The organism is Pseudomonas sp. P4_C3 (assembly GCF_056402075.1).
Genome location: NZ_JBFUIC010000038.1, coordinates 1 through 45,584, shown reverse-complemented (window position 1 = coordinate 45,584; position 45,584 = coordinate 1). Strand labels below are relative to the sequence as shown.

The following is a 45,584-nucleotide window of genomic DNA, read 5'->3' as shown; positions in this document are numbered from 1 at the left end:
CAGATGAGTGGGACCTTCCTGAGCCCCAAATCGAAGGTCCCCGGCGTGCTCTTCGTGCACGGTTGGGGCGGCAGTCAGGAGCGGGACCTGGAGCGCGCCAAAGGCATCGCCGGGTTGGGCTGTGTCTGCCTGACCTTCGACCTGCGCGGGCACACCAGCGGCACCGGCATTCCATTGTCCCGGGTGACCCGCGAAGACAACCTGCGCGACCTGCTGGCAGCCTATGACCGATTGCTCGCGCACCCGGCTCTCGATACGTCGGCGATTGCGGTGGTCGGCACCAGTTACGGGGGGTATCTGGCCTCGATTCTGACCTCGCTCAGGCCGGTGCGCTGGCTGGCGCTACGGGTGCCGGCGTTGTATCGCGACGAGCAATGGCACACGCCGAAACGCGATCTGGACAAACTGGATCTGCGTGATTACCGAGGCATCCTGGTGCGTGCCGACAGCAACCGTGCCTTGCATGCTTGCTCGCAATTCACCGGGGACGTGCTTCTGGTGCAGTCCGAGACCGACGAATACGTGCCCCACGCGACGATCATGAGCTATCGGGCAGCCTGTCAGCAGACGCACTCGCTGACTCACCGCATCATCGACGGTGCCGACCATGCGCKGAGCGACCCGGTTTCGCAGCAGGCCTACACCTCGATCCTCGTCGGCTGGATTACCGAGATGGTGGTGGGGGAGCGGTTGAGCATTATTCAATCATCTTGAAATTTGCGGTGATCTTGCTACCAATCGCGAGCAGGCTCGCTCCCACAGTAGTTCAGTGGTGAATACAGTTTTTGTGGAACTCCCGAGATCCAATGTGGGAGCGAGCCTGCTCGCGATAGCGTCCTCACAACCACCCCGTCACTTGGGTTTTTTCTCGATCCGCAACGCCTTGGCCTTGGCCTCCACCAGCAAATACATCACCACGGTAATCAACAGCGGCAAAATGAAATAAATCGCCCGATAGGCCAGCAGTCCCGCCACCAGGCTGCCCCGTGAAACCTCGTGTTGCAGCAGCGCCACGAACACCGCCTCGAGCACGCCGAGCCCGGCCGGGATGTGGGTAATGACTCCGGCGATGGCGCTGATCAACAACACGCCAAGTACCAATGGATAGTCCAGTTTGCTCGGCAGCAAGGTGAAAATCACCGCCGCCATCAGCGACCAGTTCAGAGCCCCGAGGGTCAGTTGCAGCACCGCCATGCGCAGCGACGGCAGATCAATTTCCACGCCGCGAGTCGCCCACTCCCGACGTTTGGCAAACCGGCACGCCGCCAGGTACCCGGCGCTCAGCAGCAATAACAACCCCCCCACACCTTGCAGCGCACTACTGCTGAGTTTCCAGCCCGGTGGCATGTGCACCAGCCCGCTGCTGAACACGGCGCCGGCAATTATCATGTAGCCGAACCAGTTGGTCGCCAGGCTCAGGCCAAGGATTTTCGCGATGTTGCTCTTGCTCACCCCGAGCCGCGAATACAACCGGTAACGCATGGCGATGCCGCCGACCCATGCGCTCAGATTCAGGTTGAAGGCGTAGCTGATGATCCCCACGGGCAGGATCTGCTTCCAGGTCAGGTTCTGGCGGATGTAGGTGCGACCAATCAGGTCGAAGCAGGCGTACACCAGAAAACTCACCAGGGTCAGCCCCGAAGCAATGATCAACGTGCGCACCTTGAAATCGGCCAGGTTATCGAACACTTCGTTCCACTCGATGCGCTGGGCGAGCGTCGTGAACAGCACGATCAGCATCAGGAAAAACAGCATCGTCAGCGGTCGTTTCCAGCGACGCCAATGGGACTTGCCGGAGCTTTTGCCCTGAGAGGCCGGGTGGGTCTCAGCGCGGTTCATGGTCAGCGCTTCCGGTTGGCGGGTGGAAGGGTTTCAGGCGAGGTTTATGCGCCGGCAACCAACCGGCCCATGCCGGGAAATGCCGCAGGAAGTGAAACACCAGAAAACCGATGGTCATGTGCCAGACACGCCCGCGTGGCGCGATGTCGGGAGACATGGCCTTGCAATGGTTATCGCTGAGGTCTTCCAGGCGATCGAACAGATGACGATTGAAGGCCTGGTCGCGGATCAGCACGTTGGCTTCCAGATTCATCGACAGGCTCAACGGGTCGAGGTTGCTGGAGCCAACGGTGCTCCAGTCCTCGTCCACCAAGGCGACCTTGCCGTGCAGCGGGCGGTCGCAATATTCGTAGATCTTCACCCCGGACTTGAGCAGGTAGTCATAGGTCATGCGCGCGGCGAGCCTGGCCACCCGCATGTCTGGCTGGCCCTGCAGGATCAGCCGCACATCCACGCCTCGGCGGGCCGCGTTGCGGATCTCGCGCAGCAAGCGGAAACCGGGAAAGAAGTAGGCGTTGGCGATCACCACTCGACGCTGCGCCTGGCGCAACACCAGGCGGTAAACCTCCTCGATGTCGGTCGGGTGTTCACCGTTGTCGCGGTACACCAGCCGCACCTGGCCGTCGTGATCGCTGAAGGCGAGTTCCGAACGCCGCAGCCGACGGCGTTGCCACCAGTATTTGGCGTGCACCGGGCGACCGCATTGCAGCAGGGCGAAGTGATGGATATCGGCCACTGCCGGACCCTCAATTTCTACCGAATAATCCTGTTTGGCCTCGGGGCCGAAGTCGACCAGATGATCGGCGGAAAAGTTGATCCCGCCGACGAACGCGACGGTGCCATCCACCACCACAATCTTGCGGTGCAGGCGCCGGAACCAGTTGGTGCGGATGCCCAGGCGCTTCGGTGCCGGGTCGAATATTTGCAGTTGCACCCCGGCCGCGGTCAGTGCGGTGAGGAACCCGGTACTCAGCTCACCGCAGCCAAAGCCGTCGAGGCTGACGGTGGTGCGTACGCCGCGCTGAGCGGCTTCGATCAGGATCTGTTGCAGCTCATTGCCAACCTTGTCCTCGAACAGGATGAAGGTTTCCAGCAGGATTTCACTTTGCGCCCGGCGCAAGGCTTCAAATACCCGGGGAAAGTACGCCTCGCCGTTTTCCAGCAACTCGACGCGATTGCTGCCTTGCCAGCCGTATTCGACATCGACCGCTGTCGGCTCGCGGATCGATGGGGCGGGAATGTCTGCCAGCGTGTTTTTTTCCATCGATTGGCTGCTCATAGCTCGATTTCCACCGACAGCGGGGCGTGGTCGGAAAGATGCGACCAGGGCCGGGTGGTCAGCACTTGCGGATGGCTGGCCTTGAGGTTGCGCACGTAGATGCGGTCCAGGCGCAATGCCGGCAAGCGCGCGGGGAAACTGCGCGCCGGTTTGCCATGCAGCGCGGCGAAGACTTCATGCAGACCGCTGGGCTTGAGAAACGCATCGGCGCGCTGGCGCCAGTCGTTGAAGTCCCCGGCGACAATCACCGGGGCGTCGCCGGGCAGGGCGTCCAGGCGCTGGGTGAGCAGCTTCAGTTGCGCGGTGCGATGGGTTTCGCGCAGCCCCAGATGAACGCAAATGGCATGCACCTCCTGGCCGTCGCCGGGCAAACGCAACACGCAATGCAAGAGCCCGCGGTTCTCGTGGCCGCTGATGGATACGTCGAGGTTGTCGTGGCGGATGATCTGGAACTTCGACAACAGCGCATTGCCGTGATCGCCCGCCGGATACACCGCATTGCGGCCATAGGCGAACTGCGGCCACAGGCTGTCGGCAAGGAATTCGTATTGCGGCATCGCCGGCCAGTTGGTGTAGCGCCGGGGATGCTGTTCGTGGGTGCCGTGGACTTCCTGCAAAAACACCACATCGGCAGACACACTGCGCACCGCTTCACGCAGTTCCGGCAGGATGAAGCGCCGGTTGAGCGCGGTGAAACCTTTATGGGTGTTGACCGTCAGTACCGTGAAACGACAAGTGACGGACGAACCCTGTACCCGCATGTCGGTTGCGTTTGAGTGTGCGGGAATATCGGTGTGATTCGCTGTCATGTCGCCTCCCGCCTGACGGCTCCTGTCCTTGGATGACTCTGGGGCGGCGGCGAAAGTTTCGATGGGACTACGGACGGTACCGAATGGCGGTGACGAGTGGCATGGTGAAGACAGTTGCTCCCACCGGGTCCCTCAGTGACCAGCAACTATCCGGGTCGTCCCTTCTGCCGGTTCGGCATAGACCGGGCCGAGGCGATCAAGACGTCCACTCCACGCGGTCAATGCCAGCGCCAGCAACACCACCAGACCGCCGATCCACGCGGTGTGAATCAACCCCATGTGGGCGACGATCAGGCCACCGCCCCACGCGCCACCGGCAATGCCGAGGTTGAATGCCGCGATGTTCAGGCCGGATGCCACGTCCACCGCCTGCGGGGTGTGATGCTCAGCCTGACGTACCACATACACCTGCAACCCCGGCACATTGCCAAATGCCACGGCGCCCCACACCAGCACGGTAGCCAGCGCCAGCCAAGGATTGCCGGCCGTGAAGGTCAACACGAACAGCACGGCGGCGAGCAGGGCGAAGATGATTTTCAGGGCGCTGATCGGGCCGCGCTGGTCCGCCAGTTTGCCGCCCCAGATGTTGCCGACGGCCACGGAGATGCCGTAGACCAGCAACACCAGGCTGACGGTGCTGGCGCTGAAGCCGGAGAGGTCCTGAAGAATCGGCGCGAGGAAGGTAAAGGCGATGAACGAACCGCCGTAGCCGACGGCTGTCATGGCATACACCAGCAACAGGCGCGGTTGCTTGAGCACCTGCAATTGCTGCAACAACGACGCGGGTTTGGTGTGGGCGATAGTGTTCGGTACGTAGAGCAGGCTGCCGATGAAGGCGATCACGCCCAGTGCCGAAACGGCGAGGAAGGTTTCACGCCAGCCGAAATGCTGGCCGATGAATGTCCCCAGCGGCACGCCGGTGACCAGCGCCACGGTCAGGCCGGTGAACATGATGGCGATCGCGCTGGCGGCTTTTTCCTTCGGCACTAGACTGGTGGCGATGGTCGAACCGATCGAGAAAAACACCCCGTGGGCCAGGCCGGTGACGATCCGGGCGAGGATCAACGACTCGTAGCCCGGTGCTTGCCAGGCCAGCAGGTTGCCGAGGGTGAACAGCACCATCAGCGACAACAGCAGCAATTTGCGTGGAACCTTGCCAGTGAGGGCGGTCAGCACCGGGGCGCCGACGGCAACGCCCAGGGCATACAGGCTGACCAGCAGGCCGGCGGACGGCAGGCTGACGCCGAGGTCGGCGCCAATGGTGGGTAACAGGCCAACGATGACGAACTCGGTCGTCCCGATGGCAAAGGCGCTGAGGGTCAGCGCGAGCAGGGCAATGGGCATGGCTGCAACTTCGGAGGTTGATTCGATGGAGCGCAGTGTCGGGACTTGGCTCGTTCAGAAAAATACAGGGATGGGCATTTGATATTTGCGTGCAGATCAAATATCGCGGTCCTGCTATCTGCGGGCAATATCCGAACTTGCCCGGCATTTCTCGATCAGTTCCTTACAGACACAGCCAAAGGAGTGGGTGCTTTGATCAGGCTCAAGACCGCGATACTGCTGGGAGCGTTGCTGTTTCTGGGCAGCGAGCAACTGGAAGCCGCCGCGATACCGGGGCTGCCGGCCGCCGCGACGCCGCTGGCGCACCCCGAACCCTTGGTGCAAGGCGGATTACTGGGGGCCATCAGTACAAGCATCGACGAGGTCCAGACCAAACTCGATCTCAACGAGAACCTGGTCGACGCCTGGCGCCTGCGTGCCGATCTCGCGGCCGATGAAGTGGATCAGTTGGTCAATCAGCCATCGGCGCGTTCGCCCTGGAGCGTCGCCGGCGATTTCCTGCTGCTGACCTGCGTGTGGACGGTGGTGTTTGCCTGTCTTTGGCTGCTTGGGCGGATTGCCGCCAGGCGCCTGTGCGAGCATCGTCTGCTGCTCAGTCGTGAACGGGGCCAGGCGTTGCTCGGTTACGTGCTGCCCTACACCCTTCCGGCGGTGGTCAGCCTGCCCCTGACGATTTATGCCAGCCAGTTTTTGCCGATATCGGCGGGTCGGGTGCTGGCGCTGTGTCTGGCTTATGCCGCTAGCGCGGGGATATTTGCCGCGTCATTGGTGCTGTCGCTGGTGGTGGTGTTCAATGCCGGCCACAAGCGGCGGGCGGTGCAGATCATTCGCGAGAAGAGTCCCCGGCCGTTATTCGGTATCGGCTTTCTGGTGGCATTGAGCGATGCCCTGACCAGCCCGCAGATCGCCCATCAACTGGGCAACAATCTCACCAGCAGCATCGCCGTGTTCACCGGGTTGGCAGCGTCGGTTTCCTTCGGCTTGCTGGTGATCCGCATGCGTCGCCCGGTCGCCCATGTGATCCGTATTTTGCCGCTGGCCCAGCGCCTCAGGCAGCCGGCGTTGCGTGAAACCCTGCGGATATTTTCCGGGCTCTGGTATTGGCCGATTCTGTTGATGGTACTGGTTTCGATCATCAACCTGATCGGCGCCGGGGCGGACAACCAGAGAGTGCTGCGCAGCGCCTTGTTCACCACGGTGTTGCTGATTGCCACGGTGTTTCTCAGCACCACGCTGCACCATTTGTTCAAGGCCCGCAGCGAAGCGGACCTGCGCCGCAGCAGCGCCTACAAGGAACGCTTTCTCAATCTGTCCCACGCCTTGCTGCGCATCGGCATGGCCATCGTGTTCATCGATATCCTCGGACGGGTCTGGGGCGTGTCGCTGTTCGAATTCGCGGTGAGCAATGCCGTGGGCCGGGCGATCAGTGATTCCCTGAGCCACATCGGCCTGATCCTGCTGGTGACCTGGATGGTCTGGGTGGTACTCGACACGGCGATTCAGGAAGCCCTGAAGCCACCGACCAACAAGCGTTCGGCGCGCCAGCCGAGTACGCGGGTGAAAACCATCCTGCCGCTGCTGCGCAACGCGATCAAAATCATCCTGGTGGTGATTTGCGCGATCACCACCATGGCCAACCTGGGAATCAACGTCGCGCCTTTCCTGGCCGGTGCCGGGGTGATCGGCCTGGCGATCGGTTTCGGTTCCCAACAACTGGTGCAGGACGTGATTACCGGGCTGTTCATCATCATCGAAGATACCCTGTCCATCGGCGACTGGGTGGTGCTCGATTCCGGACATGCCGGCACGGTCGAAGGTCTGACCATCCGCACCTTGCGCTTGCGCGACGGCAAAGGCTTCGTGCACTCGGTGCCGTTCGGGCAGATCAAGGCCGTGACCAACCAATCGCGGCAATTCGCCTATGCGTTTTTCTCGGTGCAATTCACCTACGACACTGATGTCGACAAGGCCATTGAACTGATCCGCGAGGCCGGGCATTCCATCAGCAACGACCCATTCCTGCGCTACAACCTGCAAGGACCGCTGGACGTGTTTGGCGTCGACAAGATGGACCTCAACGGTGTGGTGCTGACCGCACAATTCCGCACGGTGTCCGGTGGCCAATATGCGGTGAGCCGCGCCTTCAACCAGCGTTTGAAAAAGCTTGTGGATAACTGCCCGTGGGTGAACTTCGCGCAGACTTATCCACAGCGGGCGCTGGTGCCGAGGCATCCGGTCGAAGCGCCGCCGGAGATCGAACCAGAGCATGCTGCTGTGTTGATGCCGGATCGGCCGCGTTCTCAGTAAGTCGCCCGGGAGGTTTTTGGCGGCTGTAATGGCCCCATCGCGAGCAAGCTCGCTCCCACAGGGTTTTGTGTTGGCACATCAATCTGTGCCCTTGCCCAGATCAACTGTGGGAGCGAGCTTGCTCGCGATGGGGGCAGAGCAGACAGCTTCAGTGCCGGATCAGCTTGCTGCGCACCTCAGCGCCAGTCTGCTGATCCAGCTCCCCCCAAAACTGCTGCTTGCCAGCAATCTCGGCAGCGACCGGCAACCCGTCGCGATACACCAGCCGATTGCTCGCCAGTGCCGGGACTTTCGCGCCGGGCAATAGCGTGCCGGCRAGGTTCAGCGGATCGACCCCGCACACTGCGACCAGGCTGCCGTCATGGGGTCGACGTCGTACTTCCCGCAACAAGGGGATCGCCTCGGGCAGGGCGAATTGCTCGCCCGCCAGGCCGTTGACAAACCGCCCGCCGCGAATCTCGCCGCGAGCCTCCAGGCGATGGAAAGTACGCAGCAGTTCGCGCCAGCTCGGCAACCAGTCCGCCTCACGTTCCAGCAAGCGCCAGAACACCACACCGTAGCGGCGCAGCAAGGTCATGGCGATGTGTTCAAGGGTTTCGGCAGGCGTCCGCTGGTTTTCCACCACCGGCGCGGCAGGTTCGCGTCGCAACAGGGCCCAGCGCCCGGCGTCGTCCATGCCACCGATAAATGCCCCGCGCCCACGCCGACTGTTGCGCGGCTGGCGCTTGCTGACCGGGGTGATCAGTGCGCGCAATCCGGCGAAGCTGTCGGCATTCACCAACCCCGCGCCCACCAGTTCCTGCAGGGCGATCTCCAGCTCCGAACGCAGCAGGTGGGCCTCATGGATCAGCTCATCGAAAAACAGCGCGCCATGCTGGCTGAGGGCGGCGTGGACCTTTTGCGTTTTCGGCGACAGTTCGCTGACCGGCGTCTGTTCGGTCAAGCCGCTCCAGAGTCCGACCCGGTTGCGCGGCAGCAACACGATCGGCGTGCTGCGCAGGGCGGTGCTGGCGCTTTTGTTGTGCGCAGTCAGGCGCGTCCACACCAGTCTGCCGCTGCGGCACAGATCATCGAGCCAGGTCGCCGAGTAGTCCTTGATCCGCGCCGGCAGGATGTCGCTGTCCCAGGCTGAAGCGGCGGCGGGGTAGCCTTCGAACTGCGCAACGACGGCCGGCAATACCGCCGCACCCTGGCCCTGGCTTGCGCTCGACAGATACTGCCAGTCGAACAGAAACCGCATGAAATCCTGCAACGCCACCGGTTCGATTTCCCGGCGCAGGCGCTTGACCGTATAACGGTGAATCCGGGCCAGCAAATGCCGCTCGCACCATTCCTCCTGAGCGGTGCCCGGGGTGAAGCGGCCGCGCAGCACGTAGCCTTCGCGTTCCAGTTGCGCCAGGGCCTGGTTGACCTGTGTAGCGGGCAAGCCCAGCGGTTCGGCAATACGATTGAGCGCCAGCGGCCCGAAGGTGCTGAGCCGCGCGCGGATCAGTTCGAGGATGGCGTCGTCGGGTTCCCAGGCCTCGTCGAAGTCCGGCAGCACTTGCAGCGATGGCGTCAATTCGGCCTGTGGATAAATTGCCCGCAGGCAGGTCAGGCGCTCCAGCGCCAGCCACAGTGATTGCCCGGCGTTGATCTGCAAACGGCTTGCGCGTCCACTGTCGGCCAGGGTCGTGAGCCAGTCGAGCCACTGCGGATTGGCGTCGGCCTCGGCATCGGTGATGCACGCCAGGCTCATCAAGGCCTCGTGCATTTCATCGATACCGGAGGGCGTCGGCCAGGCTTCGTCGCGCACGGCGGCAATCGCCTCGGCGTCCAGCGCGCCGAGATCGTCGGTGGATTGCGGGTCGCTCCAGCGGCGGTTGAGTACGGCTTGGGTGCGGCGTTCTTCCAGTGGCGCATCGTCGAGAAAGGTATAGGGCCGGGCGCTGAGAATCTCCGCCGCCAGTGGCGAAGGCGCCGGCAAATCGCGGCTGATCAGGCGAATGTCGCCGCGTTCCATGCGCCGCAACAGTGCCAGCCAACCTTCAGTGTCCATGGCTTCGTGCAGGCAATCGTCGAGGGTTTGCTCCACCAGCGGATGGTCGGGAATCTCCCGTTCGCCGGCGAGGTTTTCCACGCAGGCGATCTGGTCGGGAAACACGCTGGCGATCAGGTCTTCGCTTTTCATTCGCTGGATCTGCGGCGGGACTTTGCGCCCGCCGCTGTAGCGCGGCAGCGCCAGGGCCACCCCGGCGTTCCAGCGCCAGCGCACACCGAACAGCGGCGCGTCGAGCACGGCCTGGATCAGGATGTGTTCGGCACTGTTGCTGTGCATGTAACGCCAGACGTCGTCCAGTTCAAAACTGTGGCTGGTGGACAGCGACAGCACGATGGCGTCTTCGCTGGCGGCGGCCTGCAATTCGAAGTTGAAGGTGCGACAGAAACGCTTGCGCAGGGCCAGGCCCCAGGCGCGGTTGATGCGGCTGCCGAACGGCGTGTGAATGACCAGTTGCGTGCCGCCGGACTCGTCGAAAAAACGTTCCATCAGTAGCGTGTCTTGGGATGGCAGGGCCCCCAACGCCTGTCGCGCACGGGCCAGGTAGTCCACCAGTTGATCAGCGCTGGCGAGGTTCAAGCCCAAGGTCTCGGTCAGCCAGTCGAGCGCTGGCTGCAAGTTGCCTGGCGCAGCCCCCAGCAGGTCGTCGAGTTGTGCCTGCAAGCGCGCCACCGCCGCGGACAATTCGGCGCTGCGCCCCGGTGCTTCACCGAGCCAGAACGGAATGGTCGGCGGCTGGCCTTGGGCATCCTCGACCCGTACCTTGCCGGTTTCCACGCGCAGGATCCGATAGGACGTATTGCCCAACTGGAAGACATCCCCGGCGATGCTTTCCACCGCGAAGTCTTCGTTGACGCTGCCGATGTTCAGCCCTTGAGGCTCCAGCAGCACGCTGTAGTCGGCGTTGTCCGGAATGGTCCCGCCACTGGTCACCGCTGTCAGTTTTGCGCCACGGCGACCGCGCAGGGTGCGGCTCACGGCGTCGCGGTGCAGGTAGGCACTGCGGACGCCCTGACGCCCGTTGTAGCCCTCGGCGAGCATGTGCAGCAGCGCCTGGTAGTGTTTGTCGTCGAGCCCGGTGTAGGGCGAGGCACGCCGCAGCATCTCCAGTAGCGCTTGCTCCGGCCATTCCTGGCAACTGACCTCGGCGATGATCTGTTGCGCCAGCACGTCCAGCGGCGCTTGCGGGATCAGCAAGGTATCCAGTTCGCCCCGGCGCACGCAGTCGAGCAGCGCGGCGCATTCGATCAGGTCGTCGCGGGTGGTGGCGAACAAGCGGCCCTTGGGCGTGCCGCCGACCTGGTGCCCTGAACGGCCGACCCGCTGCAGAAACCCGGCAATCGAACGCGGCGAGGCGATCTGGCACACCAGGTCGACTTCGCCGATGTCGATCCCCAGTTCCAGCGACGCCGTGGCGATCAGCACCTGCAGGTCGCCGCGCTTGAGTCGCTGCTCGGCGTCCAGGCGAAACTCCTTGGCCAGGCTGCCGTGGTGGGCCGCCACGGCAGCCTTGCCCAGGCGCTCGCTCAGGTGCCGGCTGAGGCGTTCGGCCAGGCGCCGGGTGTTGACGAAAATCAGCGTGGTCCGGTGTTCCCGGGCGAGGGCGGCGAGGCGGTCGTACACCAATTCCCAGACATCGTTGGCCATCACCGCCGATAGCGGCACGGGCGGCACTTCGATATCCAGATCGCGGGGGCGGGCGTGGCCGATGTCGACGATCTCGCACGGGCGGTCGCGACCCACCAGGAAGCGCGAGACGGCTTCGACGGGTTTTTGCGTGGCAGACAGACCGATGCGCAGCAACGGCTCAGGGCAGAGTGCTTGCAGGCGTTCGAGGCTCAGGGTCAGATGACTGCCGCGTTTGCTGGCGGCCATGGCGTGGATCTCGTCGATGATCACCGTTTGTGTCGTGCCAAGCATCTGCCGACCGGAATCGGAACCGAGCAGCACGTACAGGGACTCCGGCGTGGTCACCAGAATATGCGGCGCCGTCTTGCGCATCGCCGAGCGGTCTTTTTGCGGTGTGTCGCCGGTGCGCACGGCGGTGGTGATCTGCAATTCGGGCAGACCCATCACGCGCAACTGTTCGGTAATGCCGGCCAGCGGGTTTTGCAGGTTGATCTGGATGTCGTTGGACAGCGCCTTGAGCGGCGAGACGTAGACCACCAGGGTGGCGTCGGGCAAGCCTTCGGGGCTTTCCAGGCCGCGGTGCACCAGGTCGTCGATGACGGCGAGAAAGGCGGTGAGGGTCTTGCCGGAGCCGGTGGGCGCGGCGACCAGGGTCGAACGGCGCTGGCGGATCGACGGCCACGCCCGGGCCTGGGCGGCGGTGACCGCTGCGAATGTGTGACTGAACCAGGCGCTGACTGCGGGATGAAAGCCGCTCAGGGCACTGTCTGCAGGAATGGGCAGGTTCATGCAGCAAGTTATGCGGGTGGGTGGCCGAAGATGCAAGTACCACTCAAGATCTTCACCGCCTTCCAGGGCCTCATCGCGAGCAGGCTCGCTCCTACAGTGGATCTTCGGTTCACATAAATCCAATGTGGGAGCGAGCYTGCTCGCGATGAGGCCAGTCCAGGCACCGCAAAAGTCAGACATCTACACTTTACGGGTGACGGTTGCGCACTAAACCCGCAAAATGCAACGATTCCGGCAATTACCAACGACATCGCCTGGGTGCGGTGTCGATAACGCCATTGTTTCAATCAGACTGGGCCTGCTGACTCTATGCGAATGCGCCTTATGTTACTGGGCGGCGGAAATGCCCTTGGGCAGGCGCTGATTCGCCTCGGTGCGGAGGAAGACATCGGTTTCCTCGCCCCCCGCCCGCCCGAAGACGGCTGGGATGCCGCGAGCCTGACACAACTGCTCGACGACACCCGTCCCGATGCATTGATCAACCTTGCCTACTACTTCGACTGGTTTCAGGCGGAGGCAGTGAGCGAACAGCGTCTGGCCGGCCAGGAGCGTGCGATCGAGCGTCTGGCGGAACTGTGCCAGCACCACAACATCGTTCTACTGCAACCTTCGAGCTATCGAGTGTTCGACGGCTCCCGTGCCACGGCCTACAGCGAAAAAGACGAACCCGTTCCACTGGGCTTGCGCGGTCAGGCGTTGTGGCGGATCGAACAAAGCGTTCGCGCCACCTGCCCGCAACACGTGCTGTTGCGTTTCGGCTGGCTGCTGGACGACAGTCCGGATGGCACCCTTGGCCGCTTCCTCGCCCGTGCCGAACAACCCGAAGAACTGCTGATGGCCGACGACCGACGCGGCAATCCGACGCCGGTCGACGATGCTGCCCGGGTGATCATTTCTGTGCTCAAGCAACTCGATTGCGCCGCGCCGCTGTGGGGCACCTACCACTACGCCGGGCATGAGGCGACCACGCCGCTGGCGCTGGGACAGGCGATTCTGACCGAAGCCCGCAGCCTGCATCCGCTGGCCATTGAGGCCCCGACCGCTCAGGCTCACRCCGCGCGTCCGGATGCTGCCGAAGAACCGCAACACGCGGTATTGGCCTGCAAGAAAATTCTGCACACCTTCGGGATCAAGCCGCGCGCCTGGCGTGCGGCGCTTCCCGGCCTACTGGACAGGTTCTATCGCCATGGCTGACGGTCCCGTTTTGATCACCGGTGGTGCCGGTTTCATTGGTTCACACCTGACTGACGCCCTGCTTGTCAAGGGCCATGCAGTGCGGATTCTCGATGACCTGTCCACCGGCAAGCGCAGCAATCTGCCGCTGGATAATCCCAGGGTCGAACTGATCGTCGGCGACGTGGCCGATGCGGCTTTGGTTGCCCAGGCGATGGCTGGATGCAGCGCCGTGGCGCACCTCGCGGCCGTGGCTTCGGTGCAGGCCTCGGTGGACGATCCGGTGCGTACGCACCAGAGCAACTTCATCGGCACGCTGAACGTCTGCGAAGCCATGCGCCAGACCGGGGTCAAGCGCGTGCTGTTTGCCTCCAGCGCGGCGGTGTATGGCAACAATGGCGAAGGTGAGTCGATCGACGAAGACACGCCCAAGGCGCCGTTGACGCCTTATGCGGTGGACAAACTGGCCAGCGAGCATTACTTCGATTTCTACCGCCGCCTGCATGGGCTGGAGCCGGTGATTTTCCGCTTCTTCAACATCTTCGGCCCGCGCCAGGATCCGTCCTCGCCGTACTCCGGGGTGATCAGTATTTTCAGCGAGCGCGCACTAAAGGGCTTGCCGATCACCGTGTTCGGCGATGGCGAGCAGACCCGGGATTTTGTCTACGTCGAAGACCTGGTCGACTTGCTGGTGCAGGCCATCGAGAAACCTCAGGTCGAAGTCGGTGCGGTCAACGTCGGCTGGAACCAGGCGACGACCCTCAAGCAAATGCTCGAAGCGCTGGAAGCCGTGGTCGGCAAGTTGCCTCCGGTGAGCTACGGCCCGGCGCGCTCCGGTGACATTCGTCACTCCCGGGCGAACAACCAGCGTCTGTTGGAGCGCTTCACTACCACAGAGCAGACACCGATGCGTGTGGGGCTGGCGCGGTTGCTGGGGCGATAAATCGCTGCCCTGCGGACGTGAAAAAGGCGCCTGTTTACAGGCGCCGGAGCAAGCTCCCTCGCCACAACGGCCTGGTTCACCACCACGTGAACATTCTTCCAGCGATGTCGCTTAGAACTTGTAACCCAGGCCAACCATGTACACAAACGGATCGACGTCGATGTTGACCTTGGCGCGGGTGCCCGGGGCAATGGCGTTGTTTTCCACTGTGGCGCGGGTATCGATGTCGATGTAGCGCACCTGGGCGTTGAGCATGACATGGTCGGTCAGCATGTAGTCGGCACCGACCTGCCAGGCCAGACCCCAGGAGTTCTTCGCATTGAAGTTACTGAAACCGGCGGACTTGGCTTCGCTGCTGAGGCTTTCGTCGTAGATCCAGGTGTAGTTGATGCCACCGCCGACATAGGGCTGGAAGGCCGACTTCGAATCCAGCGGGTAGTAGACCACGCTCAGGGTTGGCGGCAGGTGTTTCAGGGAACCGAGTTTGCCGTTGGCAGCAGGCAGGGCGGTACCTTTGAGATTCACGTCATGCTCGAACGGAGTGGCGGCAAGCAGTTCGATCCCCCAATTGTTGGTGAGCATGTAGGCGAAGTTCAGGCCCAGCTGCGTGTCGCTGTCCATGGTCGCCTTGCCGCCCAGGTTGGTACCGGCCAGCGGACCCTGATCGACCTTCACGCTGGAACTGTCGGCTTTCGGGTTAACGGTGATGGCGCCCGCCCGAAGGATGATGTCACCGGCCTCGTGGGCTTGGGCGAGCGGGGCTGCGAGCGCGAAGGCAACCAGCGAAGCGCTGAGCATGGACTTGTTCATGAGGGCTCCAGAGGACGTTAAAAATGTTCGATGTCCAATGGTAAGGTGCCTAACGAATCGGTCTTTTGATGCAGCTCAAGGAAAGTGGTAAGGAATGGATTTTGTAGCGATTTCGATGGCCCTTCGCGAGCAGGTTCTGTGTCTGTCAGGCGATTGGACCACGCGGGTAGCGCTTGAGCTTTTCGATCAGCTCATTGCCCGGGATCGGACGATCGAACAGGTAGCCCTGGCCGACGTCGCAGCGGTGACGGCGCAGGAACGACAACTGTTCGGCGGTTTCGATGCCTTCAGCCACGACCTTGAGTTTCAGGTTGTGCGCCATGGCGATCACCGCGGAGGTGATTTCCATGTCGTCCTGGTTGTCCGGGATTTCGTGGATGAAGCTTCGGTCGATCTTGATGATGTCGATGGGGAATTTTTTCAAGTAACTGAGCGACGAGTAACCGGTGCCGAAGTCGTCCATGGCCAGGGTCAGGCCCAGGCGCTTGAGTTGGTCGAGTTGCAAGTGGGTGTCTTCGGTGGCTTCCAGCAGCAGGCCTTCGGTCAGCTCCAGCTCCAGCAAATGAGCGGGGAGGGCTTCTTCCTTGAGGATGTTGGCAATGGAGGCCACCAGGTCCGGATCGGAAAACTGCTTGGGCGACAGGTTGATCGCCACTTGCAGGTTGCCCAGGCCGGCGGCGGTCAGCGCTTTGCTCATGCGGCATGCCTGGCGGGCGATCCATTTGCCGATCGGAATGATCAGTCCGGTTTCTTCGGCGACGCTGATGAACTGATCCGGGCGGATCATGCCCTTTTCCGGATGGTCCCAGCGCAGCAGTGCTTCCATGCCCAGCAGGCGACCGCTGCGCAGGCACAGCTTGGGCTGATAGAACACGTCGAGCTCGTTCTGGGTCAGGGCTCGGCGCAGGTTGTTCTCGACGAACAGCTTGTAGCTGGCCTCGGCGTTGAGCGCTTCGGTGAACACTTGCACCTGGTGTTTGCCGTTGGCCTTGGCCTTGTGCAGCGCCAACCCGGCATTGCGCATCAGGGTTTGCGGGTCGCGCCCGTGCAGCGGCGCGCAGGCCAGGCCCACGGAGCCGGTGACGCTGATCAACTGGTTGTCGACGAACATCGGTTTGTCGAGGGTCGCCAGCAATTGGTTGGCCACTTGCTGGCCCGTCGACAGGTCAGTGTTGTCCAGCAGCACGGCGAATTCATTACTGGCGAATCGCGCCAGGCTGCCGCTCGGAACCAGGCTGTTGCGCAGGCGCCGGGCGAGGCTGATCAGCAGTTTGTCGCCGGTCTGGTGGCCGAGGCTGTCGTTGATCCGCTTGAAGTTGTCGATGTCCACCAGCAACAGGCTGATCGGCGCATCGCTGTCCCGGGCAAAGCGTTCATCGAGGTTGCGGATGAACGCCGGGCGGTTGCCGAGGTTTGTCAGGTTGTCGGTGTAGGCCAGGCGCTCGATGCGTTGCTGAGCAAGCTTGGTCTGGGTGATGTCTTCGTATATGCCGATGTAGTGGGTCAGCTCGCGGTTGTCGCCGTAAACCTTGGAGATCGACAACTGGCCCCAGTAGGGTTCGAGGTTTTTCCGGCGACTCTTGAATTCGCCTTGCCAACTGTTGCTCTTGGCCAACGCCGAAGGTGCGTCGAACAGCAGTTCACTGAGGTTCTCCAGGGCCGGCAGTTCCGACAGGCGCTGACCGTGCACTTCTTCGGTGGAATATTGGGTGATCGCGGTGAAGCTCGGGTTGACGTATTCCACCACGCCGTCGCAGTTGACCAGCAGAAAGGCGTTGGCACTTTGCTCGACCGCACGCTGAAACAAGTGCAGGGCGCTGGTGGCGGTTCGACGATTGTGGTTACTGATGACCTGGGCAAACTGGTCCGCCAGTTCGCCAGCAAAAGCGATTTCGTCCTGTTGCCAGGCACGGGTCGCACCGGTCTGCTCCAGGCACAGCACGCCGACCACTTGGCCATCGACGCGGATACTGGCGTCGAGCATTGCGTTAACGTCGCGCGGGCGCAGGCTCTCGGCCATCTCCCGGGTACGCGGGTCGCGCATGGCGTTATGGGCGTCGATGGCGCGGCCGGTGTGCAAGGCGTCGAGGTAATCGGGGAACACGCTGACGTCGATCGGTTGCGGCAGCAGGTATTCCTGGTTCGTGCGGTGGTAGGCCGAGATCGGCACCAGCATCGAGCCTTCGAGGTGCCACAGGCTGGCGCAGTCGATTTCGTAAATGTCGCAGGCGCTGCGGGTGATCAGTTCGGCAGCTTCTTGCAGGGAATTGTTGCTGCTGTAGCGTTGCCGGGTCAGCAGCAGGATCAGGTCCTGCTGGGCACGCACCCGGTCCAGATGTAGCAGTTGCTCCTGCTGGGCACGCTGATTGAGTTCCAGGGCGATTTGCAGGCGCGAGTTCTGGGTTTCCAGATCCAGGGCCGGTTGCAGCGGGTCATCCTCGAACAGGCCGTCGATGACCAGCAGATAGCCGCGCAACAGGTGGCGGTTGTGTTGTTTGTAGGCTTCGCCCAGTTCCAGCAGATTCAGGGAGCCTGAGGCGGTGTGCAGGGTGTAGCGGATCAGGTAATGCGTGCTTTCAGTCAGCTGTTGCTGGACCGCGTCGTGCAGTTGATAGCGCGCTTGCGGCTCCATCAGGCTGGCGTAGGGCGAGCCCACCAGCGCACACAGCTCCACGGCCGGCAGGCCGAACTGGCGTTCGCAATTGGGATCAAGAAACAGCAGCGCCCAGCTGGGTTCATTAAGCCGTTCGAAACGCAGCATGCCGAGCCGCGAGGGCACAGGCAACTGCGTCACTACCTCGGCCACCATACGGCTGGCGGCATCGGGTTGGCTTTTCATGGAGGGAAACTCGCTTCGAATATGCTGAACGCGCTGGGCTCTCGCCCTCTTGACTGTTGCCTGCGGCAAGGTTGCATCATTGCGACACCGACTGACAAGAGAGATGAAGGCCAAGTGCTATAAGAATATGTCGGCAGGCGACGGGATTTCTTCAGTCGGTGGCAAAAAGTAATGCTGTTCGCCGAAAAGTCGCAGTTTTGCACGTGTTGCAAATGGCTACGATCTGTTTCCGGATCAGCGAAACCGGATGCCAATGGACTGCAATAACTTGCCTTCCCGATCGTGATAATTCACTTGAAGCTGCCCGGCATCGACGACCAGGTGTGCAAAGTTATCCTGGCTGATCACGTTGCTGGTCAGCTCATGGAAATAGTCGCCGGAAGCGGTGCGGACCAGGGGCTGATCGAGGGCGAACGTGGCGGCCGTGGCATAGGGCAACATTCTGCTGTTGCACAGCGGTGACGAGACGATGGTGTGGACTTCGAAATCCGGGTCCTCGCTGTGGGTAAGCCGACTGGTCAGCGAGCCGTGAACATCACCGGAAATGAACACGACGTTCTTGATGCAGTGTGTGCGAATGCTCTCCAGCAGCCGTAGTCGTTGTTCAGGGAAGGCCTGCCAAGCGTCATCACCCAGGCGTTTGCGGTCGGGGTAGAACATGACACTGGTGACCACGAGTTTGACCCGTGCCGGACTGTGGATCAGCCAGTCGCACAAGGCCTGTTCCTGGGCTGCGTCGAGAATGCGTCGGTCAGTGGTCGACAGATTGCGTCGGGTTCGACTGTCGGTAACAAACCATTCGATATCACCTTCAGTAAATTGATACCAGTATTTGTCCAGTCGTTTATTTATCAGTCCATCACTGGTTAGTGCATGAGCTGGGCTATGGCTGGCCTGATACAACTCATAGGCCCTGATTGCGTTTGCATATAAGTAGTCATCGGACCTGCTCTTGTTGGCGGGCCAGTTGTCCTCTATTTCATGGTCGTCAAGGATCATGTAAGTGGGCAGGCTGGACATTAATCTGCCGATATTTATCTGCGAAAACGCCACGCGATATTTTTGCAGGATTTCCTTGAGTTCCCGATCAGGAGCAATGATGTTCAAATCATCGACGTAGATTTGGTCTCCCGTCATCACCAGCGCGCTGACGGGAGGGCTGGCTTGCTCCACCAGGCGTGAAATTGAAGCGAAGATTCTGTCGCCCAAGTGAGGGGCCAAGGCGATACCTGCGGTCATGCGCAGGTATCGGCAAGAGCCGACAATGTAGGCCCTTGGCAGGTTGGCTTCGCTGGAGCGGGTACGCAATTGATAAGTCTGTCGTGGCCATTGCAGCGGCAGTTCCTTCACCGTGTCGACGGTGTGCGCCGGGCTCGTCGGGCTGAACCACCCGGCCTGATATTCATAGTCGGAGTCGGCGGACAGGTTGTTTAGTGCAAAGACTTCGCACATGTCGTGCTCGGGTTCGAGTTTTGTAAAGCTGCCTTTTGACCAGTGATCTTCGCCTTGTCGTCTATAACGAATGCCGGCAAATACCAAGGTGTTTTTATTGTATTCGCCGCGCAAAAAAATACGTGCGTGATTAGTGGTGGTGTGGCCAATAATCGGGCCGACAGTTGGTTTAAGCATGTTTGAGTCCATTCGGCTGCCAACGAATTAGATAGATGGTTGTTTCGGATGTAATAAGTAGTCTTTCAGTCAAGGCTAGTTATTTGGCCCGAAAAAATATCTGGCAGAAATGGATTCGAGTTGTGGGCGATATCAGCCACAAATGTAGGAAGACGTTTTAAGCAGAAAATTCAGGCAAAAAAAGCCCCGCCAAATTGGCGGGGTTGAGGTACGAGCGTGGCGCTCGGAAACGTGGAACGCACTGGCCCTCCGGTGAGGGAGGGCCGGTCGGTGTTACAGGAGCATGGTGCGGATGTCGCCCAGCAGGTCGCTCAGACGCTTGGTGAAGCGTGCAGCAGCGGCGCCGTTGATCACGCGGTGATCGTAGGACAGCGACAGCGGCAGCATCAGTTTCGGCTGGAAGGCTTTGCCGTCCCAGACTGGCTGGATGGTTGCCTTGGAAACACCGAGGATCGCCACTTCCGGCGCGTTGACGATCGGCGTGAAGCCGGTGCCGCCAATGTGGCCGAGGCTGGAAATGGTGAAGCAGGCGCCTTGCATCTCATCCGACGAGAGCTTCTTGGTCCGGGCTTTTTCAGCCAGGGAAGCAGCTTCGGCGGCCAGTTGCAGCAGGCTCTTCTGGTCGACGTTCTTGATGACCGGTACCAGCAGGCCATCCGGGGTGTCGACGGCGAAGCCGATGTTCACGTATTTCTTGCGGATGATCGCTTTGCCGCTTGGCGCCAGCGAGCTGTTGAAGTCCGGCAGTTCCTTGAGCAGGTGCGCACAGGTCTTGAGCAGCAACGGCAGGATGGTCAGCTTGACGCCGGCCTTCTCTGCAACGGCTTTCTGGGCAACACGGAACGCTTCGAGTTCGGTGATATCCGCCGAGTCGAATTGCGTCACGTGCGGCACGTTCAGCCAGCTGCGGTGCAAGTTGGCGGCTCCGACCTGCATCAGGCGGGTCATCGGCACTTCTTCGATTTCACCGAAGCGGCTGAAGTCCACGACCGGAATCGGCGGGATGCCCGCGCCACCGGTTGCGCCGGCAGCAGCGGCCGGTGCTTCCTTGGCCTTCTGCATCATGGCTTTGACGTAAACCTGCACGTCTTCTTTCAGGATGCGACCGTGCGGACCGCTGGCGCCAACGGCGCTCAGCTCGACGCCGAATTCTCGGGCCAGTTGACGCACGGCAGGGCCGGCGTGAACCTTGGCGCCTGGCTTGGCTGGAGCGGCGGCCGGGGCTGCAACAGGTGCGGCGGCGGCAGGTGCAGCAGCTGGAGCAGGTGCGCTCGGAGCCGCAGCGGCAGGTGCCGGAGCGGCGCCTTTGACTTTCAGCTTGAGGATCAGGTCGCCGGTACCGACTTCGTCATCGAGCTTGATGGAAACGCTTTCCACCACGCCAGCGGCTGGCGACGGGATTTCCATGCTCGCCTTGTCGGATTCCAGAGTGATCAGCGACTGGTCGGCCACAACGGTGTCGCCGGCCTTGACCAGGACTTCGATGATCTTGGCCTTGCCCGCCGAACCGATGTCCGGAACGTGGATGTCCTGAACGCTGTCGGCCACTGGAGCAGCCGGTGCGGCAGCGGCAGGCGCTGGAGCAGCGGCGGCAGGTGCGGCCGCCTGAGCTGGAGCGGCAGCAACTGGTGCAGCAGCACCCGCCACTTCCAGATCCAGGATCAGGTCGCCGGTGCCGACTTCGTCGTTGAGCTTGACGCTGATGGCCTTGACCACGCCAGCGGCWGGCGACGGGATTTCCATGCTCGCCTTGTCGGATTCCAAGGTGATCAGTGACTGATCAGCCGCGACGGTGTCGCCGACCTTGACCTGGATCTCGATGATCTGGGCCTTGCCCGACGAACCGATGTCCGGCACGTACACTTGCTGAACGCTGGCAGCAGCCGGCGCAGCAGGAGCAGGGGCGGCGGCAGGTGCAGCAGCCGGTTTGGCTTCAGCCTTGGCCGCCGGCGCAGCGGCAGCCGCAGGAGCCGCAGTAGCGGCACCTTCGACTTCCAGCTCCAGCAGTTCGTCGCCTTCTTTCAGGCGATCGCCCAGCTTCACTTTCAGGCTCTTGATGATACCGGCCTTCGGCGCAGGCACTTCCATGCTCGCCTTGTCCGACTCAAGTGTCAGGATGCTCTGATCGGCTTCGATACGGTCGCCGACCTTCACAAACAGTTCAATTACTTCACCTTCACCGCTGCCGATGTCAGGTACGCGAATGAGTTCGCTCACAGAATCTCTCCTCAGCAGTCCAGTGGGTTGCGTTTTTCCGGGTTGATACCGAACTTGGCGATGGCTTCAGCCACAACCTTAGGTTCGATGTCACCACGGTCAGCCAGTGCTTCCAGGGCTGCCAACACCACGAAATGACGGTCGACTTCGAAGAAATGACGCAGTTTCTTGCGGCTGTCGCTGCGGCCGAAACCGTCGGTGCCCAGGACTTTGAATTCCTTGGACGGTACCCACTGACGGATCTGCTCGGCGAACAGTTTCATGTAGTCGGTAGACGCGATGACCGGACCTTTACGGCCGTTCAGGCACTCTTCGACGTAGCTCAGCTTAGGCTTCTGGCCCGGGTGCAGACGGTTGGTGCGTTCAACGGCCAGGCCGTCGCGACGCAGTTCGTTGAAGCTGGTAACGCTCCACACGTCGGCGCCGACGTTGAACTCTTCGCGCAGGATCTTCGCTGCTTCACGGACTTCACGCAGAATGGTGCCGGAGCCCATCAGCTGAACGTGGTGCGCCGCTTCGCGGGTGTCTTCTTCGAGCAGGTACATGCCTTTCTTGATGCCTTCTTCGGCACCGGCCGGCATGGCTGGCTGCTGGTACGACTCGTTCATTACGGTGATGTAGTAGAAGACGTCCTGTTGCTCTTCGGTCATCTTCTTCATGCCGTCCTGAATGATCACCGCCAACTCGTAGCCGTAGGTTGGATCGTAGGTGCGGCAGTTCGGGATGGTCGCGGCCAGCAGGTGGCTGTGACCGTCTTCGTGTTGCAGGCCTTCACCGTTCAGGGTGGTACGGCCGGCGGTGCCGCCGATCAGGAAGCCACGGGTGCGGCTGTCGCCAGCGGCCCAGGCCAGGTCGCCGATACGCTGGAAGCCGAACATCGAGTAGAAGATGTAGAACGGCAGCATCGGCTGGTTGTGGCTGGAGTACGAAGTACCGGCAGCGATGAAGGAGCTCATGGCGCCCGCTTCGTTGATGCCTTCCTCGAGGATCTGACCCTTCTGGTCTTCCTTGTAGAACATCACCTGGTCTTTATCGACTGGCTCGTAGAGCTGGCCGACGGAGGAGTAGATGCCCAGCTGACGGAACATGCCTTCCATACCGAAGGTACGGGCTTCGTCCGGGATGATCGGCACGATGCGCGGACCGATTTCCTTGTCCTTGACCAGTTGCGCGAGGATCCGCACGAAGGCCATGGTGGTGGAGATTTCGCGGTCGCCCGAGCCGTCCAGGATCGCCTTGAGGGTGTCCAGTGGCGGAGTCGGGATGTTGAAGCTCTTGGCGCGACGCTGAGGTACGAAGCCGCCCAGTGCGGTACGGCGCTCGCTCAGGTAACGGGCTTCGGCGCTGCCTTCTTGCGGTTTGAAGAATGGCAGGTTTTCCAGCTCATCGTCCTTGACCGGGATGTCGAAACGATCACGGAACAACTTCAGGCTGTCGACGTCGACTTTCTTGGTGTTGTGCGCAGTGTTCTTCGCTTCGCCGGCACCGGTGCCATAACCCTTGATGGTCTTGGCCAGGATGACGGTCGGTTGTTCTTTGTGGTTGACCGCTTCGTGGTACGCCGCGTAGACCTTGTACGGGTCGTGGCCGCCACGGTTGAGTTTCCAGATCTCGTCGTCGGACAGGTCTTCGACCATTGCCTTGAGTTCAGGCGTGTTGAAGAAGTGTTCACGCACGAACGCGCCGTCTTTGGCCTTGTAGTTCTGGTACTCGCCGTCGATGACTTCGTCCATGCGGCGTTGCAGGATGCCGTCGACATCCTTGGCCAGCAGTGGGTCCCAGAAACGGCCCCAGATGACTTTGGTCACGTTCCACTGGGCACCGCGGAACACGCCTTCGAGTTCCTGGATGATCTTGCCGTTGCCGCGAACCGGGCCGTCGAGGCGTTGCAGGTTGCAGTTGATGACGAAGATCAGGTTGTCCAGCTTCTCGCGGCCGGCCAGGGAGATCGCACCCAGGGATTCCGGCTCGTCGCACTCGCCGTCGCCCAGGAAGCACCAGACTTTCTGTTTGCCCGGCTGRATGAARCCRCGGTGTTCCAGGTACTTCATGAAGCGTGCCTGGTAGATCGCCTGGATCGGGCCCAGACCCATGGATACGGTCGGGAACTGCCAGAAGTCAGGCATCAGCCAAGGGTGCGGGTAGGACGACAGGCCCTGACCGTCGACTTCCTGGCGGAAGTTGTTCATCTGGTCTTCGGTGATGCGGCCTTCCATGAATGCGCGGGCGTAAACGCCTGGCGAGGTGTGGCCCTGGAAGTAGATCAGGTCGCCGCCGTGTTCGTCGCTCGGGGCCTGGAAGAAGTAGTTGAAGCCGATGTCATACAGGGTCGCACTGGAAGCGAAGCTGGAGATGTGACCGCCGAGGTCAGAATCTTTCAGGTTTGTACGCATTACCATGGCCATCGCGTTCCAGCGTACCAGCGAGCGAATGCGGCGTTCCATGAACAGGTCGCCAGGCATGCGTGCTTCGTGGGTAACGGGGATCGTGTTGCGGTAAGGTGTGGTGATGGCGTAAGGCAACTGCGAACCGCTGCGGGTCGCGAGTTCACCCATACGGGTCATCAGATAGTGAGCACGGTCTTCGCCTTCTTTGTCGAGAACCGATTCCAGGGCGTCCAGCCATTCCTGGGTTTCGACGGGATCGAGGTCTTGCATGGCTTGCTCCAGGGCGGAAAGGCTACCAGAATCGGTTGCCTGAGTTAGCGACTGGCCTTGTGGGCAGACGTTATGAATTCTTGGATTGCCGACAGGTTGTTCCGGCGGCGTGTAGTTTTACTACAAATCTTCCGGCATTTCAGCCCGTCTAATGTATATACGAGTAGTAAAACTACAGATGAGCGGCTTGTCGCCCCCGGCTGCGTTGTGAGAATAATCGTTAAGGTTGGTCTTTTTCCAACTACAGAAGGTAAAAGCTTGATGCTGGCTGCCAAAATTAAAGAAATCTCAGCTATTTCTAACTTTTGTTCGACAGTCCCTCAGGTAGTGAGTTTTCGAAAACCACTACATGCAGTCCGTTGTACGCCGATCAAGGATAGACCATGAGCCTCCCTTCGCTTGCCGAACTGCCCGCCATTCTCCTGCCGTTGGTCTCCCGCGCCGAGCAGTCGTTCCGGGCTGCCGTCGCTGCCCTGGACGATGACCACGGGCTGTCCACCTGGACGCCGGAACGCTGGGCGCAATTTGCCCGCGTCACCGCCGCCAGCGATTTCGTGATTGAACAGTGTGCTCGTGACCCTTTGATGTTGCTGGAGCTGGTGCAGTCCGGCGAACTGGATCGCCGCTTCGCTCCCGGCGAGTTGTGCGGGCAGATCGCGGCCGCCGTGAGCGAGGCCGAGTCCGACGATCAGCTTGGCCGCGCCTTGCGCCGCCAGCGTGCACGCCATCAGGTGCGGATCATCTGGCGCGACCTGACCCGCCAGGCCGATTTGATCCAGACCTGTCGCGACCTTTCGGACATGGCGGATGCCAGCATCGATCAGGCCTATCAATGGTTGTATGTGCGGCATTGCCAGCAGTTCGGCGTGCCGACCGGGCGGCGCAGCGGCGAGCCGCAGCAGATGGTCATTCTCGGCATGGGCAAGCTCGGCGCCGTGGAGCTGAACCTGTCCTCGGACATCGATCTGATTTTTGCCTACCCCGAGGGCGGCGAAACCGTCGGTGTGAAACGCGCGCTGGATAACCAGGAGTTCTTCATTCGTCTGGGCCAGCGGCTGATCAAGGCCCTGGACCCGATGACCGTCGACGGCTTTGTATTTCGCGTCGACATGCGCTTGCGACCTTACGGTTCGTCCGGCGCTCTGGTGCTGAGCTTCAACGCGCTGGAACAGTATTACCAGGACCAGGGTCGCGACTGGGAACGCTACGCGATGATCAAGTCGCGGGTGGTGGCCGGCGATCAAGTAGCCGGCGCGCAACTGCAGGAGATGCTGCGGCCGTTCGTTTACCGGCGCTACCTGGACTTCTCGGCCATCGAAGCGCTGCGCACCATGAAGCAACTGATCCAGCAGGAAGTACGGCGCAAGGGCATGGCCGACAACATCAAGCTCGGTTCCGGCGGTATTCGTGAAGTCGAGTTCATTGCCCAGGCGTTCCAGCTGATTCACGGCGGCCGCGATTTGAGCTTGCAGCAACGCCCGCTATTAAAAGTGCTGAGCACGCTGGAAGGTCAGGGTTACCTGCCGCCGGCCGTGATCGGCGAGCTGCGTGAAGGTTACGAATTCCTGCGTTACACCGAACACGCGATTCAGGCGATTGCCGATCGCCAGACGCAAATGTTGCCCAGTGGCGAGCAGGATCAGGCGCGCATTGCCTTTATGCTGGGTTTCGCCAACTGGACGGCGTTCCACGAACAACTGATGTATTGGCGCGGCCGCGTGGCCTGGCACTTCGGGCAGGTGATCGCCGATCCCGACGAAGAGCAGGGCGCCGAAAGCGAAGTGGTGGTCGGCGGTGAGTGGTTGCCGCTGTGGGAAGAGGCTCAGGACGATGAGGCCGCTTGCCGCCAACTGGAAGAGGGTGGCTTCAAGGATGCCCCCAAAGCCTTGAAAGCCTTGGCCGGCTTGCGCAGTAGCCCGCAATTGCGGGCGATGCAGCGTCTGGGCCGCGAACGTCTCGATGCTTTTATTCCGCGTCTGCTGGCACAGGCCGTGGAACATGACAATCCGGACCTGGTACTGGAACGGGTGCTGCCGCTGGTTGAAGCCGTGGCCCGTCGCTCCGCGTATCTGGTGTTGTTGACCGAGAACCCCGGTGCGCTGCGGCGTTTGTTGACGCTGTGTGCGGCAAGTCCGTGGATCGCCGAGCAAATCACCCGTTTCCCGTTACTGCTCGACGAACTGCTCAACGAAGGCCGGCTGTTCAAACCGCCATTGGCGCCAGAATTGGCGGCCGAGTTGCGCGAGCGCCTGACGCGGATTCCCGAGGACGACCTCGAACAGCAAATGGAAGCCCTGCGCCACTTCAAGCTGGCGCACCGCTTGCGGGTGGCCGCTTCGGAAATCGCCGGCAGTCTGCCGCTGATGAAAGTCAGCGATTACCTGACCTGGCTCGCCGAAGCGATCCTGGAGCAAGTGCTGGCATTGGCCTGGCGCCAGACCGTGGCCAAGTACGGCACGCCACTGCGCACCGATGGCACCTTGTGCGATCCCGGCTTCATCATTGTCGGTTATGGGAAAGTCGGCGGCCTGGAACTCGGGCATGGTTCGGACCTGGACCTGGTGTTCATCCACGATGGCGATCCGCAGGCTGAAACCGACGGACCCAAACCCATCGATGGCGCGCAATTTTTCACCCGTCTGGGGCAACGGATCATTCACTTGCTGACAGCGCAGACCAACTCCGGGCAGCTGTATGAGGTGGACATGCGTCTGCGGCCGTCCGGTGCGTCGGGGTTGCTGGTGAGTTCCCTCGGGGCGTTTGCCCGTTATCAGGAGAACGAAGCCTGGACTTGGGAACATCAGGCGCTGGTGCGTGCGCGGGTGTTGGTGGGCAGTCAGGATGTCGGCCAGGCATTCGAGAAAGTCCGCGCCGCGATATTGGGCAAAACCCGTGATCTACCGACCCTGCGTCAGGAGGTCAGCGAGATGCGCGCCAAGATGCGCGATAACCTCGGCAGCAAGAGCACGGCGGCCGGCACCGGGGCAAATGCCTTCGAAGCCACGGCGCCGTTCGATATCAAGCAGGACGCCGGAGGTATCGTCGATATTGAATTTATGGTGCAATACGCGGCCCTGGCGTGGTCCGAAACACACCCGCCATTGCTGCGCTGGACGGACAATATCCGCATTCTGGAAGAACTGGAGCATGAAGGGCTGATGCCCGTCGAAGATGCCAGTCTGTTGCGTGAAGCGTATAAAGCCTACCGCTCCGCCGCCCACCGGCAGGCCTTGCAGAAGGACCCCGGGGTGATACCGGGCGACCAGTTCGCGGACGAACGGCGGCAGGTCATGCGGATCTGGCTTGAGCTGGGGCTAAGCTGAAACGGGATATTTGATACGCCAATATTCCCTGTAGGAGCGAGCTTGCTCGCGATGGTCGTTAACGATAACGCGGCGAGCCTGACACCCTGAGGGGTCTCAGGTTCATCGTCGGATCGCCGCCCGGAGCAAGCTCGCTCCTACAGTAGATTTGCGTTGTTCTGTAGAATTTTCGAGGCGGGGAGGCGTAGGCCTCCCCGGTTCGTTTATGGAAACCACATGAAAATTCTGATCGTTGGGCCCAGTTGGGTCGGTGACATGGTGATGGCGCAGACACTGTTCCAGTGTTTGAAGCAACGCCACCCGCAATGCGAAATCGACGTGCTGGCCCCCGAGTGGAGCCGGCCGATTCTTGAGCGGATGCCCGAAGTTCGCCAGGCCTTGAGCTTTCCGCTCGGTCACGGTGTCCTGGAGCTGGCAACGCGTTGGCGCATCGGCAAATCCCTGGCTGGCCAGTACGACCAGGCGATCCTGCTGCCCAATTCCCTGAAGTCGGCGCTGGTGCCGTTCTTTGCCAGCATCCCGAAACGCACAGGCTGGCGTGGCGAGTTCCGCTATGGCCTGCTCAATGACGTGCGCACGCTGGATAAGGATCGTTACCCGCTGATGATCGAGCGCTTCATGGCCCTGGCTTACGAGCCTGGCGTTGAATTGCCAAAGCCGTATCCGCGCCCGACGCTGCAGATCGATTCGGTCACGCGCGAGGCGGCACTGGCAAAGTTCGGCCTGACCCTCGACCGTCCGGTGTTGGCCCTGTGCCCTGGTGCCGAGTTTGGCGAGTCCAAGCGCTGGCCGTCCGAGCATTACGCCAAGGTCGCCGAAGCGAAGATCCGCGAAGGCTGGCAAGTCTGGCTGTTCGGATCGAAAAACGACCATGCCGTGGGCGAAGACATCCGCGCGCGGCTGATTCCCGGTCTGCGTGAAGAGTCAGCGAACCTCAGTGGCGGCACCTCGCTGGCCGAAGCCATCGACCTGATGTCCTGTGCAGATTCTGTGGTGTCCAACGACTCCGGCCTGATGCACGTCGCCGCCGCGCTGAACCGCCCGCTGGTCGCGGTCTACGGTTCGACGTCGCCGGGCTTCACGCCACCGCTGGCCGAGCACGTGGAAATCGTACGCCTGGGCATCGAGTGCAGTCCGTGCTTCGATCGCACCTGCCGTTTCGGCCATTACAACTGCCTGCGCCAGCTCATGCCGCAGGCCGTGAACGAAGCCTTGCAGCGGTTGCAAGGCACTGTGGTCGAGGTCAAATAGCTTGCGGGTTCTGTTGATCAAGACTTCTTCGCTGGGCGACGTCATTCACGCGTTACCGGCGTTGACCGACGCGGCGCGGGCGATTCCCGGCATCAAATTCGACTGGGTAGTGGAAGAAGGCTTTGCCGAAATCCCGACCTGGCATCCGGCGGTGGGCAAGGTGATTCCGGTGGCGATCCGTCGCTGGCGCAAAAACATCTGGCAGACCATTAAGAGCGGCGAGTGGAAGCGCTTCAAACAAAGCGTTCGCGCCACCAGATATGACTTGGTGATAGACGCCCAGGGCTTGCTGAAAAGCGCCTGGCTGACCCGTTACGTCAAGGCTCCGGTGGCCGGCCTCGATAAAAGCTCCGCACGCGAGCCCATTGCTGCGCGCTTTTATGATCGACGTCTGGCCGTTGCCCGTGGGCAGCACGCGGTGGAGCGAGTGCGTCAGTTGTTCGCCATTGCGTTGGGCTATGACTTGCCCAAAGGTCTGGGCGACTACGGACTGAATATCGAGCGCCTGGTGGAGTTGCCGCGCAAGAATCCTTACGTGGTGTTTTTGCACGGCACCACCTGGGACACCAAGCACTGGCCCGAAGCCTACTGGCGCGAGCTGACCGAACGGGTTGGCTACCTTGGCGTCGGGGTGAAGTTGCCCTGGGGCAATGCCCTGGAGAAAGCCCGGGCCGAGCGTATCGCCGCGGGTTTCAAGCACGCCGAAGTGCTGCCAAAACTGAACCTGGCGGGTGTCGGCAAGGTGCTGGCCGGCGCGCAAGCCTGCGTGGCGGTGGATACCGGCTTGGGCCATCTGGCCGCCGCACTGGATGTGCCGACGCTGTCGCTGTTCGGTCCGACCAATCCGGGCCTGACCGGCGCCTATGGCAAAGTGCAGATTCACATGGCCAGCGACTTCCCTTGTGCACCGTGCCTGCAAAAGAAATGCACTTATCAGCCGACGGCTGAAGATGCCCGTCAATTTGACCTGAAACGCGAGTGGCCGTTGTGCTTCACGCGTCTGAATCCCGAGCGTGTCGCCAGCCGACTGAGCACGTTGTTAATGGCTGAGGAGCTGCGCTGATGCAATTGGCATTTGTCCTGTACAAATATTTCCCGTTCGGCGGCTTGCAGCGCGATTTCATGCGAATCGCCCTGGAGTGCCAGAAGCGCGGTCATCAGATTCGCGTCTACACGCTGATCTGGGAGGGTGACGTGCCGCCGGGTTTCGAAGTGCTGGTGGCGCCGGTCAAGGCGTTCTTCAACCATCGCCGCAACGAGAAGCTCAGCGAGTGGATGGAAGCGGACCTGGCCAAGCGCCCGGTCGACCGCCTGATTGGCTTCAACAAGATGCCGGGCCTGGACGTCTACTACGCCGCCGACGGCTGCTTCGAAGACAAGGCGCAGAACCTGCGTAACTCGCTGTATCGCCGTTGGGGCCGCTATCGCCACTTCGCCGAATACGAGCGGGCGGTGTTCGCCAGGGACGCCAAGACCGAAGTGTTGATGATTTCCGAGGTTCAGCAGCCGTTGTTCATCAAGCATTACGACACGCCGCTGGAGCGCTTCCACCTGCTGCCACCGGGCATCGCCCAGGACCGTCGCCGGCCGCCGGATGCCGATGAAGTTCGCGCAGGGTTCCGCGCTGAATTCGATCTCAAGGACGACGAACTGCTGCTGGTGCAGATCGGCTCCGGGTTCAAGACCAAGGGCGTGGACCGTAGCCTCAAGGCACTGGCGGCATTGCCTGCCGAGTTGAGGAAACGCACCCGGCTGTTTGTAATTGGCCAGGATGACCCCAAATTATTCCAGATGCAGAGTGCGACACTGGGGCTTGGAGAAAACGTGACGTTCCTTAAAGGCCGCAGCGATATCCCGCGTTTCCTGTTGGGTGCCGATCTGTTGATCCACCCGGCGTACAACGAAAATACCGGCACCGTGCTGCTCGAGGCGCTGGTGGCCGGTTTGCCGGTGCTGGTGAGCGCGGTGTGCGGGTACGCCCATTACATTGCCGAGGCCGACGCCGGCCTGGTGCTGGACGAACCGTTCGATCAGGCACAGCTGACGCAGTACCTGACCGGCATGTTGAACGACGCTCAAGCAAGGGCGGCCTGGAGCCGCAATGGTCTGGCCTACGCCGGGACGGCCGACCTCTACAGCATGCCGCAGCACGCGGCCGATGTGATTCTGGCGGAGCACGCTTAAATGAAGTTGATGCTGGCTGAACCGTTCAAGAGCCTCTGGGCCGGACGCGACCCGTTCGCCGAAGTCGAGGGGCTCAAGGGCGAGGTGTACCGCGAGCTGGAAGCGCGCCGGACCTTACGCACGGAAGTCGATGGCAACGGATTTTTCGTGAAAATCCACCGTGGCATCGGCTGGGGCGAAATCTTCAAGAACCTGCTCACTGCCAAGCTTCCAGTATTGGGGGCCGGTCAGGAGTGGCAGGCCATTCAACGCCTGCAGCAAGTTGGCGTGCCGACCATGACCGCCGTCGCGTATGGCGAGAAGGGCAGCAACCCCGCCGACCAGCACTCGTTCATCGTCACCGAGGAGCTGGCGCCGACGGTCAGTCTGGAAGATTTCAGTATCAACTGGATCAAGCAGCCACCGGAGCCAAAGCTCAAGCGCGCGCTGATCGCCGAAGTCGCACGCATGACCGGCATGATGCACCGCGCCGGGGTCAATCACCGCGACTGCTACATCTGCCATTTCCTGCTGCATACCGACAAACCGGTGACCGCCGACGACTTCAAACTCTCGGTGATCGACCTGCACCGCGCCCAGACCCGCCCGGCGATCACCTCGCGCTGGCGCAACAAGGACCTGGCCGCGCTGTACTTTTCCGCGCTGGACATTGGCCTGACCCGCCGCGACAAGCTGCGTTTCCTCAAAGGCTATTTCCAGCAGCCGCTGCGTCAGATCCTGATTGAAGAGGCGTCTTTGCTGGCATGGCTCGACGGCAAGGCCAACAAGCTCTACGAGCGTAAACAGCGATACGGGGATGCGCTCTGATGTCGGGTTGGAAACTGGAACCGGCCTACAGCGAACTGGCCGATGACTTTGGCAGCCTCGAGGCTGTGTTTGCGCTGCAAGGCGAGCGTTTGACCAGTGATCTGCTTTCGGAGGTCATCCGGGTCGAGCGCAATGGCGTCAACTATTACGTCAAGCGGTATGTGGGCGCTGGCAAAGGCTTGCGGCGTTACCTGGGCAAGCCTCGGGTGAAGATGGAATGGCAGAACCTCAAGCGCTTCGCCAAGTGGGGCATCCCCACGGCCGAAGTGGTGGCCTGGGGGCTGGAACGACGCGGTGTGGCCTACGCTCGCGGCGCGATGATTACCCGGGAGCTGCCTCGTACCGAAGACTTGTCGGCACTGGCCGAGCGTCGCGACCCGAAACTTTCGGATCGCGCCTGGGTCGATACCGTCAGTCGTCAGCTGGCCGAATATACCCGGACCATGCACGACCACCGCTTCACCCATAATGATTTGAAGTGGCGCAACCTGCTGATCGACGATGAGGCTCGAGTGTTTTTGATCGATTGCCCCAACGGCGATTTCTGGCGCGGTTTCTGGCTCAAGTACCGTATTACCAAGGATCTGGCGTGCCTGGACAAGGTCGCCAAGTATCAACTGTCGGCAACCCAGCGCCTGCGCTTTTACCTGCAATACCGCAATCGGACCCGGCTCAACGCTGCGGACAAAAAACGTATCCGGCACGTGGTGAGATTTTTCGAGGGGCGTGAATGACTGATTTTCTGGCCGCTGAAGACCGAGCGCTGCTTGAGCGCCACGGCCTCGGCACATTCGAAGCACTCTGGGCCAAGCAACTCGATGCGGTGGACGAGCCCAACACCGGTCGCGGCGGCTGGAGCAGCGTGTTTCGGCTGGATCTGGAAGGTCATGGTTTCTACCTCAAGCGTCAAAGCAACTACCTGACCCGCACCTTGCGTGCGCCGTTCGGCGAGCCGAGTTTCGCTCGCGAGTTTCGCAACATCTCCCTCTACCGGAGGATGGGCATTCCGGCGCTGGAAGCGGTGTTCTACGGGGAGCGCAAGGTCGATGGCGAAGTCCGCGCGATCCTGCTGACCCGTGCCCTGGATGGTTGGGACGATCTCGACTCGCTGTTGCAGCACTGGGCTGAATTGAGCCCTGAGCAGCACTCGGAAATCCTCAAGGCCATTGGCGAACTGGCCAGGCAGTTGCACGCTGCACGCCAGGTGCATGGGTGCTTCTATCCCAAGCATATTTTCATGCGCGCCACCGGCAACGGCTATCAGGCTCAATTGATCGACCTGGAAAAAACCCGACCACTGCTGTACGGGCAGCGTGACCGAATCAAGGACCTGGAACCGCTGACGCGTCGCGCGCCCGAGTGGGGAGAGTCGCACCTGCGGCAATTGCTGGCCGCCTATCTGGATCAACCACAGGACAGCTCGTTGATCGACAGCTGGCTGGGGCGTTTGACGACGCGGCGCAGCCAAAAGGGACCACGCTGATGCGTTTATCCGAGTTGAAGTCCGCCGGCCGCAATCCGGCGTTGCCATTGAGCGTTTCGCTGGCTGATGCCGCCGGCCCCGCCGAGCTACAACTGCTGAGCCTGTTGCGGGTGTTGCCGGGGCAGCGTTATGTCGGTGCCGGCGTCTGGCGTGGCCGGCCGGTGTTGGCCAAGTTGCTGGTCGGCAGCAAGGCTTCGCGGCACTTCCAGCGTGAGCTGGACGGCGTGCGCTTGCTTGCCGCTCAAGGATTGACCACGCCGCAGCTGTTGGCCGATGGCCTGAAAGAGGGTGAGGGTGGTTGGCTGCTGTTCGAGTTTCTGGAAGGCGCCGAAAGCCTGGGTGATACCTGGAAGCAGGTTGAGCAGCAGCCCGTGCTGTCCGATGGGCAAGGAGCGGTGCTGGCCGAGGCGTTAGGTGCCATCGGTCAAATGCACCGCAAAGGCCTGTGGCAGGAAGATCTGCACCTGGACAACCTGCTGCGTCAGCGTGGTCGTCTGTACTTGATCGACGGCGCCGGGATTTGCTCCGAAACACCTGGCCAGCCGCTGTCGCGGCAGAAGGTCCTGGAAAACCTCGGGGTGTTCTTCGCCCAGTTGCCGAAGTCGATCGAGCCCTTCATTGAAGAGTTGCTGGTGTATTACCTGCTCAGCAACGGCGAGCACGCCTTGCCCATGGAGGCGCTGCAGAAGCAGATCGACAAGGTCCGCAGCTGGCGCCTCAAGGACTTCCTGATCAAGGTCGGCCGCGAGTGCACGCTGTTCAGCGTCCAGCGCGGTGCCTTCGGATTGCGGGCGATTCGCCGCGAGGAAGAGCCGTCGATGGTGCCGGTGCTGGAGCAGGCCGATACCCTGCTCGATCAGGGGCATCTGTACAAGACCGGGGGCGCGGCGAGCGTCGGTAAGGTCGAGGTGGATGGCCGCACGCTGGTGATCAAGCGCTACAACATCAAGGGCTTCGCCCACTGGCTCAAACGCTTCTGGCGTCCGAGCCGGGCCTGGCATTCATGGCGCGAAGGCAATCGCCTGGCGTTCCTCGGGATTGCCACGCCCAAGCCGCTGGTGTTGCTGGAAAAGCGTTTTCTGTGGCTGCGCAGCCGGGCGTACCTGATCACCGAGTATCTGTCGGGGCCGGACATCATCGAGCGTTTTGCGCCGTATGTTGAAAGCGGTGATGCACCGGAAGCCGAGCTGGCGGCGCTGGATCATTTGTTTGCCGAGCTGATTCGCGAACGCATCAGTCATGGCGACTTCAAGGGGCATAACCTGTTCTGGCAGCAAGATCGCTGGGCGTTGATCGACCTCGATTCGATGTGCCAGCACGGTTCTCTCGGCAGTTTCGCCCCGGCGTATGCCAGGGATCGCGCACGGTTCATGCGCAATTGGCCTGAAGGCAGCGCCCTTTACCGGGTCATCGATCAGCGGTTGCCCAAAGACATCTCCAGCGCTGGCTGAATCAGGACCTTCGGTCCTATCGCGGGCAAGCCCGCTCCCACAGTGAATATGTGTTCGACAAAGATTCAGTGTGGGAGCGAGCTTGCTCGCGATGAGGCCGGAACTGCCAACCGAGAAAGCAGACAAGTTCTTGTGATCCGTCCTACGCGATCTTGGGAAGTCATGAACTGTGGCTGAAATCGCCCCGATGCTAGTTTGCCTGACGTTCTCGGAGGTCAGGCTGTGACGATCAAAATGGCAGTTTCAGCAGGTGTTTTATCAGTGTCGCTAATGGGCTGCGGGACCGCCGCCACCGTCCTGCAGGATGAAGCCGAAGCAGCGCAGGGGCTGCGCAGGCAAAAGACCTATTGCCAGTCCATCCCGCGGGTCTACAGCGGCCTGGCTTATGACTTCTGTGTATTGAATGCGCCGCCAGACCCTACGGGTTTCCTTGTGCCACTCGTATTGCTGGACTTGGCCGTGTCTGGCGCGCTGGACACCGTTGTCTTGCCGTACACGATTTACCGGCAAAGCGTGGACGGCAATATTTCCATCTATTGGCGACCTGCGCGCGGATAAAAAATGTCGCGAGGCCCCGGCCGTAGTTGCATGCCGCTTGCGGCTAGAGGTTTGCCGCTGCTTTTACGCTATAATCCCGCCCTTTAGCTGTCTCTCGCCCCTTGCGAGGGCACATTAATTTTTGAGGCGCTTGCGCCTGCATGCAGACTAAAGAGGCTAGACCCCTGTGGCATTGACGATTCTTGGCCTGTCCGGCGCCCTTAGCCATGATCCTTCCGCAGCCCTGTACATCGACGGCAAGCTGGTCGCGGCGGCTGAAGAGGAACGCTTCGTACGCGATAAACATGCAAAGAACCGCATGCCCTACGAATCGGCGAAATTCTGCCTGGAACAGGCTGGCATCAAGCCGTCCGATGTCGACGTGGTAGCGATCCCGTTCGCCCCGATCAGTCTGTTCGGCAAGGCCCGCTGGCAGTACGCCAAGCGTTACTGGTACGCCCCGGACCGCGCCCTCGACGCGATCCTGATGGGCAACCGTCGCTACAAGCGCTATCGCAACAAGATCGTCTGGTGCCTGGAGCAACTGGGCTTTGATCCGAAGAAGATCAAGATCGAGCCGGTCGAACACCACCTGGCCCACGCCTCCAGCGCTTATCACTGCTCCGGTTTCAAAGAGAAAACCGCGATCCTCGGTATCGACGGCAAGGGCGAGTACGCCACGACCTTCTTCGGTTACGGCGAAAACGGCAAGATCCACAAGATCAAGGAATTCTTCGATCCGGACTCCCTCGGCGGCCTGTACGGCGCGATCACCGAGTTCCTCGGTTTCGATATGCTCGACGGTGAGTTCAAGGTCATGGGCATGGCGCCGTACGGCGACGCCAGCAAATACGATTTCTCGCGCCTGGCTTCGTTCGAAAACGGCGAGCTGGTAATCAACACCGACTACGCCAACGTCATCGGCCTGCGTCGCTACAAAGAGAAGGGCAAGGGTTATTACTTCTCGCCGAAGCTGATCGAGTGGCTGGGTCCGAAGCGCGAAGGCGACATCGCCGACGAGCCGTACATCCACTACGCCGCGAGCATTCAAGCGCTGTTCGAAAAAATTGCGCTGCAGATGATCGACTACTACCTGGGCGACGTGCTCAAGGAAACCGGTAAACTGGCCTACGCCGGTGGCTGTGCGTTGAACGTCAAGCTCAACCAGAAAATCATCGCCCGCGATGACGTCAAAGAGCTGTTCGTACAGCCGGCGTCCGGCGATGCCGGCACCGCGGTCGGCGCTGCTGCCTATGTGTCTCACGCCCGTGGCGTACCGGTCGAGAAGATGGAACACGTCTACCTCGGCCCGTCGTACAGCAACGAAGATGTTATCGCTGCGTGCGCCCGTCACGCCAACAAGCCGACGTGGCGCAAGCTCGACAACATGCCGGAGCAGATCGCCAAAATCATGGTCGATGGCAACCCGGTGGCCTGGTTCCAGGGCCGCATGGAGTTCGGTCCGCGTGCATTGGGCGGTCGTTCGATCATCGGTTGCCCGAGCATTGCGGGCGTGGCTGACCGGATCAACCACCAGATCAAGTTCCGCGAGCGCTGGAGGCCTTTCTGCCCGTCGATGCTCGACACCGTGGCGCCGCAGATGATCAAGATCGATCACCCGGCTCCGTTCATGACCTTCACCTTCGAAGTGGCGGAAGAGTGGAAAACCCGCGTGCCGGAAGTCGTCCACGAAGACGGCACTTCCCGCGCCCAGGTACTCAAGCGCGAATACAACCCGCGCTACTACGACATGATGAAAGCGCTGGAAGTGCTCACCGGCAACGGCGTGTCGCTCAACACCTCGCTCAACCGTCGCGGCGAACCGATGATCTGCTCGCCGACCGACGCCCTGAACATGTTCTTCGGTTCGGATCTACAGTATCTGATCATGGAAGACATCCTGGTGGTCAAAGAGGGCGCGAACGCCTATGACACGTTCGGCTGAACGCCATGTGCTGCAGTTCTGCCACGGCTATGACGGGCCGTTCCTGGACTGCGCACGGCAGTACGCCAGCCTGTTCGCGGGGACCGGTTATCGAGTGACCACGGTGTTTCTCACCGGAGTTGCCGATGCCGAAGTCGCCGCGGGTTGTGCTTCCGATGAAGTGCTATTCATGGAGTACAGCTCCAAGGCCATTCGTGGCCTGAAGCTGGGTGCCATCGGCGATCTGCGCAAGATCGTCGCGTCGCGCAACTTCAGTTTCTGCATTGCTCACCGCTTCAAGCCGATCTATATCGCCTTGCTCGGCACGTCGTTGCCGGTGATTGGCGTGCATCACGCTTTTGACGATTACAAGCGTGGTAGCCGCAAACTGTTCGCGCATATTTTCCGCAAGCGTTTGAGTCTGCTCGGTGTGTCCGACGCCGTGCGCGACGACATGCGCAATTGCCTGCCGAAGTGGCCGGCTTCGCGGATCCAGACCATGTACAACCGTATCGACGTAGATGCCTTGCAAGCCTCGCAGGTGTTGGCTCGCGAGGCCCGGGAAACTCTCGGGCTGGCGGCGGATGCCTGGATCGTCGGCAACGTCGGACGGCTGCATCCGGACAAGGACCAGGCCACGCTGTTGCACGGTTTCGCCGAGGCGTTGCCGGGGTTGCCGGCCAACAGTCAACTGGTGATTCTCGGTAAGGGGCGTCTGGAGGAAAACCTCAAGGCTCAAGCCCGGGAGCTGGGTATCGGTGACCGGGTTCTGTTTCTCGGTCAGGTGCCTGATGCGCGCAACTACTTCCGGRCCTTCGATGTGTTTGCCCTGAGCTCCGATCACGAACCGTTCGGCATGGTGCTGCTGGAGGCCATGGCCGCTGGTGTACCTTTGCTCGCAACGGCGTGCGGCGGAGCGAAAGAAGTGGTCGAAGGCGTGGGCATCCTGTTCCCGTTGGGCGATGCCGAGCGTCTGGCCCAAGGGCTGCAACATCTGGCTGGCATGGATGATCAGCAACGCCGACAGTGTGCCGAGTTAATGCTCGAGCGCCTGCGCGAACGCTTCTCCGATTGCGCGGTACGCGATGCTTTCTGGCATTTGCCGCATGTTACCGAACTGGCACAGAGGGGCTGATGCTCAACCGATTTCAAGGCTGGCGCGAGCGTGGCTGGGCGGTAGTCGACGGCTCGACATACGCCGAAACCTGGCAACGTTATGGCGGCAGTGTCGCGACTCATCCCATGGTGGTCGAGCGGCTGGCGCAACTGGCTGACATTCCGGTGCGTTACCTGGCCTGGGTGCAGGGCGATGAGGTCAAGGCGGCGATCCCGACCTGGGGCCGCGACTTGGCCTTGTCCAAGGACGTGCTCAAGCGTCGCGGCAAAAAAGGTCTGTTCGATCTGGGCAACGCCGAGATCATCCTGCCGGCCGCTGCCGATGCCCAGGTGCCATTGCGCCATCGCGCGCGGTATCTGTCGGCGCTGAACGAAGGCCGTTTCACTGGCATCAGGTTGCAGACCGAGCAACTGGCCATGGCCCGTACCCCCGAAGAGCTGTCGAAAAAGTTTCGCTATAACCAGCGCCGCGAGTTGCGCTTGCTGGAAGAGGCCGGTGGCGTGGTTCGACCGGTGTCCGAATTTTCCAGCTTCGATCTGGCGGCGATTTACTGCGACCTGTTCCAGCGCCGCTGGGGTTTCCCGGCGACGGGTGCCGAGCGCATGGCTGATGTCATCGAGTTGCTGCGCGAGTTGCTGATCGGTTCGGTGATTTTCCTCAACGATGCGCCGATTGCGATTCAACTGGTGTACCGCGTAGAAACCACGCAGTGGATCAGTGTCGAGTACATCAACGGCGGGGTCGATCCACAAACCCGTGAGTTCAGCCCCGGCAGCGTGCTGAGTTTCCTCAATACGCAAAGCGCCTGGGAGCATGCCCGGGCGCAGGACAAACCGTTGCGCTTTTCCTTCGGTCGCGCCGACCGTGAATACAAGGATCGCTGGTGCAACCCCGTGCCGGTCTTCACTGTATGAGCCAAGCCATGAGCCGCAAACAGCAACTGCTCAAGCGCCATCGGCGCAATAAACGCATAGGCCTGTTGATTGCACTGGCGTTGTTGATCGTCATCGGTGTTCTGGTGGCCTGGTGGTTGCCGCTGGTGCTGGCGGTTCTGGGCTGGATTGCCCACGAAGCCTGGTTTGCCGACCATCTGTTCTACTCAGCGAAAGACGATTACCAGTACAGCTTTCCCCCGTACACGCCACAACCCAAGGTGCACCTGAGCGGTGAACATTTGCGGCTGGACGAGGGCGTGATGCTGGTCGACGACGCGACGCTGGTGCTGGCCCTGCGGGTAAAGAGCACCTGGCTGGGACGATTTATCGATCCGGTGGTGGAGTTGGCGGGTGGCGAAAACCCTGACCGACAAACCTTCGAACGGGGCGTGAACGGCCTGCGTTACCTCAATCTCAGTGGTCAGGCTCAGGCGTTGTCGCGCGGTGACCTGCGCTTGCGCGGGCRCTTCTGTCGCGTGTTTGGTGAGCCCGTGCTGTGGGCGTTCGAACATCCGGATTACCGGCGTCAGCGGGTGATGGTCATCGCCCCCCACGCCGATGACGCCGAGCTGGCGGCCTACGGTTTGTACAGCCAGGCCGACGAAACCTGGATCGTCACGCTGACAGCGGGTGAAATCGAAGCCGAACACTATCAGCAGATGGGCCTGAACAAGGTCGATGCGGCCCGCTTGAAAGGCCGTCTGCGCACCTGGGACAGCATCGCCGTGCCACGTTGGGCCGGTGTGCCCGAGGCTCACTGTGTGCAACTGGGTTACTTCTGTCTGCAACTGGCGAACATGCAGGCCGCGCCTGCCGTGGCGGCGGGATCGCGGGAGGCGGATATGAGCGACACCCGGCTGTTCCGCCGGTTGAATCCTTTCGCGCTGCCTGGCGATGCCGATGGCGCGCCGACCTGGAACAATCTTCTGGCGGATCTGCGTGAGTTGCTGCTGCGGGCCCGGCCCGAGGTCATCGTCCTGCCGCATCCGACCCTCGATCCGCATCCCGATCATGTCTGCGCCCAGGCGGCAGTCCTCGAAGCCTTGCAAGGCCTGGACTGGCAGCCGGCCACGCTATTGGGCTATGCCAACCACCTGCACGACAACGACCGCTGGCCGATGGGCGATACCGGTGATGGCATCGCCTTGCCGCCTGCCTTCGATTCGGCCCGGCCGATGCAGCCTTATTGCCTGCCGATGCCGCTGGAGCAACAGCGAGACAAAGCCATGGCGTTGGGCATGATGCACGACCTGCAACCGGCGATGCCGTTCAAGCGTCGCTTGCGTCGGCTGATCCAACGGTTGTTGGCCGGCCGCTTGCTGCCCACCTATGGCCAGAACGAATTCTTTCGCAAGGCAGTCCGGCGCCACGAGCTTTTGTGGTCCCTCAAGCACACACCAGGCAATGTTTCTCAGCGGGGAGAGTTATGAGTCAGCGGTCAAAGGTCCTGCAGCTGCAGCCTGACTACAACGTCAAAGCCCATGATTTCGCCGACCTCGCGGAGCAAATCGTCAAGGCCCTGCCCAGTGATCGCTATGAAGTGACCGCCGCGTTTCTGCGTGGCAAACCCGGGCCGGGCGAAGCGGTGAGCCGAGCCGACCGTTCGGTGTACTTCGAGTTTTCCGACAAGTCCCTCAAGGGCATGCGCCTGCGGGCCATGTGGCAGCTGTACAAGTTCTGCCGCCGGGAAAAATTCGATGTGGTGATCTGCAACCGCTTCAAACCGGTGAACATGATGCTGGCGCTCAACCGCTGGTTGAAAGTGTCGTTGTGCATTGGCATTTCCCACGGCTTTGGCGAGTACGACCGCTTTTACCGTCGCCGCCAGACCCAGCGCCTGATTGATCGTCACTGGCGCTTCGTTGGCGTGTCGCCTGCAGTGAAACAGTATCTGCTGGACTGTGACTGTGGCTTCACCGACCAGAATACCTACGCCATCACCAACGCCATCGACATCGAGCAAGCCGAAGGTCTGCAACACAGTCGTGAAAAGGCCCGTGAACTGTTGGGCATCGATCCGTCGGTGCGGTTGATCGGTGCGTTGGGGCGACTGGTGCCGGTCAAGGGCCATATCTATTTGCTGCAGGCCTTTGCCGCGCTCAAGGACAAATACCCGAATACCCAACTGGCGATCATCGGTGCCGGCCGCGAAGAGTCGCGCCTGGCCGCGGAAATCGACCGCCTCGGTCTCAGCGGTCGTGCCCATTTGCTGGGGTTCAAGGAAATCGCCCTGCAGTACATTCGCGCTTTCGATATCTGGACCATGCCCTCCCTGGCCGAAGGCCTCGGGCTGGCGCTGCTTGAAGGCATGAGCGGGCATTTGCCGGTGATTGCCTCGAACGTGCCGGCCATGTTGCCGCTCATCGAGGGCGCCGGTGGCCTGGCGATTACACCGAAGGATGTGCCGACGCTGCAGGCGGCGCTGGACACCTACCTCGGGCTGTCGGATGACGAGCTCAAGGCCAAGGGTGAGCAGGCCTTCCGTTATCTGCAGCAACACCATGACATCGAGGAGTTCCGTCGGGAATACCTCAATCTGATCGACTCCGGCCTGGAACAGGCCCGCAAGGAACAGCCATGAACGACGCGCAACCCATCGTCACGGTCATCATCGCGTCGTATAACCATGCCCCTTACATCGAGGAAAGCATTCTCAGCGTCCTCAACCAGACCTATCAGAACATCGAGTTGCTGGTGGTCGACGATGGCTCGAAAGATGACAGCGTCGAGCGGATCAAGGCGCTGCAGGTCATCCATGGTTTCGATTTCCGGGTGCAGGAAAACCAGGGGCTGACCAACACCCTCAATGGTGCGATTGCCCGGGCCAAGGGCAGCCTGATCGTGCCGTTCGGTTCGGATGACATCATGCTGCCGGAGCGAATCGCCACCCAGGTCGCTCATATGGACGGCAAACCCGAGGTCGGCATTTGCGCCGGCAACATCGAACTGATCGATGCCGACGGCAATCTCTACCCCGAGAAGCGCCAGCGCCGGGATGTGCCGTTCCGTCGCCTGGACTTCGATGACATGTTCCTGGAGCGCAAGCCCTATCCACCGGCACCCACGCTGATGATTCGTCGCGAAGCTCTGGACAAGGTGGGCGGTTTCGACCCGACCATTCGCCTGGAAGACTTGCTGATCGAGTTGAAGGTGACCCATGCCGGTTACTTCATCGACGGTCTGAATGTGTTGATGGCGCGTTATCGCAAGCACGCCACCAACTCCTACAAGAACCACCGCTTCATGATCGACAGCATCCTGCGCACCTACGCGCTCTTCAGCGATCACCCGCTGTATGACGAGGTGCGCTACAAGTTTCTCAATTCCATGTTCCTCAAGACCGCCAATCGTGATCGCAAGCTGGCGCGGGAGTTGCTGGCGCAGATTCCGTTCAAGGCCTGGAGCAAGAAAACCTGGCGTGGGTTGGGCCGGATGTATTTCTCACGGTTGGAGAAAGACTGAGCCATAGGCTGGATTCAAGGGGGGTGGACGACGTGGCATTGTTCGCGGTGACATGCCTCGATTGCTCAACGTTGTTGAACCGTCTCCTCCAAAAGTTCTTTCCTCGGTTTCCTGTTCTGGCGTAACCAGTGCAGGGTTTTCTTGCCGGCATTGATACCGGGCTTTTCGATGTGCAGGTAGGTCAGGCTGCTGATGATGATCAGCAGGCAACTGCACACGGCCAGCAACGGCAGGAAGACCCACACTTCCCTGGCGTCAAGATGCAATACCGGCGGCAGTCGCTGCACCAGTATCCAGAGCACGAAACCGTGCAGCAAATACGTGCTGTAGCTGATTTCCCCTAGCCAGCGAATGCTGCGTGGTCTCAGGGCGCCGAACAAGGTGTTGCCGGACGCCACAATCACAAAAAACAGTGAAAGCAGCAGCAGCGCTCCCGGATTGAATGCCCGGTTGAACGCCGTAAAGGCGATCGCCAATGCGAGCAGGGCGATGATGCCCGCCAGCGGAGAGAGGCTCCAGGCGACCCATTGTGGACGGCGAACCCAGTACGCCGCAGCGATGCCACCGAGGAAACTGGCCAGGTAGTGCTTCTTCAGCGAGTGTTCCCAGCCGACCACCTGGTACAGGGTGTAGATGCCGATCAGGCACAGCACTGTCTGCATCCAGCCGCCGCGATAAATGAACACCATGGCGGCCAGTGGCAGGGCCAGGTAGAAAAACACTTCATACCCCAGCGTCCAGGTGACGTTGGAGATCAGCATGCCGGTCTGGTGGTACTGGTTGACGTCTGGCCGGTCGAAGATCAGCCAGGCCAGGGTCTGGCCAATGAGCTGGGTGCCGGAGTCCTTGAGTTCCCAGTCCTGCAAATAGAACACACAGACAAACACGGTCAACATCAGCGGCAGGTAGAGCGGGTAGAGGCGAAATAGCCGAGATACCGCAAATGCCAGCCAGTCGTGTTGCCGCCCGTGGGTGAGCAAGCGGTCCCAGAACAGAAAGCTGGTGATCATGAAAAAGAGGGCGACGCTACCCTGGCCGAGCTGCGAGTAGAAGTTGCTCGGCGGAAAATCGATCACGCCGGTTTGCAGAAAGATCCAGGTAATGATCGAGTGGTGCACGAACACGCCGAAGGCCAGATACCCGCGTAAGCCGTCGATGCCGGCAAAGCGGCTTTCGCCGCAATGCTCCAGCTGTCGGGTGAATCTCGGCACGCGGTGCAACAGTAGCGCAGCGGTCGCGATGGCGAGCAGGTAGGCCATCATCGCGATAAGGGGGTTGGTTTCTATCATCAGTGAGCCTGGGCCGAAGGACTCCCGGCCAGCACGTGTCTGTGCAAATTATCCACGTCGGCTTTCGAAGCCGCCGCGGCGTATCCCTGCAGCAGCGCTTCGAAGTGATCCTCGAACAGCCAGTGCCGATCTGATGCGTAGCGTTGCATGTGGCGCAGATTACGCCGCCGCAGCGAAGGGCTCAACGATGAAGGGTAAATTCGCAGGTCGGCCAGGTCGATCAGGCCGAACTCGCCGTCCTCCAGCACCAGCACATTGCCCAGGTGCAGGGAGCGGAAGTAGACCCCTTGCTGATGCAGTTGGGCCATGAATTTGCCGAAGCGCTCCACCAGTGCCTGGCGCACCGCCGGGGCGGTGATGCCTTGCAGGATCTGGCGCAGCGTGTTGCCCGGCAAGGGAGAGTAGTGCACAGCGGTGCTGCCGTCTTCGAACCGGTAGAGGTCGAGGATGTGCGGTGTCGGGATGCCCATGCTGCGCAGTTGCACGCTGTTGACGGCAAAACGATCGGAGTAGGGCGTGAAACTGCCCGAGGTGTACCAGCGGCGACGGCGGAACAGCTTGAGAAAGCTGCCATCGGTCAGGCGCAGGACTTTGGGGCCCAAACCATCTTCTTCGATGACCCGGGCATCGACAGTCAGCTGTTGCAGGGCGCTTGGCGTCGCGGTCTTGATTGGCATGTCCAGCAGGCGCCTGGCCCGTTGATTGATGCTCAACGCGGCAATCAGTGCCAACGGGATCCACAGCAGGAACCAGTGCTCCTTGGGGCGAGAGATAATCCCGCCACCTTCGGTCAGGCCTGCACCGATACCGAAGGCCAGCCAGGCGGAGGCAATGATAAACAGCGGTTGCACGCGATGGCGCCGGCTGCTGATGAAGCTCCACGCAAGGAAGAACAGCCATGGCAGCAGGCCGATAATGCCGACGTAGTAGAGCACGCCCAGGGCGAAGCTATGGGGCTCCTGAAGGAGGTAGCCGGCGCCGGGGTCCAGGCTCAGTCCGGCGTTGTAGCCGTGCCCGATCCATGGATGTTCAGCGATCCTGTCCAGGGCCAATTGCCAGAGTTCGATACGGAAGGAACTGCCTCTTTCGAAGATCTTGTCCGCGAACAACGCGAAAGTCGCCGTTCCTGCAATGAGCATGGAACCAAGCATGAAGACCGGGCGTCGATTCCAGCAGATGTAACACAGCCACAGCGCAGCCAGCGTCAGTGCAACCAGTGGGGTCCTGGAGCCGGTGGCCAGGACGGCGGCGAACATGATCGCCATCGCCGGTATGCTCAACCAAAGTACCTGGTGTCGCTTGCAGGTCATGCTCAGGCTCAGCCAGTAGGTACAGAAAAAGCCGAAAACGTGGGAGCTGAGCAGTGGATTGTCGAACGCACCTACTCCGATCAGGCGCATTTCCGGTTGGTAGATCAGACCGAACCTGTACAGGTTGTAGACAGTGGCGACCAGCGCCACAATCGCGGCGCAGAACAGCAGGGGCTGAATGATTTCGCTGCGATAGCGCACCAGCAGGT

General features: G+C 61.2%; 31 protein-coding genes. 19 read left to right on the top strand and 12 right to left on the bottom strand.

Annotated elements, in window-relative coordinates; genetic code table 11:
- The coding region (locus tag AC1DVH_RS09865) for an alpha/beta hydrolase family protein (protein ID WP_477753642.1) at nt 1-714 on the top strand (714 nt) is incomplete at its 5' end.
- Nucleotides 715-852: 138 nt separating this feature from the next.
- Here AC1DVH_RS09865 and AC1DVH_RS09860 read toward each other — a convergent pair.
- The 4 genes from AC1DVH_RS09860 to AC1DVH_RS09845 all read right to left on the bottom strand — a co-directional run bounded on the left by AC1DVH_RS09860 (nt 853) and on the right by AC1DVH_RS09845 (nt 5,271).
- Entirely contained in the window at nt 853-1,839 is a 987-nt protein-coding gene (locus AC1DVH_RS09860; protein WP_477753641.1) for a lysylphosphatidylglycerol synthase domain-containing protein, read from the bottom strand.
- Nucleotides 1,826-3,118 (bottom strand): cardiolipin synthase ClsB, encoded by a 1,293-nt coding sequence (clsB, locus tag AC1DVH_RS09855; RefSeq protein WP_477753640.1) that lies wholly within the window; start codon nt 3,116-3,118, stop codon nt 1,826-1,828. The genes AC1DVH_RS09860 and clsB overlap by 14 nt, the downstream gene beginning before the upstream one ends.
- Complete coding sequence (locus AC1DVH_RS09850) at nt 3,115-3,879, bottom strand: endonuclease/exonuclease/phosphatase family protein (RefSeq protein WP_477753643.1); 765 nt, start codon at nt 3,877-3,879, stop codon at nt 3,115-3,117. The genes clsB and AC1DVH_RS09850 overlap by 4 nt, the downstream gene beginning before the upstream one ends.
- Before the next feature lie 180 nt (nt 3,880-4,059).
- Nucleotides 4,060-5,271, bottom strand: coding sequence for an MFS transporter (locus AC1DVH_RS09845; protein WP_477753639.1), 1,212 nt, complete (start codon nt 5,269-5,271; stop codon nt 4,060-4,062).
- A gap of 192 nt (nt 5,272-5,463) precedes the next feature.
- Between AC1DVH_RS09845 and AC1DVH_RS09840 the strand changes: the two genes are divergently transcribed.
- Nucleotides 5,464-7,578 carry a mechanosensitive ion channel family protein gene (locus AC1DVH_RS09840; protein ID WP_477753638.1) on the top strand — a complete coding sequence of 705 codons (2,115 nt, stop codon included), beginning with the start codon at nt 5,464-5,466 and terminating at the stop codon, nt 7,576-7,578.
- 148 nt (nt 7,579-7,726) lie between these two features.
- Here AC1DVH_RS09840 and AC1DVH_RS09835 read toward each other — a convergent pair whose 3' ends face one another.
- Nucleotides 7,727-12,034, bottom strand: coding sequence for a DEAD/DEAH box helicase (locus AC1DVH_RS09835; protein WP_477753637.1), 4,308 nt, complete (start codon nt 12,032-12,034; stop codon nt 7,727-7,729).
- Nucleotides 12,035-12,343: 309 nt separating this feature from the next.
- Here AC1DVH_RS09835 and AC1DVH_RS09830 point away from each other — a divergent pair, with 309 nt between their 5' ends.
- Both AC1DVH_RS09830 and AC1DVH_RS09825 read left to right on the top strand, forming a co-directional pair.
- Nucleotides 12,344-13,228 (top strand): sugar nucleotide-binding protein, encoded by an 885-nt coding sequence (locus AC1DVH_RS09830; protein ID WP_477753636.1) that lies wholly within the window; start codon nt 12,344-12,346, stop codon nt 13,226-13,228.
- Nucleotides 13,221-14,150 (top strand): NAD-dependent epimerase/dehydratase family protein, encoded by a 930-nt coding sequence (locus AC1DVH_RS09825; RefSeq protein ID WP_477753635.1) that lies wholly within the window; start codon nt 13,221-13,223, stop codon nt 14,148-14,150. The genes AC1DVH_RS09830 and AC1DVH_RS09825 overlap by 8 nt, the downstream gene beginning before the upstream one ends.
- A gap of 111 nt (nt 14,151-14,261) precedes the next feature.
- Here the strand turns inward: AC1DVH_RS09825 and AC1DVH_RS09820 are convergent, their stop codons facing one another.
- The 5 genes from AC1DVH_RS09820 to aceE all read right to left on the bottom strand — a co-directional run bounded on the left by AC1DVH_RS09820 (nt 14,262) and on the right by aceE (nt 24,302).
- Nucleotides 14,262-14,960 (bottom strand): OmpW/AlkL family protein, encoded by a 699-nt coding sequence (locus tag AC1DVH_RS09820; RefSeq protein WP_477753634.1) that lies wholly within the window; start codon nt 14,958-14,960, stop codon nt 14,262-14,264.
- 145 nt (nt 14,961-15,105) lie between these two features.
- On the bottom strand, nt 15,106-17,799 hold the full coding sequence (locus tag AC1DVH_RS09815) for a sensor domain-containing phosphodiesterase (RefSeq protein WP_477753633.1): 2,694 nt from the start codon (nt 17,797-17,799) through the stop codon (nt 15,106-15,108).
- Nucleotides 17,800-18,033: 234 nt separating this feature from the next.
- On the bottom strand, nt 18,034-19,428 hold the full coding sequence (locus AC1DVH_RS09810) for an alkaline phosphatase D family protein (RefSeq protein ID WP_477753632.1): 1,395 nt from the start codon (nt 19,426-19,428) through the stop codon (nt 18,034-18,036).
- A gap of 273 nt (nt 19,429-19,701) precedes the next feature.
- A complete protein-coding gene (gene aceF / locus AC1DVH_RS09805; protein ID WP_477753631.1) occupies nt 19,702-21,645 on the bottom strand; it encodes a dihydrolipoyllysine-residue acetyltransferase in 1,944 nt (647 codons plus the stop codon).
- Nucleotides 21,646-21,656: 11 nt separating this feature from the next.
- Complete coding sequence (gene aceE / locus AC1DVH_RS09800; RefSeq protein ID WP_477753630.1) at nt 21,657-24,302, bottom strand: pyruvate dehydrogenase (acetyl-transferring), homodimeric type; 2,646 nt, start codon at nt 24,300-24,302, stop codon at nt 21,657-21,659.
- Nucleotides 24,303-24,685: 383 nt separating this feature from the next.
- Between aceE and glnE the strand changes: the two genes are divergently transcribed.
- The 15 genes from glnE (at nt 24,686) to AC1DVH_RS09725 (ending at nt 42,776) form a co-directional block, all read left to right on the top strand.
- Nucleotides 24,686-27,625, top strand: a complete 2,940-nt coding sequence (gene glnE, locus AC1DVH_RS09795; RefSeq protein ID WP_477753629.1) for a bifunctional [glutamate--ammonia ligase]-adenylyl-L-tyrosine phosphorylase/[glutamate--ammonia-ligase] adenylyltransferase — start codon at nt 24,686-24,688, stop codon at nt 27,623-27,625.
- A gap of 216 nt (nt 27,626-27,841) precedes the next feature.
- Complete coding sequence (gene waaF, locus AC1DVH_RS09790; protein ID WP_477753628.1) at nt 27,842-28,876, top strand: lipopolysaccharide heptosyltransferase II; 1,035 nt, start codon at nt 27,842-27,844, stop codon at nt 28,874-28,876.
- Nucleotide 28,877: 1 nt separating this feature from the next.
- Nucleotides 28,878-29,939, top strand: coding sequence for a lipopolysaccharide heptosyltransferase I (gene waaC / locus AC1DVH_RS09785; RefSeq protein WP_477753627.1), 1,062 nt, complete (start codon nt 28,878-28,880; stop codon nt 29,937-29,939).
- On the top strand, nt 29,939-31,060 hold the full coding sequence (locus tag AC1DVH_RS09780) for a glycosyltransferase family 4 protein (RefSeq protein WP_477753626.1): 1,122 nt from the start codon (nt 29,939-29,941) through the stop codon (nt 31,058-31,060). The genes waaC and AC1DVH_RS09780 overlap by 1 nt, the downstream gene beginning before the upstream one ends.
- The gene (rfaP, locus tag AC1DVH_RS09775; RefSeq protein ID WP_477753625.1) at nt 31,061-31,867 is read left to right on the top strand and encodes a lipopolysaccharide core heptose(I) kinase RfaP; all 807 of its coding nucleotides are present in this window, start codon (nt 31,061-31,063) and stop codon (nt 31,865-31,867) included. It abuts the gene before it with no gap.
- Nucleotides 31,867-32,601: a lipopolysaccharide kinase InaA family protein gene (locus AC1DVH_RS09770; protein WP_477753624.1), complete on the top strand. Its 735-nt coding sequence runs from the start codon at nt 31,867-31,869 to the stop codon at nt 32,599-32,601. Before rfaP ends, AC1DVH_RS09770 begins: the two co-directional genes overlap by 1 nt.
- Nucleotides 32,598-33,350, top strand: coding sequence for a lipopolysaccharide kinase InaA family protein (locus AC1DVH_RS09765; RefSeq protein WP_477753623.1), 753 nt, complete (start codon nt 32,598-32,600; stop codon nt 33,348-33,350). The genes AC1DVH_RS09770 and AC1DVH_RS09765 overlap by 4 nt, the downstream gene beginning before the upstream one ends.
- A complete protein-coding gene (locus AC1DVH_RS09760) occupies nt 33,350-34,801 on the top strand; it encodes a lipopolysaccharide kinase InaA family protein (protein WP_477753622.1) in 1,452 nt (483 codons plus the stop codon). The genes AC1DVH_RS09765 and AC1DVH_RS09760 overlap by 1 nt, the downstream gene beginning before the upstream one ends.
- Before the next feature lie 222 nt (nt 34,802-35,023).
- Nucleotides 35,024-35,359, top strand: coding sequence for a YceK/YidQ family lipoprotein (locus AC1DVH_RS09755; protein WP_477753621.1), 336 nt, complete (start codon nt 35,024-35,026; stop codon nt 35,357-35,359).
- Between the two features lie 166 nt (nt 35,360-35,525).
- Nucleotides 35,526-37,283, top strand: a complete 1,758-nt coding sequence (locus tag AC1DVH_RS09750) for a carbamoyltransferase family protein (protein ID WP_477753620.1) — start codon at nt 35,526-35,528, stop codon at nt 37,281-37,283.
- A complete protein-coding gene (locus AC1DVH_RS09745) occupies nt 37,267-38,397 on the top strand; it encodes a glycosyltransferase (RefSeq protein WP_477753619.1) in 1,131 nt (376 codons plus the stop codon). Before AC1DVH_RS09750 ends, AC1DVH_RS09745 begins: the two co-directional genes overlap by 17 nt.
- Nucleotides 38,397-39,293: an antimicrobial resistance protein Mig-14 gene (locus AC1DVH_RS09740; RefSeq protein ID WP_477753618.1), complete on the top strand. Its 897-nt coding sequence runs from the start codon at nt 38,397-38,399 to the stop codon at nt 39,291-39,293. The genes AC1DVH_RS09745 and AC1DVH_RS09740 overlap by 1 nt, the downstream gene beginning before the upstream one ends.
- Nucleotides 39,294-39,301: 8 nt before the next feature.
- The gene (locus AC1DVH_RS09735) at nt 39,302-40,744 is read left to right on the top strand and encodes a PIG-L deacetylase family protein (protein ID WP_477753617.1); all 1,443 of its coding nucleotides are present in this window, start codon (nt 39,302-39,304) and stop codon (nt 40,742-40,744) included.
- A complete protein-coding gene (locus AC1DVH_RS09730) occupies nt 40,741-41,895 on the top strand; it encodes a glycosyltransferase family 4 protein (RefSeq protein WP_477753616.1) in 1,155 nt (384 codons plus the stop codon). The genes AC1DVH_RS09735 and AC1DVH_RS09730 overlap by 4 nt, the downstream gene beginning before the upstream one ends.
- Entirely contained in the window at nt 41,892-42,776 is an 885-nt protein-coding gene (locus AC1DVH_RS09725) for a glycosyltransferase (protein ID WP_477753615.1), read from the top strand. Before AC1DVH_RS09730 ends, AC1DVH_RS09725 begins: the two co-directional genes overlap by 4 nt.
- Nucleotides 42,777-42,841: 65 nt before the next feature.
- Here the strand turns inward: AC1DVH_RS09725 and AC1DVH_RS09720 are convergent, their stop codons facing one another.
- Together AC1DVH_RS09720 and AC1DVH_RS09715 are read right to left on the bottom strand one after the other, a co-directional pair.
- Nucleotides 42,842-44,065, bottom strand: coding sequence for an acyltransferase family protein (locus tag AC1DVH_RS09720; RefSeq protein ID WP_477753614.1), 1,224 nt, complete (start codon nt 44,063-44,065; stop codon nt 42,842-42,844).
- On the bottom strand, nt 44,065-45,584 hold a 1,520-nt coding region (locus tag AC1DVH_RS09715), incomplete at its 5' end, for an O-antigen ligase family protein (protein ID WP_477753613.1). The genes AC1DVH_RS09715 and AC1DVH_RS09720, both read right to left, overlap by 1 nt.

Excerpts from the sequence above, each read along its gene's own strand:
- AC1DVH_RS09780 (WP_477753626.1), top strand. The coding sequence starts at position 29,939 with ATGCAATTGGCATTTGTCCTGTACAAATATTTCCCGTTCGGCGGCTTG.
- AC1DVH_RS09730 (WP_477753616.1), top strand. The coding sequence starts at position 40,741 with ATGAGTCAGCGGTCAAAGGTCCTGCAGCTGCAGCCTGACTACAACGTC.
- AC1DVH_RS09720 (WP_477753614.1), bottom strand. The coding sequence starts at position 44,065 with ATGATAGAAACCAACCCCCTTATCGCGATGATGGCCTACCTGCTCGCC.
- waaF (WP_477753628.1), top strand. The coding sequence starts at position 27,842 with ATGAAAATTCTGATCGTTGGGCCCAGTTGGGTCGGTGACATGGTGATG.
- glnE (WP_477753629.1), top strand. The coding sequence starts at position 24,686 with ATGAGCCTCCCTTCGCTTGCCGAACTGCCCGCCATTCTCCTGCCGTTG.
- clsB (WP_477753640.1), bottom strand. The coding sequence starts at position 3,118 with ATGAGCAGCCAATCGATGGAAAAAAACACGCTGGCAGACATTCCCGCC.
- AC1DVH_RS09860 (WP_477753641.1), bottom strand. The coding sequence starts at position 1,839 with ATGAACCGCGCTGAGACCCACCCGGCCTCTCAGGGCAAAAGCTCCGGC.
- AC1DVH_RS09770 (WP_477753624.1), top strand. The coding sequence starts at position 31,867 with ATGTCGGGTTGGAAACTGGAACCGGCCTACAGCGAACTGGCCGATGAC.
- rfaP (WP_477753625.1), top strand. The coding sequence starts at position 31,061 with ATGAAGTTGATGCTGGCTGAACCGTTCAAGAGCCTCTGGGCCGGACGC.
- AC1DVH_RS09725 (WP_477753615.1), top strand. The coding sequence starts at position 41,892 with ATGAACGACGCGCAACCCATCGTCACGGTCATCATCGCGTCGTATAAC.
- AC1DVH_RS09825 (WP_477753635.1), top strand. The coding sequence starts at position 13,221 with ATGGCTGACGGTCCCGTTTTGATCACCGGTGGTGCCGGTTTCATTGGT.
- AC1DVH_RS09850 (WP_477753643.1), bottom strand. The coding sequence starts at position 3,879 with ATGCGGGTACAGGGTTCGTCCGTCACTTGTCGTTTCACGGTACTGACG.
- AC1DVH_RS09760 (WP_477753622.1), top strand. The coding sequence starts at position 33,350 with ATGCGTTTATCCGAGTTGAAGTCCGCCGGCCGCAATCCGGCGTTGCCA.
- AC1DVH_RS09765 (WP_477753623.1), top strand. The coding sequence starts at position 32,598 with ATGACTGATTTTCTGGCCGCTGAAGACCGAGCGCTGCTTGAGCGCCAC.
- AC1DVH_RS09845 (WP_477753639.1), bottom strand. The coding sequence starts at position 5,271 with ATGCCCATTGCCCTGCTCGCGCTGACCCTCAGCGCCTTTGCCATCGGG.
- AC1DVH_RS09810 (WP_477753632.1), bottom strand. The coding sequence starts at position 19,428 with ATGCTTAAACCAACTGTCGGCCCGATTATTGGCCACACCACCACTAAT.
- AC1DVH_RS09740 (WP_477753618.1), top strand. The coding sequence starts at position 38,397 with ATGCTCAACCGATTTCAAGGCTGGCGCGAGCGTGGCTGGGCGGTAGTC.
- AC1DVH_RS09815 (WP_477753633.1), bottom strand. The coding sequence starts at position 17,799 with ATGAAAAGCCAACCCGATGCCGCCAGCCGTATGGTGGCCGAGGTAGTG.
- AC1DVH_RS09820 (WP_477753634.1), bottom strand. The coding sequence starts at position 14,960 with ATGAACAAGTCCATGCTCAGCGCTTCGCTGGTTGCCTTCGCGCTCGCA.